Origin of the sequence: Flavobacterium sandaracinum (assembly GCF_004349135.1) — a bacterium.
In the GTDB taxonomy this organism is placed as follows: Bacteria; Bacteroidota; Bacteroidia; order Flavobacteriales; family Flavobacteriaceae; genus Flavobacterium; species Flavobacterium sandaracinum.
Genome location: NZ_SMFN01000013.1, coordinates 1 through 57671, shown reverse-complemented (window position 1 = coordinate 57671; position 57671 = coordinate 1). Strand labels below are relative to the sequence as shown.

Annotated in this window: 58 protein-coding genes and 4 pseudogenes (1 of these 62 running past the window's edge); 37 read left to right on the top strand and 25 right to left on the bottom strand. The window is 35.0% G+C overall.

What is annotated here, in order from left to right; all coding sequences use genetic code 11:
• The 7 genes from nosZ to E0F91_RS11605 all read left to right on the top strand — a co-directional run.
• A protein-coding gene (gene nosZ, locus E0F91_RS11635) for a Sec-dependent nitrous-oxide reductase (protein ID WP_086454423.1) crosses the window boundary here: on the top strand, positions 1-1457 show its 3' portion. It extends 517 nt beyond the left edge of the window; only the last 1457 of its 1974 coding nucleotides appear in the window; its start codon lies beyond the left edge, outside the window; it ends in the stop codon at positions 1455-1457.
• 64 nt (positions 1458-1521) lie between these two features.
• Positions 1522-2538 carry a nitrous oxide reductase accessory protein NosL gene (locus E0F91_RS11630; protein WP_243698889.1) on the top strand — a complete coding sequence of 339 codons (1017 nt, stop codon included), beginning with the start codon at positions 1522-1524 and terminating at the stop codon, positions 2536-2538.
• Between the two features lie 81 nt (positions 2539-2619).
• The gene (locus tag E0F91_RS11625; protein ID WP_132066675.1) at positions 2620-3849 is read left to right on the top strand and encodes a nitrous oxide reductase family maturation protein NosD; all 1230 of its coding nucleotides are present in this window, start codon (positions 2620-2622) and stop codon (positions 3847-3849) included.
• Complete coding sequence (locus E0F91_RS11620; RefSeq protein WP_132066674.1) at positions 3846-4568, top strand: ABC transporter ATP-binding protein; 723 nt, start codon at positions 3846-3848, stop codon at positions 4566-4568. Before E0F91_RS11625 ends, E0F91_RS11620 begins: the two co-directional genes overlap by 4 nt.
• The gene (locus tag E0F91_RS11615; RefSeq protein WP_132066673.1) at positions 4552-5319 is read left to right on the top strand and encodes an ABC transporter permease subunit; all 768 of its coding nucleotides are present in this window, start codon (positions 4552-4554) and stop codon (positions 5317-5319) included. The genes E0F91_RS11620 and E0F91_RS11615 overlap by 17 nt, the downstream gene beginning before the upstream one ends.
• Positions 5319-5612 carry a cupin domain-containing protein gene (locus E0F91_RS11610; protein ID WP_099714515.1) on the top strand — a complete coding sequence of 98 codons (294 nt, stop codon included), beginning with the start codon at positions 5319-5321 and terminating at the stop codon, positions 5610-5612. The genes E0F91_RS11615 and E0F91_RS11610 overlap by 1 nt, the downstream gene beginning before the upstream one ends.
• Positions 5613-5623: 11 nt before the next feature.
• A complete protein-coding gene (locus E0F91_RS11605; RefSeq protein ID WP_132066672.1) occupies positions 5624-5995 on the top strand; it encodes a group III truncated hemoglobin in 372 nt (123 codons plus the stop codon).
• Between the two features lie 69 nt (positions 5996-6064).
• Here the strand turns inward: E0F91_RS11605 and E0F91_RS11600 are convergent, their stop codons facing one another.
• The 3 genes from E0F91_RS11600 to E0F91_RS11590 all read right to left on the bottom strand — a co-directional run bounded on the left by E0F91_RS11600 (position 6065) and on the right by E0F91_RS11590 (position 8523).
• On the bottom strand, positions 6065-6622 hold the full coding sequence (locus tag E0F91_RS11600) for a fasciclin domain-containing protein (protein WP_132066671.1): 558 nt from the start codon (positions 6620-6622) through the stop codon (positions 6065-6067).
• Between the two features lie 67 nt (positions 6623-6689).
• A complete protein-coding gene (locus E0F91_RS11595) occupies positions 6690-7922 on the bottom strand; it encodes a hypothetical protein (protein WP_132066670.1) in 1233 nt (410 codons plus the stop codon).
• A gap of 7 nt (positions 7923-7929) precedes the next feature.
• Positions 7930-8523 carry a Crp/Fnr family transcriptional regulator gene (locus E0F91_RS11590; RefSeq protein WP_086454426.1) on the bottom strand — a complete coding sequence of 198 codons (594 nt, stop codon included), beginning with the start codon at positions 8521-8523 and terminating at the stop codon, positions 7930-7932.
• A 249-nt stretch (positions 8524-8772) separates the two neighbouring features.
• Between E0F91_RS11590 and E0F91_RS11585 the strand changes: the two are divergent.
• Positions 8773-9912: pseudogene (locus E0F91_RS11585) on the top strand (hypothetical protein); the annotation flags it as partial.
• On the opposite strand, the pseudogene E0F91_RS18215 reads toward E0F91_RS11585, so the two are convergent.
• The 20 genes and pseudogenes from E0F91_RS18215 to ric form a co-directional block, all read right to left on the bottom strand.
• Positions 9855-10025: pseudogene (locus E0F91_RS18215) on the bottom strand (tyrosine-type recombinase/integrase); the annotation flags it as partial. The pseudogenes E0F91_RS11585 and E0F91_RS18215 overlap by 58 nt on opposite strands.
• Positions 10026-10207: 182 nt before the next feature.
• Positions 10208-10381, bottom strand: a pseudogene (locus E0F91_RS18210) (DUF2141 domain-containing protein); the annotation flags it as partial.
• A gap of 153 nt (positions 10382-10534) precedes the next feature.
• Positions 10535-11656: an ABC transporter permease gene (locus E0F91_RS11570; RefSeq protein WP_086455268.1), complete on the bottom strand. Its 1122-nt coding sequence runs from the start codon at positions 11654-11656 to the stop codon at positions 10535-10537.
• Between the two features lie 73 nt (positions 11657-11729).
• Complete coding sequence (locus tag E0F91_RS11565) at positions 11730-12836, bottom strand: ABC transporter permease (RefSeq protein ID WP_086455269.1); 1107 nt, start codon at positions 12834-12836, stop codon at positions 11730-11732.
• A gap of 76 nt (positions 12837-12912) precedes the next feature.
• Positions 12913-13647 carry an ABC transporter ATP-binding protein gene (locus E0F91_RS11560; protein ID WP_132066669.1) on the bottom strand — a complete coding sequence of 245 codons (735 nt, stop codon included), beginning with the start codon at positions 13645-13647 and terminating at the stop codon, positions 12913-12915.
• A 111-nt stretch (positions 13648-13758) separates the two neighbouring features.
• Entirely contained in the window at positions 13759-14655 is an 897-nt protein-coding gene (locus E0F91_RS11555; protein WP_207919046.1) for an ABC transporter ATP-binding protein, read from the bottom strand.
• Positions 14655-15023, bottom strand: a complete 369-nt coding sequence (locus tag E0F91_RS11550; RefSeq protein ID WP_243698888.1) for a cupin domain-containing protein — start codon at positions 15021-15023, stop codon at positions 14655-14657. Before E0F91_RS11550 ends, E0F91_RS11555 begins: the two co-directional genes overlap by 1 nt.
• A 3-nt stretch (positions 15024-15026) precedes the next feature.
• Positions 15027-15914 carry an HlyD family secretion protein gene (locus tag E0F91_RS11545; protein WP_132066667.1) on the bottom strand — a complete coding sequence of 296 codons (888 nt, stop codon included), beginning with the start codon at positions 15912-15914 and terminating at the stop codon, positions 15027-15029.
• Positions 15915-15940: 26 nt separating this feature from the next.
• Positions 15941-17191: a TolC family protein gene (locus E0F91_RS11540; RefSeq protein ID WP_086455322.1), complete on the bottom strand. Its 1251-nt coding sequence runs from the start codon at positions 17189-17191 to the stop codon at positions 15941-15943.
• Positions 17192-17194: 3 nt separating this feature from the next.
• Positions 17195-17806 carry a TetR/AcrR family transcriptional regulator gene (locus E0F91_RS11535; RefSeq protein ID WP_132066666.1) on the bottom strand — a complete coding sequence of 204 codons (612 nt, stop codon included), beginning with the start codon at positions 17804-17806 and terminating at the stop codon, positions 17195-17197.
• Positions 17807-18104: 298 nt separating this feature from the next.
• Positions 18105-19625, bottom strand: a complete 1521-nt coding sequence (gene nadB / locus E0F91_RS11530; protein ID WP_132066665.1) for an L-aspartate oxidase — start codon at positions 19623-19625, stop codon at positions 18105-18107.
• Entirely contained in the window at positions 19625-20554 is a 930-nt protein-coding gene (gene nadA, locus E0F91_RS11525; protein WP_086455250.1) for a quinolinate synthase NadA, read from the bottom strand. The genes nadB and nadA overlap by 1 nt, the downstream gene beginning before the upstream one ends.
• Before the next feature lie 74 nt (positions 20555-20628).
• Positions 20629-21888: a pyridoxal phosphate-dependent decarboxylase family protein gene (locus E0F91_RS11520; protein ID WP_086455249.1), complete on the bottom strand. Its 1260-nt coding sequence runs from the start codon at positions 21886-21888 to the stop codon at positions 20629-20631.
• Between the two features lie 221 nt (positions 21889-22109).
• The gene (locus E0F91_RS11515; RefSeq protein WP_132066664.1) at positions 22110-23012 is read right to left on the bottom strand and encodes a hypothetical protein; all 903 of its coding nucleotides are present in this window, start codon (positions 23010-23012) and stop codon (positions 22110-22112) included.
• Positions 23013-23226: 214 nt separating this feature from the next.
• A complete protein-coding gene (locus E0F91_RS11510) occupies positions 23227-23661 on the bottom strand; it encodes an RrF2 family transcriptional regulator (RefSeq protein WP_086455120.1) in 435 nt (144 codons plus the stop codon).
• Between the two features lie 64 nt (positions 23662-23725).
• A complete protein-coding gene (locus tag E0F91_RS11505; protein WP_086455119.1) occupies positions 23726-24190 on the bottom strand; it encodes a hemerythrin domain-containing protein in 465 nt (154 codons plus the stop codon).
• Positions 24191-24309: 119 nt separating this feature from the next.
• Entirely contained in the window at positions 24310-24999 is a 690-nt protein-coding gene (locus tag E0F91_RS11500) for an anaerobic ribonucleoside-triphosphate reductase activating protein (RefSeq protein ID WP_086455118.1), read from the bottom strand.
• Positions 24983-25144: an anaerobic ribonucleoside-triphosphate reductase gene (nrdD, locus tag E0F91_RS11495; RefSeq protein WP_073203594.1), complete on the bottom strand. Its 162-nt coding sequence runs from the start codon at positions 25142-25144 to the stop codon at positions 24983-24985. The genes E0F91_RS11500 and nrdD overlap by 17 nt, the downstream gene beginning before the upstream one ends.
• A gap of 162 nt (positions 25145-25306) precedes the next feature.
• On the bottom strand, positions 25307-27418 hold the full coding sequence (locus E0F91_RS11490) for a ribonucleoside triphosphate reductase (RefSeq protein ID WP_132066663.1): 2112 nt from the start codon (positions 27416-27418) through the stop codon (positions 25307-25309).
• A 37-nt stretch (positions 27419-27455) separates the two neighbouring features.
• Positions 27456-28187, bottom strand: a complete 732-nt coding sequence (ric, locus tag E0F91_RS11485) for an iron-sulfur cluster repair di-iron protein (RefSeq protein WP_086455116.1) — start codon at positions 28185-28187, stop codon at positions 27456-27458.
• A 306-nt stretch (positions 28188-28493) separates the two neighbouring features.
• On the opposite strand from ric, the gene E0F91_RS11480 reads away from it, so the two are divergent.
• The 22 genes and pseudogenes from E0F91_RS11480 (at position 28494) to moaA (ending at position 47556) form a co-directional block, all read left to right on the top strand.
• Entirely contained in the window at positions 28494-28928 is a 435-nt protein-coding gene (locus E0F91_RS11480; protein WP_086453129.1) for a c-type cytochrome, read from the top strand.
• A gap of 11 nt (positions 28929-28939) precedes the next feature.
• Entirely contained in the window at positions 28940-30367 is a 1428-nt protein-coding gene (locus E0F91_RS11475) for a cbb3-type cytochrome c oxidase subunit I (RefSeq protein ID WP_132066662.1), read from the top strand.
• Positions 30368-30500: 133 nt separating this feature from the next.
• Positions 30501-31280, top strand: a complete 780-nt coding sequence (locus E0F91_RS11470; protein ID WP_091164870.1) for a CbbQ/NirQ/NorQ/GpvN family protein — start codon at positions 30501-30503, stop codon at positions 31278-31280.
• A gap of 11 nt (positions 31281-31291) precedes the next feature.
• Positions 31292-33067 (top strand): nitric oxide reductase activation protein NorD, encoded by a 1776-nt coding sequence (locus E0F91_RS11465; RefSeq protein WP_132066661.1) that lies wholly within the window; start codon positions 31292-31294, stop codon positions 33065-33067.
• A gap of 8 nt (positions 33068-33075) precedes the next feature.
• The gene (locus tag E0F91_RS11460) at positions 33076-34041 is read left to right on the top strand and encodes a DUF438 domain-containing protein (protein WP_086453133.1); all 966 of its coding nucleotides are present in this window, start codon (positions 33076-33078) and stop codon (positions 34039-34041) included.
• 123 nt (positions 34042-34164) lie between these two features.
• Complete coding sequence (locus E0F91_RS11455; RefSeq protein WP_132066660.1) at positions 34165-34890, top strand: carbonic anhydrase; 726 nt, start codon at positions 34165-34167, stop codon at positions 34888-34890.
• A 23-nt stretch (positions 34891-34913) separates the two neighbouring features.
• Entirely contained in the window at positions 34914-35495 is a 582-nt protein-coding gene (locus E0F91_RS11450; RefSeq protein WP_086453136.1) for a cytochrome c oxidase subunit 3, read from the top strand.
• A 3-nt stretch (positions 35496-35498) separates the two neighbouring features.
• Positions 35499-35735 (top strand): cytochrome C oxidase subunit IV family protein, encoded by a 237-nt coding sequence (locus tag E0F91_RS11445; protein ID WP_086453137.1) that lies wholly within the window; start codon positions 35499-35501, stop codon positions 35733-35735.
• Positions 35736-35844: 109 nt separating this feature from the next.
• Positions 35845-37335, top strand: a complete 1491-nt coding sequence (nirK, locus tag E0F91_RS11440) for a copper-containing nitrite reductase (protein ID WP_132066659.1) — start codon at positions 35845-35847, stop codon at positions 37333-37335.
• Between the two features lie 124 nt (positions 37336-37459).
• Positions 37460-37765: pseudogene (locus E0F91_RS11435) on the top strand (c-type cytochrome); the annotation flags it as partial.
• A gap of 101 nt (positions 37766-37866) precedes the next feature.
• Positions 37867-38565, top strand: a complete 699-nt coding sequence (locus E0F91_RS11430) for a formylglycine-generating enzyme family protein (RefSeq protein WP_243698887.1) — start codon at positions 37867-37869, stop codon at positions 38563-38565.
• Between the two features lie 18 nt (positions 38566-38583).
• Positions 38584-39264: an SCO family protein gene (locus tag E0F91_RS11425; protein ID WP_243698886.1), complete on the top strand. Its 681-nt coding sequence runs from the start codon at positions 38584-38586 to the stop codon at positions 39262-39264.
• Between the two features lie 2 nt (positions 39265-39266).
• Positions 39267-40529 carry an alginate export family protein gene (locus tag E0F91_RS11420; RefSeq protein WP_086453141.1) on the top strand — a complete coding sequence of 421 codons (1263 nt, stop codon included), beginning with the start codon at positions 39267-39269 and terminating at the stop codon, positions 40527-40529.
• 155 nt (positions 40530-40684) lie between these two features.
• Entirely contained in the window at positions 40685-41854 is a 1170-nt protein-coding gene (locus E0F91_RS11415) for a molybdopterin molybdotransferase MoeA (protein ID WP_086453142.1), read from the top strand.
• A gap of 53 nt (positions 41855-41907) precedes the next feature.
• On the top strand, positions 41908-42237 hold the full coding sequence (locus E0F91_RS11410; RefSeq protein WP_243698885.1) for a winged helix-turn-helix domain-containing protein: 330 nt from the start codon (positions 41908-41910) through the stop codon (positions 42235-42237).
• Complete coding sequence (locus tag E0F91_RS11405; RefSeq protein ID WP_086453144.1) at positions 42234-42983, top strand: sulfite exporter TauE/SafE family protein; 750 nt, start codon at positions 42234-42236, stop codon at positions 42981-42983. The genes E0F91_RS11410 and E0F91_RS11405 overlap by 4 nt, the downstream gene beginning before the upstream one ends.
• A gap of 120 nt (positions 42984-43103) precedes the next feature.
• Positions 43104-43673 carry a molybdenum cofactor guanylyltransferase gene (gene mobA / locus E0F91_RS11400; RefSeq protein ID WP_086453145.1) on the top strand — a complete coding sequence of 190 codons (570 nt, stop codon included), beginning with the start codon at positions 43104-43106 and terminating at the stop codon, positions 43671-43673.
• Positions 43670-43912, top strand: coding sequence for a MoaD/ThiS family protein (locus tag E0F91_RS11395; protein ID WP_132066658.1), 243 nt, complete (start codon positions 43670-43672; stop codon positions 43910-43912). The genes mobA and E0F91_RS11395 overlap by 4 nt, the downstream gene beginning before the upstream one ends.
• A 163-nt stretch (positions 43913-44075) precedes the next feature.
• Positions 44076-45131 carry a HesA/MoeB/ThiF family protein gene (locus tag E0F91_RS11390; protein WP_132066657.1) on the top strand — a complete coding sequence of 352 codons (1056 nt, stop codon included), beginning with the start codon at positions 44076-44078 and terminating at the stop codon, positions 45129-45131.
• Between the two features lie 67 nt (positions 45132-45198).
• Positions 45199-45645 carry a molybdenum cofactor biosynthesis protein MoaE gene (locus E0F91_RS11385; RefSeq protein WP_132066656.1) on the top strand — a complete coding sequence of 149 codons (447 nt, stop codon included), beginning with the start codon at positions 45199-45201 and terminating at the stop codon, positions 45643-45645.
• Positions 45646-45647: 2 nt separating this feature from the next.
• The gene (gene moaCB / locus E0F91_RS11380) at positions 45648-46562 is read left to right on the top strand and encodes a bifunctional molybdenum cofactor biosynthesis protein MoaC/MoaB (protein WP_132066655.1); all 915 of its coding nucleotides are present in this window, start codon (positions 45648-45650) and stop codon (positions 46560-46562) included.
• Entirely contained in the window at positions 46552-47556 is a 1005-nt protein-coding gene (gene moaA / locus E0F91_RS11375; protein WP_243698884.1) for a GTP 3',8-cyclase MoaA, read from the top strand. The genes moaCB and moaA overlap by 11 nt, the downstream gene beginning before the upstream one ends.
• An 80-nt stretch (positions 47557-47636) precedes the next feature.
• On the opposite strand, the gene E0F91_RS11370 is transcribed toward moaA, so the two are convergent.
• Entirely contained in the window at positions 47637-48158 is a 522-nt protein-coding gene (locus E0F91_RS11370) for a porin family protein (protein ID WP_132066653.1), read from the bottom strand.
• Between the two features lie 572 nt (positions 48159-48730).
• On the opposite strand from E0F91_RS11370, the gene E0F91_RS11365 reads away from it, so the two are divergent.
• The 7 genes from E0F91_RS11365 (at position 48731) to E0F91_RS11335 (ending at position 56780) form a co-directional block, all read left to right on the top strand.
• Complete coding sequence (locus tag E0F91_RS11365) at positions 48731-50206, top strand: MFS transporter (RefSeq protein ID WP_132066652.1); 1476 nt, start codon at positions 48731-48733, stop codon at positions 50204-50206.
• An 81-nt stretch (positions 50207-50287) separates the two neighbouring features.
• Positions 50288-51880 carry a magnesium transporter MgtE N-terminal domain-containing protein gene (locus E0F91_RS11360; RefSeq protein ID WP_132066651.1) on the top strand — a complete coding sequence of 531 codons (1593 nt, stop codon included), beginning with the start codon at positions 50288-50290 and terminating at the stop codon, positions 51878-51880.
• A gap of 121 nt (positions 51881-52001) precedes the next feature.
• Positions 52002-53051, top strand: coding sequence for an MFS transporter (locus E0F91_RS11355; RefSeq protein WP_086453153.1), 1050 nt, complete (start codon positions 52002-52004; stop codon positions 53049-53051).
• A gap of 78 nt (positions 53052-53129) precedes the next feature.
• Positions 53130-55346 carry a molybdopterin oxidoreductase family protein gene (locus E0F91_RS11350; protein ID WP_086453154.1) on the top strand — a complete coding sequence of 739 codons (2217 nt, stop codon included), beginning with the start codon at positions 53130-53132 and terminating at the stop codon, positions 55344-55346.
• A gap of 18 nt (positions 55347-55364) precedes the next feature.
• Entirely contained in the window at positions 55365-55934 is a 570-nt protein-coding gene (locus tag E0F91_RS11345) for a 4Fe-4S dicluster domain-containing protein (RefSeq protein ID WP_132066650.1), read from the top strand.
• Positions 55935-55993: 59 nt separating this feature from the next.
• Entirely contained in the window at positions 55994-56506 is a 513-nt protein-coding gene (locus E0F91_RS11340; RefSeq protein WP_132066649.1) for a QcrA and Rieske domain-containing protein, read from the top strand.
• Positions 56507-56534: 28 nt separating this feature from the next.
• A complete protein-coding gene (locus E0F91_RS11335) occupies positions 56535-56780 on the top strand; it encodes a DUF6755 family protein (protein ID WP_086453157.1) in 246 nt (81 codons plus the stop codon).
• 752 nt (positions 56781-57532) lie between these two features.
• On the opposite strand, the gene E0F91_RS11330 is transcribed toward E0F91_RS11335, so the two are convergent.
• Positions 57533-57671: ATP-binding protein (locus E0F91_RS11330; RefSeq protein WP_165930122.1), on the bottom strand; the 139-nt coding region annotated here is incomplete at its 5' end.

The following is a 57671-nucleotide window of genomic DNA, read 5'->3' as shown; positions in this document are numbered from 1 at the left end:
GAACCCGATTTAGCGTTCCTCCTGATAATGCCAATGGTGATGTTCCTATTAACACTTACAAACAAAATTTCAAAGGATATTTGAGTTTTGTAAAAGTAGGTAAGGAAGGTCAGATGGATATTGCTTTCCAAATTGAAACTCCTGGTTTAAACTGGGATTTAAGTCATGCTGGTAAAGGCAAATCTCACGGATGGTTCTTCTTCTCTTGCTATAATTCAGAACAAGCCAATACTTTGCTGGAAGTTAACGCTTCAAAGAACGACAAAGATTTTATTATGGCTGTAAACTGGAAAAAAGCTGAAGAGTACATTAAAGCGGGAAAAGGTAAAAAAATTAAAGCTAAATATGCTCATAATACTTGGGATGAAAAAACGCATACTGCAAAATCTGAAATGAGAACTGAAGTATTAGTGTTGGATTCTAAAATGTTAAAAGATATTTGCTATTTGATTCCTTGTCCAAAATCACCTCACGGATGTGATGTAGATCCTACAGGAGAATATATTGTAGGAAGTGGGAAATTAGCGGCTTTGATTCCGGTCTTTAGTTTTGACAAAATGAAAAATGCGATTGCCAAAAAACAATATGATGGCGACTACGAAGGTATTCCCGTTATAAAATATGAGGCTGCATTGTATGGTGAAGTTAAAAAACCAGGTCTAGGACCCTTACATACTGAGTTTGATGGAAAAGGAAATGCATATACTACGTTTTTCGTTTCGTCAGAAGTTGTGAAATGGGACATTAAATCATTGAAAATTTTAGACAGAGTACCTGTTTATTATTCTCCTGGACATCTTTCTATTCCTGGTGGAGACAGTAAAAAACCATTTGGAAAATATATGGTTGTTTACAACAAAATCACTAAAGATAGATATTTACCAACAGGACCAGAATTAGCGCAAAGTGCACAATTATTTGACATTAGTGGTGATAAAATGAAACTTTTATTGGATTATCCAACCACTGGAGAACCGCATTATGCACAATCTGCACCAGCTGATTTAATCAGAAACAATGGTCAGTTGAAATTTTATAAAATCGAAGAAAACAATCATCCTTATGTTGCCAAAGGTGAAAAAGAAGCTAAAGTAGTCAGAGAAGGAAACAAAGTTCATGTGTATATGACTTCTATACGTTCTCACTTTGCTTCTGATAATATCGAAGGAATAAAACTAGGAGATGAAGTATACTTCCATGTTACTAATCTTGAACAGGATTGGGATGTTCCACACGGATTTGCAATCAAAGGTGCTGATAATGCCGAGCTATTAATTATGCCTGGTGAAACAGCTACTTTGAAGTGGATACCAAAAACAATAGGGATATTTCCATTTTATTGTACTGATTTTTGTAGTGCACTACACCAAGAAATGTCAGGATATTTAAGAGTGTCTCCTGCAGGAAGTAATGTTCCAATAACATTTAGTCTAGGAACGAATTTGCCAGCTAAATAGCAATCACTTCAAAATCAAGAGGGAACAAATTATCTAGTTTGTTCCCTTTTTTAATAAAAAAATCATGAATAATTCAAAAATTTCAACGCTTTCAAAAGTGATGCTTTTGGTTGTGATGGCATTATTAGTGTCGTCGGTTTTTGTTCCAATGTGGAGAATTGAATTGTCAGCTCCTCAATATCCTGAAGGTTTAGTACTGCTGTTGCATGCTGATAAAATTGCGGGTGATGTCGATATTATTAATGGATTGAACCATTATATTGGTATGAAAACCCTGCATAAAGAGGATTTTATAGAATTTACTGTACTGCCTTATATTATTGTTTTTTTTGCATTGTGTGCTTTGGCAGTTGCGGTAATTGCTATGAAAAAAGGACTTTATGCTTTATTTATATCTTTTATTCTTTTTGGGATATTAGCAGGAGTCGATTTTTACCGATGGAACTATGAATACGGACATAATTTGGACCCTAATGCTGCAATTCAAGTGCCAGGAATGTCATATCAGCCACCATTATTAGGTTACAAACAACTTTTAAATTTTGGTGCGTATTCTATTCCAGATACTGGAGGATGGATGTTAATTGCTGCAGGATTATTACTGTTTATCGCAGTAATCAAAGAAACTAATTTGTTAAACAGATTTAAAAAATCAAATACAACAGCAGTGTTGTTAGTCTTTTTAACTTTTTCTTTTTTTTCTTGTGCCAAAACAGAAGTGGTTCCCATTAAATTGAACGTTGACACGTGCGATTTCTGTAAAATGACGATCGCCGATGGTAAATACGCGGCAGAAGTGATTAGTGAAAAAGGAAGAGTTTTCAAATTTGACGACATCATGTGTATGATACATTATGGAAAAGAAAATGCCAACACAAAAATGGCGGCTCATTATGTGAATGATTATACGCAAGACAATGTTTTAATTCCTGCCAAAACTGCTTTCTTCCTTTCCGAAGGAACGATTCAAAGCCCTATGAGGGGCGGAATTATTGCTTTTTCTTCTGAAAATGAGGCAAAGGAATTTGGAATAAAATTAAAAGCAAAACCAGTTACTTGGGGAGCTGTAATTACAAAATAAACCAGTCGTTTTTTGAATCAGTAAAAAATTAAGAAAAGTGTGTTTTCTTAATTAAATTCAGATGGTTTAATTTTAAAAATAATGAAAAAACTCATCTACATATTTCTGTTTTTTTCTTCATTCCTTCATGCGCATGTGATTGAAGTTGGCGCTAATAAACCTGTAAAATCAATAAAAAAAGCCATTAGTCTGGCTAAAATTGGTGACACGGTTTTAGTTCATAAAGGTGTTTATCGAGAAGGCAATATTGTTATTGATAAAAGAATTGTTTTTCTGGGTAAAGGATATCCGGTTTTAGATGGACAAAAAAAGTATGAAGTACTTTCCATTAAAGCGGATAGTGTGGTTGTTCAAGGTTTTAAAGTAATAAAATCTGGTTATGCCTCACTCGAAGATCCCTGCGCGATTAAAGTCTATAATAAAAGCCATGTTGTTATTCAGAACAATATTCTAGACGATAATTTTTTTGGAATTTATATCCAAAATGGTAAAAACTGCCTGATAAAAAACAATACCATTGTAGCGTATGGCAAAGAAGAACAGCAAATAGGCAACGGAATTCATTGTTGGAAAAGTGAAAATCTCCAAATTATTGCCAACACTATTTCTGGTCATCGGGATGGGATTTATTTTGAATTTGTGACCAATTCCGTTATCTGGAGAAATATTTCAACTAACAATATTCGGTATGGTTTGCATTTTATGTTCTCTAATGACGACGCTTATATTACGAATGTTTTTAAGAATAACGGTGCCGGCGTTGCGGTAATGTTTACCAAAAATGTCAAGATGTTCAATAACTATTTCGAAGAAAATTGGGGTGATGGCGCTTATGGATTATTCCTTAAGGAAATCACGGACAGTCATATCATTGGAAATAAATTTTCTAAAAACACTTCTGGAATTCACATGGAAGGAACCAATAGGATTCGAATTGAAAAAAATGTATTTGAAGCCAACGGTTGGGCGATGAAAATTCAGGCCAGTTGCGTAGATAATGAAATCGTAAATAATAATTTTATTGGGAACACTTTTGATATGGGAACTAACGGAAGTTTAGTTTTAAATACGTTCGACACCAATTATTGGGATAAATACGAAGGATATGATTTAGACAAAAATGGTGTCGGCGATGTGCCGTATCATCCGTTGAGTTTATTTGCAGTTTTAGTTGAAAATAATCCCTCGGCGATGTTGCTGTTCCGGAGTTTTATGATCACACTTTTGGATAAATCCGAAAAAGTGTTGCCCAGTATAACCCCAGATAATTTCATTGACAATTCGCCATTAATGCATTCATTACCATTATGATTGAAATAAAAAAAATATATAAAAAATTTGGAAAATTAGAGGTTTTAAATGATGTCAATCTTTCTTTTAAAAAAGGAGAATGCATTGCTCTAATTGGTCCAAATGGCTGTGGAAAAACGACTTTGATAAAAAGTATTTTGGGAATGGTGATTCCTTCTAAAGGCGATATTTTATTCAATGAAAAATCAATTTTAAAGGAATTTAAATATCGCGAACAAATAGGCTACATGCCTCAAATAGGGCGATATCCGGATTACATGACAGTTGGGCAAATCATCGAAATGATAAAAAAAATTCGAAATTCGGATCAGGTTTTAGATGAGGATTTAGTCCATGCATTTCAGCTCGAAAAAATAGTCGACAAACAAATGCGGACACTTTCGGGTGGAACAACGCAAAAAGTAAGTGCTACGTTGGCTTTTCTGTTTAATCCTGAGGTGTTGATTTTAGACGAACCTACAGCGGGATTAGATCCATTGGCTTCCGAAATATTGAAAGAAAAAATTATAAAAGAAAAAGAAAAGGGAAAACTCATCTTGATTACTTCCCATCTTTTGAGCGAATTAGATGATTTGATTACCCAAATTATTTACATGCAAGACGGAACAGTGCATTTTCATCAAAGTATCGCGGATTTATTGGAATCAACAAACGAACAAAAAATATCCAAAGCAATTGCTAAAATCTTAAAAAACAAAAGTAATGAACAGAATCATTAAGATTATTTTTTTAGACATTCTGAAGAACAAGATTATACTGGCGTACACGCTTATTTTAGCCATTCTTTCCTGGAGTTCATTTGGGCTGGAAGATAATTCTGCCAAAGGATTGCTTACCATTTTAAATATAATTTTATTCACGGTTCCGTTGGTTTCCATTCTTTTTGCCACGATTTATTTGTACAATAGTACAGAGTTTATTGAGCTTTTGTTAAGCCAACCCATTAAACGCAAGAAAATTTGGTTGAGTCTGTTTCTCGGACTTTCGTTAGCAATGGTTTTAGCCTTTTTTATTGGTGCCGGAATTCCGCTTTTAATCAATGCGCCGAATAGTGTAGGCATTATGATGCTCGTCATAGGTTGTCTGATTACGTTGGTCTTCGTGGCTTTGGCGTTTTTAAGTTCAATACTCACCAGAGACAAAGCAAAAGGAATAGGTATTGCCATTATGGGTTGGTTGTATTTTGCGTTGCTTTTTGATGGAATAATTTTGTATTTGCTGTTTCAGTTTTCAGATTATCCAATAGAGAAAGCAATGATTGTAGTTACGGCGTTCAGTCCAATAGATTTAGCCAGAATCCAAATCTTGCTGCATCTTGATGTTTCGGCGATGATGGGATATACCGGAGCAATTTTCAAAGATTTTTTCGGGACATCATTGGGACTGCTTCTTTCTTTTTCGTTATTGTGTTTGTGGATTATTATTCCATTTTTTATTTCATTAATCAAATTTAAAAACAAAGATTTATAATGTTTAAAGATATTCTTCAAAAACTAGAAAATGCCGCTAATCCAGTGGCGCAAGTGGTTCAAAATACTTCTTGCAGTAAAGTAATGGTGATTGCTTTCAAAAAAGGAATGATTCTCAAGGAGCATAAAACGGATGTTCCTGCCAAATTATTGGTGATAAAAGGAAACGTGATTTATAAAGAGGAGAACCAACAAAATGAACTCTTTCTTTATGACGAACAAGAAATTCCGGTAGCAGTTTTGCATTCAGTAGAAGCATTGGAAGACAGTTTGTGTTTATTGTTTAAAGGCTAAAAAATCTAGAAATGAAAACAGATATAATAAACAGAAACGACATTGAGAAGCTGATAAACACTTTCTACGGTAAAATAAAAACAGATACTAAAATCGGTTATTTTTTTACGGATGTAGCCAAGGTGAATTGGGAAGAGCATTTGCCTAAAATGTATGATTTCTGGGAGAATATTATGTTTTCTAAAGGGAATTATACCGGAAACCCGATGACTAAACATAAAGAATTACATCAAAAAAGTGAAATGAAAGAAGCTCATTTTCAGCATTGGAATGCTTTGTTCAATGAAACTGTTGATGAGTTATTCACAGGAGAAAAAGCTGAAGAAATCAAACAAAGAGCTATGAATATTTCGGGGGTATTGATGTACAAAACAATAGGTTGAAAAGCATAAAAAAAGCGTGAACTATTTTAGTTTACGCTTTTTTCAATCTGGCAAAATGAATTAATAATATTATTTTTTTGGAAGTAAAACATCATTAATTACGTGTATAATTCCGTTTGATGTTGGGATTGAAGTTACTATTTCGGAACCATTTACAAATACTTTATCACCTACTTTGGTGATTTTTATTTTTCCGGCATTTACTTGTTCATATTCCTGCCCGTCTTGCATGTACTCTGTTTTTAGATTTCCTACGTAAGTATGATACTCTAATATGTTTTTCAAATCATCTTTTTTTCCAGATTCTAATAATCCTTCAACGGTTCCTTTTGGGAGTTTATCAAAGGCAGCGTTTGTTGGTGCAAAAACGGTAAACGGTCCGGCATTGCTCAATACATCCACTAATCCTGCTGCTTTTACGGCTGTTACAAGTGTGGAGTGATCTTTGCTTCCGGAGGCTGTCTGAACGATATTTGGACTAGAAGCTTCGTCAACCACGGCAGACTGTCCAGGACCTTGGGTTGCTGTATTTTCTGTTGTTGTTTCAGATGGAGCTTCGCTATTTTGTTTACAACCAAAAATGGTAAAGAAACAAACGACGGCTACTAATTGAATTGATTTTTTCATAATTAAGGTTACTTTGGTTTTATATAGCAAAGTACTTAATTATCAATTGTTTATTCTATGCGTTCAATCATAAAGGCGGGTTGTTTTTAACTTTTTTGATAGAAAAATAAGTAGTAAACCCAATTCCTAAAAGCAAGAGTAAGGCGACAACGAAAAGAAGTTCATTCACATACGGAATAATAGTATAAGTGAATGATGCAACACCTTGAATGGCGAGAACCAACTCGTTTAATAGAACGCCAACGGAAAATAGAACCAAGCCAATTTTTATCTTTTTATTGATAATAATCAGATGACTGGCATAGATGTAAAACAACAAGAACAACGTGATTACCGCCAATAAAACCAAGTGTAAATAGGCGATTACAATTGGTCTGAAACCAAAGGCAAGCTGGCTTAAAGATGGGATTGTTGAACCCAATTGCAGAATGAATTTTATGCTTAATGCCAAACAGGAAAAGAGCAAAATATAGCGTAACAATGAAGCGGAATTTTTCAGATACTCTTTTTGTTTTTGTATTAAAATTAAAAGAAGTTTAAACCATGCAAAAACCTGAATTATTGCTGCAAAGACAGAGATTGTGTAAAGCCAAACGGGTAAATCCAACCAAAGTGTGGACAAAAAATAGGCAGGAATACAAGAAACAGCAAACAGCTTAAAGGAAGTTTCGTAAAAGGAATGTTCTGATTTTTTTAGATTTAAAAAGCCAAAAAACAAACCGATACAACCAAAGAAAAACCAACCGTTATATTGAAAATGTAGAAAATAATAAATAGATGCTAAATATAAATCCTGAATGACATTTTTACTGGCCATCATGTAAGCCAAGTAAAAAGTCCCAAAAGAGGAAATAATGTTGAAAACTATGGCGGCTTTAAACCAATTAATAGCAGCGAAATCGGTATCCAGTTTTTTTAAATCTTTGATGTAATAATAACCAAAAACATAAGAAACCAAGATCGATGCCGTTGAGAAAAATATGGAAATCATTCCGTATCCCTGAATAATAAAAAAAATCAGCATTCCATAAGAACAAATTAGATTGGCTATGATTATTTTTTGATATTTATTTGCTTGAAAATCAGTGATTTTTTCCTGAAGATAATATGTCATCAATGTCATCAAAGTATGTGTGATCCATCCTGAAAATGCAAAATGGGAATGGGAATGTAAGATGTTTTTTTGATTGAAATAAGGAAATTCAAAACCAATTTTATAACGCATTAAAACCCCAAGCGAGGCTACAATACATAGATTTAGCAACGAAAATTTTAGCCAGAATTGTATGTTTAATTTCATATTTTTTTTAATAAAATATTTTGTGATTGATGATGTCAACTTTGTTGCAATCATTCATTTTCGAAAAAACCCGAATCACCGTTTCGACTCTCAAACCGGTAAAATTTGCAATTTCCTGACGTGTGTAAGGAATTAATACTTTTTGGTCATTACATTCCGATTTTCTTTTGTGTGTGTTCAAAAAAGCAAGAATTCTAAACTCTGGTTTCTGGTTGATGATCTCTTTTGAAGTATTGGATTTTGAATGAATTTTATTGGCAAGTAAAACCAAAAATGATTTTTGAATTAAAGGATATTCATCAAGAATTTTTAAAAATTTATCTTTTGATAGCTTCATAATGGTGCAATCTTGAAGGCAAACTGCTTTCGAGGGATACGGTTGGTCAATAAACAATGGAGGTTCGCCAAAACTCTCTCCTTTACAAAAAAGTCCTTGTGTGAACTCTTTTCCTTCGTCATTTGAATTGAACATTCTCACGCTTCCATCAATAATTTGATAATAAAAATGGGCCACTTCATCTTCATTAAAAACTACTTCGTTTTTTTTGTATTTTTTCGCAACAGCGCCCCAAGAAAAAAGTAAATCTATGTCTATTTGCATAATTAAAGTGGATTTAAGAATGTGTTTTTTAGGACGCATATTTGCAATTGCTACAAATATAATTTCTATAAATTTAACAATATTATGATTGAAATCATACTAGAAAAGTGTAAAATGTATTGTTTTTGAAATAATCTTAAAACAGGACCTAAAATGGCTAAAGTATCTTATTAAAGTATCATAGCGTATGATATTTATCAGTTTTTAGTTTCTCGACTTTTGTGGTTTATTTATTTAAATCATTTTAGCATGACAACACTTAAACCACTCCATACTTTTCATATCCCGGTTATGGGACTTGCTTATACGATTGATAGTCCGATACGAGTGGCGAAGTATGGAATTTCATCCGTTATTTCAATTATGGATGATGAGCTTATCGAAAAAATGAATGCTTTTTACAGCAAGAAATTTGATTTTCCGTATCAGGAAATTACCCAAAAAATACATGATTATCGCGCAGAACGCATTACTTCTTATTTGAATTTGGTTGACAAAATCGTGAAGGAAAAATTCGAAAATTTTAAAACAGAATTATCCGAAAGTAAATTAGCTTTGGAAAATTACATCGCCATGCTGCCCAACAAATCCGAGATTAAAACAGGGTTGCAAAACTTGATGGAAGACGGTTTCGCTTTCAAAGAAAATATCAAAAATTATCTGGAGAAAAATCTTTATCTGGGCAATATTGATGTTAATATTATGACCAAATTGGATAAGGATAATTTCATCAAAGAGGAACAATTACCAATTATTTTTAATGATGCGCATGCCGCATTGCGTGGTTTTGTAAACAGTACATTAGAATCTTCAGTTGTTTTATCGGCTGGGATGAATCCAAGATTATACAGCTATTTTGAAAGTTTTTCGGCCTTCTTTCCGGATGCGAAGAATGCACTGAAAAAGAAAATCACGCTGAAAGTAAGTGACTTTCGTTCGGCAATGATTCAAGGGAATTTTTTAGCTAAAAAAGGACTTTGGGTTTCTGAATATCGAATTGAATCCGGACTGAATTGTGGCGGACACGCTTTTGCCACCGAAGGCTATTTGTTGGGACCGATTTTAGAAGAATTCAAACAGAAAAAAGAGCAATTGATTCAATCTGCGCATGAGTTGATGGTTAAAGCATTGGGACAAAAAGAAATGCATGTTCCGGAACAACCATTGGATTTAAAAATCACGTTTCAAGGCGGCATAGGAGCTGCTGAAGAACACGATTTTCTATTGGATCATTATGATGTGGATTCTGTGGGTTGGGGTTCGCCGTTTTTATTAGTTCCTGAAGCCACTTCGGTTGATAAACTCACCCTAGCATCATTGGCCGCAGCCAAAGTGAATTTGTCTCGCAATATCTTCATGTCTTCACTTGCTTTTTTGTCTAAAACCTTTGCATAGTGCTGGGTGGTTCGTAAGTTTTTATGCCCTAACAATTTGCTTACACTCTCGATCGGAACACCATTTGTAAGCGTTACCGTGGTTGCAAAAGTATGCCGGGCAATATAATTTGACTAATTTAATTGTTTAAAGCCGAATTAATGATTATCTCACATTGAAATAGTTTGAACTCATTATTTATAAATAATTTTAATAGTTTTTTTAGTTTTCGTTTACCTTCAAACTTGCTTAAAGAATATTAGGATGATTAGTCAGGTTTGTGTTTTTAAAAGTTGAAAGTCTAACACCATCAGTAAGCAAAATAATTTTTTTGATTATCACTGTTTTTATTTTCATCGTTTAATATAAACACTGCATAATTCCCTTTTAGTAGATCAAAGAAGGCTGCCGATGAAGAATTATTTGAAATCGTTGTACTTTCTTTTTTATAATATCTATTGAATTTCTCATCTGGTATTGAATCCTCTTTGTTAAATCAGATCAATAGAATAACTCTTCTAGAATTTCTTAAATCATTTACTTTAATCGCTGACTTAAGGAATAATAGGAAACTGTTGGTAAGAAAAATGCAGATATAAGTTTTTTCGTTGGGATTTTTTTGAAGTTAATTAAGATTTTAATTTGATTTTTTGTAACTCCAAATCGCCATACCATTGACAAATACTGCAAAGCCACTGACGATTAATAAATTATTCAGCACGTCAGAAAAACCGGAACCTTTCAAAAGAACCATTCTTATGAACTCTACAAAATACCGAATAGGGTTTAACAACGTTAGATTTTGAGCCCACTTAGGCATACTTTCGATAGGTGTGAACAAACCGCTCATCAAAATAAAGATTACCATGAAAAACCAAGCAATAAACATGGCTTGTTGTTGGGTTTCGGTGTGATTGGATATATACAGTCCTAATCCTAAAATTAAAAGTAAATACACGGCTGTGAATCCATAAACTAGAAAGATATTACCTAACATGGGAACACTAAAAACAACTTTGGCTATTACTAAACCCACGGTTAAAATCACTAAACCAAGCACCCAAAACGGGAATAATTTCCCAATAATAAACTGATACTTTTTTATTGGTGTTACATTGATTTGCTCTAATGTTCCCAGCTCTTTTTCTCGGACAATATTCATCGATGACAGAAATAAAGTTAACATAGTGACCAATAAAACTAAAATTCCGGGTACCATAAAAGTTTTATAATTTAAGGTCTTGTTGTACCAAAAAGAGGGGATAACCAGTATGTTTTGCGATACTTCTTTATTTTCGGAGAAGTATTTTGACTGCATTTGGATGTTTTGATTGTAGGTGTTTATAATCTGTGTTACATATACATTTTCAACACCGGCTGTTGCAGCATCAATGGCGTTAATATTTACTGAAATGCTCGCTTCTTGGTCTTTTTGCAGGTCACGATTGAAGTGAACCGGAATGTTTACTATAATATCGGTTTTTCCTTTTTGCATTTCCTCGACAGCTTCTTTTTCTGAAAAATCAGAGTCTGTAACTTTAAAATAAGTTGAGGCTTTAAAAGCGTTTATTAAATCTCTTGAATCCCGACTTTTGTCATTATCAACAAAAGTGATAGCAATATTTTTAACATCGAATGTGGCTGCATTTGACAAAATTAATAATTGCAAAATGGGCAAAATAAATATCAGTTGCAGCATACTTTTGTCTCTAAAAATTTGCTTAAACTCTTTTTGAATGATGAATACTATTGTTTTCATTTTTTGGCCGCTAAGTCGCAAAGTCGCGAAGTTTTTAATTTTTTTATTGTCATTGACATTACGATTGAAATTTTTATTCTAATCTAATTTTATATTTTTTAATGCTTAACGTTATAAAAAACACGGTCATGCCAATTAATATCAGCGTTTCTTTCCATACATATTGAATTCCGACTCCTTTGAGCATGATGGCTTTTACAATGATAATAAACCATTTTGCAGGAATGATGTCGCTGATCAACTGCATCGGCAACGGCATACTGTTTACAGGGAAAATGAATCCAGAGAGGATAATGACAGGCAGCATCAATCCCATTAAGGAAAGCATCATTGCGGTTTGCTGTGAATTAGAAACGGTAGAAATTAATATACCCAGTGAAAGTGCGGAAATTATAAATAAAATACTTTCGAAAGCCAACAAAAAGATACTTCCATTAATTGGCATTTTGAAAATAAAATATCCCAATGTTAAAATTACAATTGCATTGATTATCGAAAGAAAAATATACGGAAATACTTTGCCAATAATTACCTGAAATGGTTTTAAAGGAGAAACCAGAAGGATTTCCATAGTTCCCAATTCTTTTTCTCGTGTAATAGAAATAGAGGTCATCATAGCCGAAACCAGCATTAAAATTACCGTCATAACGCCAGGTACAAAATTAAATACACTTTTGAGTTCCGGATTATAAAACATTCTCGATTGTACTTCAACTTTTACTTGATTGCTATTGGATTGTTTTTTTTGGGATTGATAATTCTGAATAATAGCCGACGTATAATTGGCTATGGTATTTGCTACATTTGGTTCGGTGGCGTCAGTGATGGCTTGGATAATGGCTACTTTTTTTGTTTCGAGATTTTTACTGAAATTAGGTTCAAAAATTAGTACTGCCTTAATTTTTCCTTTTTTAAATTCGGATTCTATATCACTTTCTTTTTCAATTTGGTTTTCAACGTTAAAATAGGGGGAAGCTTTTATTTTATAAATAATTTTCTGAGTTTCAACATCATTTGACTGGTCTAAGATGGCAATATTTACATTATTGATTTCATTTGTTATGGCGAAACCAAAGAGTAAAATTTGAGCGATTGGCATACCAAAAAGTATAAACAACGAGCGTTTATCTCTGAAAATATGGTAGAATTCTTTCTTTACAAATCCGATGAATCTTTTCATTTTAAACTTTTTAGGTTTTTAAACCATTAAGATAGAAAACTTAATAAACCTTAATATGTTAATGGTGTAGATCTTTTTATTCAATATTCCGCGCTAATTTTAAAAACACATCATTCATGGAATCTACTTTGAATTGTTCTTTCAAATTTTTTGGCGAATCAAGCGCCTCAATGGCACCATCTACCATAATTGAAACCCGGTCGCAATATTCGGCTTCGTCCATATAATGTGTGGTTACAAAAATTGTAGTTCCTTTGTAGGCTTGTGTGTAAATCATTTCCCAAAATTGTCTTCTGGTAATAGGGTCAACACCACCTGTGGGCTCGTCCAGAAAAACAATTTTTGGTTCGTGCAATAAGGCAACCGAAAACGATAACTTTTGTTTCCAACCCAATGGTAACGAACCAACCAGATTATTAACCACTTCCTTAAGCTGTAATTCTTCGACTAATTGGGCTATTTTTTGTTTGATTTGTATTCTCGACAAACCATAAATTCCGCCAAAAAAAGTAATATTTTCTTTGATGGTTAAATCATCGTACATTGAAAATTTTTGGCTCATATATCCGATATTTTTTTTAACCATTTCGGCTTGTGTATGCACATCAAAACCAGCCACATTAGCTTCTCCGGAACTGGGATTTGAAATTCCAATCAACATTTTCATCGCCGTTGTTTTTCCTGCTCCATTGGCTCCTAAAAAACCGAAAATCTCTCCTTTATAAACATCAAACGAAATGCCTTTGACAGCCGTGAAATTGCCAAATTTTTTGGTTAGGTTTTGTACCGATATGATTTTTTCTTTATCCATTTATTTTTTTTTAGCACAAATTGCACAAATTTGCACAAATATTTTTAGCCACAGATTATACAGATTTTCACAGATTTCTTTTGTAATTTATAATTAATAATTCGTAATTATTTATAAGTCCATGAAAACATCTTCAATTGTTATTATTGCGGGTTTTATCACTATGTCGGTGTGATTTTTATTTTTTAAATAGTCGTGTAAATCATCTGGATTAAAATCTGCATTTCTATCAATGTAATGAATGAATTCTCCAAACGCATACACACTATATTGATTGGGATAGTTTTTTAAATCGTGAATCAATCCGTGTGTGTTTTTTGCTTGTACATCATAAATTATTTTTTCATAGTTATTAATAATGTTTTCAGGGGAATCAATTTTTAAAATCTTACCTTTTTGTATCAAAGCGATTCTGTCACAAAGTGAAGCTTCATCCATATAAGGTGTTGAGACTAAAATGGTAATGCCTTTTTTTTGCAATCGTTTGAGCATAATCCAAAATTCTTTTCGGGAAACGGGATCAACTCCGGTGGTAGGCTCGTCCAGAAATAACACTTTTGGCGCATGAATTAACGCACAACACAACGCTAATTTTTGTTTCATTCCGCCAGAAAGCGCTCCTGCTCTTCTCGTTTTGAAAGGCTCAATCTGAACGTAGATGTCTTTGATTAAGTCGTAATTTTCTTCAATCGTGGTTCCAAAAATAGTGGCGAAAAAATCTAAATTTTCTTCCACCGTTAAATCCTGATACAACGAGAATTTCCCGGGCATGTATCCCACAGAATTTCTAATTTCTTTCAGCCCTTTTATTACATCATAACCTGCCACTTCTGCGCTGCCTTCATTAGCTACTAACAGAGTAGTTAGAATTCTGAAAATAGTTGTTTTTCCTGCACCATCTGGTCCAATTAAGCCAAACAGCTCTCCTTCTTTTACATCAAAAGTAATGTTTTCGACTGCTTTTAACTTGTTGTAAGATTTTGATATGTTTTTGACTGAAATGCTCATTATTTTATCAATAAGAAATTACTTTCTTCCTGAGCGTCAACCCAATGTTTTACATTTACAGGAATGTTGAAATAATCACCCGATTGTAATTTTATAGTAGTTCCGTTTTCATCATTGTACGTTGCATTTCCAGAAACGCAAACTAATAAAGCAGGAACTTTAGTAATGTGTTCTGCTAATTGCTCGTTTTTGGCAATTTGTAGTGAAATTACTTTTCCATCGGTAGGTTGAAAAAGTACATTAGTTTGAACGGCTTTATTTTCGGTGTGCAGATTTTTTAAATTCATAGTTGTTGATATTGAGTTGTTTTGAGTTGTTTTGCATCCAATTAAAATAAACATAGATGCCATTACGATAATTATTTTCATTTTTTAGATTTTAAGATTTATCCACATTTCGGCAGGCATCCCAATTTTTAAACTGCCATCGTTTTTGACTTTCACTTTCACGGCATAAACCAGATTTACGCGTTCTTCCTTGGTTTGAATAATTTTCGGAGTAAATTCTGCCGAAGATGCAATCCATGAAATAGTTCCTTGATATGATTTCATATCTTTTGCAGTATCAATTTTTACGGTTACATTTTGTCCTACTTTTATTGAGGATAACTGGGTTTCGCTAACATAAGTGCGCAAAGTCATTTCTGAAATATCTGCAATTTTGTATAGCGGTTTTCCAAATGCAGTTATTTCGCCCGGCTCTGAATATTTGGTTAACACCGTTCCATTGATAGGATTAATAATTTTGCTTTTCGCTATTTGGTCATTGATTTTAGCAATTTGAACATCTATCGATTTCAAGTCACTTAAAATCGGTGCATTTTGAGTTCCAACACTTTTTATTTGCTCTTCAATAACATTTACTTTTCCATCAATTTCATCCACTTGACGTTTGGTTGCAGCATTTTCTGCATACATATTACGGATTCTGTTTTTCTCTAAATTGGTGGTTTTTAATTGCTCCTGCAAAACCCTTTTCTGTGAGACTACATTTGCGGATTTAGACGAAACAGTACTTTTAGATGCGATTAATTGTTGTTTTGCAAAATGTAATTGCAAAGTATCAACTAATCCTACTTGTGATTGAGATTTCAAAACATCTCCTTCTTCTAATTTCAGGAACTCAATTTTCCCGTTCGCTTCGGAGGAAACAGTTATTTCTGTTGCTTCAAAATTCCCGTAACCATCGGCTTTATCGCTATTTTTGTTACAGGAAATTAATCCTATTGTGGATAGAATTATGATAATTATTTTTTTCATTTTTAAAAATTTTTTCTGATTCTTTTTTATTTTCCTTTGATTATTTCGTAACTCGATTTGGCTAACGACAATTGAACTTCATGTGTTTTTAAAATATTTTTTGCTTCAAACAGGTTAGTTAATTCTGTAAGATATTCTGATGAAGTTATAACACCATTTTTCATTTGAGCATCAGAGGATTTAATGATTTTTTCACGTATTATAATTATTTCGCTATCTGAAAGTAGGAGTTGTTCCATTTTTTTAATTTCATAATCTAGCTCTTCTAATTGCATTTTGTTGTTCAATTCAAATGTTTCTTTTTCTGATGTCACTATTTCTTTTGAAATATCCAATGCCTTTAGGTCTGTTTTATTTTTACCCCAATCAAAAACATTCCAATTGGCTTTTAAGCCCACCACATAGAAAGTCTGAAAAGAATTATCTAACATATTCAGTCCTGGATTTCCGTAACCGGCTTGACCAAAAGCATTTATTTTAGGAAGATTAGATTTGGAAATTACATTTTTAGAAAACTCTAATTGTTGATTTTGCAAATCATAAAAAGCAATTTCCGGTCTTGTTCTTGTTGTATTTATAGAATTAAAATCGGGTTGTAATAAAATTGTTTCGGAGTCAATTTTGGTAAAAGTTAATTCAGAAAGGTTATTTAGTAACTTTATTTTCTCAAATTTAATTTCCGTTAACTGCTGATTGATTTTAATGATTTCAGCTTCTAAAACCTGTTCAGATGCAGGAAGAACAGCGCCAAATTTTACCGCTGATTTTACTTCTTTAACTTTAGATAGAAGTAATTCATTTTTAGACAATAATAAGTTGCTTTTTTCTTGAAGTAATAAAATAGAGAAATAATATTGATTGATTTTACTTTTTAACTGATATAAACTGACCTCAATTTGTTGTTGTTGTATTTTGGTCTGTGCTTCTTTTAATTTAGCATTTGCATCAATTGTACCGCCATTATAAATTAATTGATTGACATCTAAAGTCGCTCTGTATTGGTCTTTATTTAAAGGTTCAACACCAGGTAATGTTGTAGGGAATCCTATTACTTCGGATTGATAAGTTGCTTGAGCGTTTACGTCAATTTTTGGTAATTTTCCTTTGCTTAGTGCCTCAATTTCATAACTAGATTTTTGTTGCAGCAATCCCGTTTGTTTTGATAAAGGATAGTTTTTAGTAGCCAATGCATAACAATCTTCCAATGTCAGAGTTTCCTGTGCATTCGAACTTACAGATAATAGAAATAGTAATAATAGGACTAACTTACTTTTCATAACTTAGATTTTTATAGAATTAATAATAAACTCTGCCACTTCAGTTTTTCGATTTTCTAATATTTTATTGTAGTTGTCTTTGTCCACATCAACGAGAGCCATTAAAAGTGGTTCTCCTATAAATGGAAATATATTTAAACACATTATATTGATAAATAATTGTTCCGCTTCTATTGGTTTAATAATTCCTTGTTGGATGGCATCACTAACCTGAAGTTTGAATTTACTAATAGACGGAAAATTTTTTTCTGATCGAAGCTTTAGTACAAACTCTGGATTTTTATTTAATTCTTGAATTACAAAATTTGGCAAATAAGGATGTTTAATTACAAACGAAACATAACTTTCAGTAAATCTTTTTATTTTTTCAAATAAATCACTGTCATCATTCAATACTTTATTTAATTGAGGTGCTAATAACGAAAAAGCGCTTTTGAAGACTGCCTCAAATAAAAGTTGTTTGCTCCTAAAATAATAATGCAGTAAGGCTTTATTGATTTTGGCTTTATCTGCAATCTCTTGCATTCTAGCTCCCGCCATACCTTTTTGCTGAAAAATTTCTTTTGCTGCAATTAATATCTCAGTTTCTGTATTTTCAGTTTTAATCTTATCCATATTGTTTAATTATATAGTTTAACCGTTTGGTTAACAAATTTATTAAAAAGTATTCATTAAAATACCATTTAAGGATATTTTAACAAATAATAATAATGAAGAGGATAAAGTCTTTATTTATGCCGTAAGGCATTTAATACGAATGGTGTTCAGTTTCAAAAAAATAATAACAAGCCGAATATTTACAAAAAAGATTGATATATTAGATGGGCTTGCGACATGTTGAATGCATGCAACTGATTTTTCTATCAAGATTTAGTTTCAGGTGGCAAAAATCAGCTTTTGATTTGCATAAGTATTATACTTTCATAAAACCACCACGGTTATCCTTCCGATCAATAGACTGCTGCACGATTAAATTCCCAATTGTAATCATGTTCAGTAATTCGTATAGTGCAACACTAATTTGATGGGTTTTACTAACTTCTTCCATTTCATTTTTCCAATGTAAAAGCTGTTCTTTGGCTTTCGGCAAATCCAATTCATTTCGCACGATTCCTGCATTCTGACGCATCAAAAGCTGTAATTGGACTTTCATTTTAGCCAAATAATCCGGACTGATTTTAGGTTTTTCAGCGGATTCCCAATTCGAGATAATCCCATTGAATTGGCTTTTCTCAATAGAAACATCAGCCAAATAATCATAAATTTTCTCTGAATATACGAGCGCTTCCAACAAGGAATTAGAGGCTAATCTATTGGCGCCATGCAATCCTGTGCGGGAACATTCGCCACAAGCAAATAAATTTTCTATAGATGTTTTTCCGTTTTTATCAACTGTAATTCCGCCACACAAATAATGCTGTGCGGGAACCACGGGAATCCAGTCTTTTGCTATATCAATTCCTATGCTTTTGCAACGCTCATAAATCATGGGAAAGTGCTTTATGAAAGCGTCTAAATCGAGATGGGTACAATCTAAATAAACGCAATCGTCTCCTGATTTTTTTAGTTCCAAATCAATGCTTTGCGAAACAATATCTCTGGATGCTAATTCGCCTCTTTCATCATAATTTATCATAAACCGAAGTCCTTTTTGGGTACGCATATACGCTCCAAAACCTCGAACTGCCTCCGAAATTAAAAATTTAGATCCTGCTGAAGCATCATATAAAGCGGTAGGATGAAATTGAATGAATTCCATGTCTTTTATGGCTGCATTTGCACGAAAAGCCATGGCAATACCATCTCCGGTTGCTATAACCGGATTGGTCGTATGACCGTAAAGATGGCCTATGCCACCAGTGGCCAGCACTGTGAAATCAGATTGGAATGGGATAATTTCGTTTGTTTTTTCATGCAAGGCATAAGCGCCAAAACAGTGATTGTTTTGGGTTATCAAATCAAGTGCAAAATAATGGTTCAGAACGGTTATGTTTTCTTTTTGATGGACTTGCTCTAAAATGGCACGTTCAATTTCATAACCCGTTTGGTCTTTATGATGTACCACCCTGTTGCGTGAATGGCCGCCTTCTTTGCCTAAATCAAAATTTCCTTTGACCGTTTTATCAAATTTGGCACCCCACGCTATGAGTTCTTTCAATCGTTTCGGGCCTTCGGTGACGACCATTTTGACGACATCAACATCACACAAACCGTCTCCGCAAATGAGGGTGTCGTCAATGTGTTTTTGATACGAATCTTCGGTTTCGTCAGTGACAATGGCAATCCCGCCTTGAGCATATTTTGTATTGGATTCATCTTCGTTCGACTTGGTAATTATCGTGATTTTTCTATCAGGAAATCGTTCTGCAATTTTTATGGCAAAAGTCAATCCTGCCACGCCAGAACCAACGATTAAGTAATTTGTAGCAATCATTATTTTGATAATTCAAGCATTCGTTCAATGGGAACTAAGGCTTTTTTTCTAATATTTTCAGGGACATCAATTTCTGGGCTTTCAGTAAGCAAGCAATCATACACTTTTTGTAATGTATTCATTTTCATATAGCCACATTCGCTGCAAGCACAGGTATTATCCTCTTTTGCAGGAGCCGGAATCAATATTTTATGCGGGACTTCCTGTTGCATTTTATGTAAAATTCCCGCTTCGGTAGCCACAATAAATTGATTGTTCGGATTTGTTTTTACATAGTCAATCATCCCTGCTGTTGAACCAATATAGCTTGCCGTTTGCAAAATATGTGTTTCCGATTCGGGATGTGCAATTATAGTTGCATCAGGATATTGTTTGTGGACTTCGATTAATTTATCCAGCGAAAAAGCTTCATGAACCACACAGGAACCATCCCAAAGCAGCATGTCTCTTCCTGTTTTGCTAATAATGTATTTTCCTAAATTTTTATCCGGTGCAAAAATAATGGGCGTTTCTTTGGGAATGGATTCTACTATTTTCAAAGCATTTGAGGAGGTACATACAATATCACTCAACGCTTTAATTTCGGCGGAACAATTCACGTATGTGATGACAATGTGATCGGGATGTTCATCAATAAATTTTTTGAATAAATCCGGAGGGCACGATTCCGCCAGTGAGCAACCTGCTTTCAAATCGGGCAGAATTACTTTCTTTGTCGGGTTCAATATTTTGGCAGTTTCGGCCATAAAATGTACGCCGGCAAAAAGGATAATATCGGCATCCACTTTCATGGCTTCTTGTGATAATCCCAAGCTGTCACCCACATAATCCGCAATATCTTGAATATCGGCTTCTTGATAATAATGGGCTAAAATAACCGCATTTTTCTCTTTTTTCAATTCCAGTATGCGCTCTTTAAGATTTTTCATTAGTTAAGTTTTAAAAAAAACATCATTTGTTATGCATTCCCACTTCAAACTCTAGAAGCGGATTTTATAGTGCATCACACTGGAACAATTTCGTTTTTCTGTTGAAGTGTAGTTTTTAAGTCTGTTATAAAAGCCATCAAATGGTCTATTTCGACATGATCCATAATTACAATTTTGTACCATTGATTATTTCCGTCGTGTTTTTTGGGAACCAAATCGAATTTTTTCACTAATTCTGGCGTAATATATTCGGCTTGAATGGTTGCAATATTCATGAAAGGTTCTCTGAAATACTTCACGTGTAACGCATCCAATTGTTCACACAACCATTCTGTTCTCATTTGTAAAATGCGAATTTTTTCACACCATCCAAAAGGGCCGTACGTGAATAATATCATCCAAACCGCTACGGCATTTGCACCGGAACGGCTTCCGCAGAGCGTCAAATCCATTCCTTCGACATATTCGGCTTCTTTTGTCAAAACATTTTCGATTAATCCCTTTCGACAAATAAAAACTCCCGTTCCATAAGGAGCCTGAAGCATTTTGTGTGCATCAATGGTTATGGAACTGATTTTTGGGTTTTCAAAATTGATTTCGGAGGCATTGTTGCTAAACGGATATACAAAACCACCATAAGCGGCATCAATGTGTAATTTGTATTTTAAGTCGTGTTTTTCGAGAATTTCAATATAATCATTCGGATTATCAATCGCCCCAAACATCGTCGTTCCCATATTAGAAACTACGATAAAATATTTTTTTCCGCGTTTTTTAGCATTGATAATGCTATTTTCTAGCGCGAATATATCAATAGCGCGGGTTTCGAAATCAACAGGGATTTTTAACCAATCCAGCATCAAAACATTGGCTGCTTTCGGAATGGAATAATGCGTATCTTCTGAAGCTATTATAGCAATTTCGGACAGACTGGTATTCAGTTTGTTCATGAAATAGTTGCGATACATCCAAATGGCCTGAATATTTGCCTCGGTGCCACCAGGAGCGATATAACCGTCAAAGGAATTGGGTTCAGCTTTAAAAACATCAATGGCGAGCACATTCAAAACCTCCCGTTCTATTTCCTGTGTTCCTCTAAAAGCTTTTTCAGAAGTGCCAAAAGTATGGCAGCCAATATGATTGGGATTGGCAACATAGGTTTGTAAAATGGGTGCATCTTTTAGAAATTGAACCTCTTCATTGAATACTTTTCCATCTAACTTGGATGCAGGATACCCCAAGGAGGCATCATGAGAGAAATTCACATTCTCGCCTAATGCTTTTTGAATGCGAATTTGCCTTTCTGTGGGGGTGATTTTTTTCCAGAATTGCATGATTACTATTTTTACCAAAGCTACATGCTAAAAAAATCAGAAAATATGATAAATGTTATGTTTTGGTTTTAAAAAATAGAAATTTTATAAGCGTAATTTTGATAGCGTGGATTCATTAAATTTTATAAAGTCAGAGATATTTGGCTAAACAAGAAAATTATTTTTTAGAAGGTAAGTTTTCGGAACGGATTTGCCAAATCAAGATATACTTTTATAAACATTTACGATAGCGTTGTAAATGTTTTGTTGTCAAGATCAGTTAATAAATCTGAAATGTATTTTAGTAGTGAAATAACTTTTAAACTATTGATTTCGATTCCATAGTTAGTATTAATTCCGTGTAAAATTTCGTGACGATTTAAATGACAGTTAAATTTATGAATATCTTGTTCTCTCACCATTATTGGTGTTTGATTTTGTAAAGGAGATAAATATAGAACTAAAAATTTTCCAGCAACCTCTTCTAATTCTGATGTGACTTGGGGTAAATGTTTATTGTCTTTTATGAAAAATTTCTTTTTCGTAAAATCAAAGCAAATACCATCAACTTGAGTTAAAACTGTTGGAATAAGAGTGAAATGATTATTGTTTTTAAATGAATATAATATTTCTTCAAAAATTTCTTTCCTGTTTGGATGTCTTTTAATTAGACTTTTAAATATTTCATCAATATTAGTTTTATAATATTCTACTAATAATTCGTTAGCTTTTTCGATTTCATCATTTTGGATTCTATACGCAATTTTGGATGCGAAATTCAGTTCGGAATCTAAATCAATAAACCAACCATATTGAGCAATTAGTAAAAAATATTCTGGGGTTTTTTCAGCATATTCTTTTAACCTTTCGCCTAGTTCTTTAAAAGTCTCTAAATTATCAAAAATTGGATTTTTAAATTTCGGCATCGAAGAATATATTTTATTAATATTTTCAAACGATTTTTGTAAAGTTGATGAAATTTCTTTTAGAGATTTTTGAATTACGGTATTTTGCTCAGTAGCTTTTAGGTTAGCCAATAATACTTCTCCTATTTTATTCTCAATTTTTAAAATGGGTTTATATGTCTTTTGGATTTCTAAATAAGGTTTAATCATTTGTTCGATTTTCTTTGATAGATTTTCCAAAATAGTTTTTTTTAAGATTATTTAGCAGACTTTGAGCTGTAACTAAAAAGGAAATAATTTGATCCTTTTCAACAAAAATATTTTCTTGCGTTCTTTGTTTTTCTAAGCTATACTCCATAACTTGTATATAGTATCCATAAATCGGCTCCAATCAAATGTTTTTGGATGCCTTCTTCCCACAAAACAGTTTTTGTAAATATAAGATTACTTATTATTAATACCGCAAGAAAGTATCGCCAGATTTTATTCCCATTGCTAATTCTTCCAAATTGGTGTTTTCGAGCATGAAAGCCAATTCATTTCTGATGGACTTGAATTTATCATGAACTGGACAAGGATGATCCTCGGAGCAGTGACTTAATCCCAGACCACAACCGGTAAAAACTCGATCTCCATCTAATGCAGTTACTATTTGGGATAGTTTTATTTGGCTCATGGTTTCTTTTGGGATTTCAAATCCACCACCTACGCCTTTAATAGAATGGATGATATTATCTCTCGATAGTATTTGTAAAATTTTGGCAGTAAAAGCCTCGGGAGAATCTATTTTTTTTGCAATATCTCTAAGCCCAACTCTATTATTTTGATAGGATTCTGATGCTATAAAAATGGTGGCTCGGATTCCGTATTCACAGGTTTTAGAAAACATAATTGTTTTTTTACAAATTTATAGAAATAAGTGCTATCCTTTATTCTTTGTGTTGGCTATTTTTTTAAATCCAAAAAGGATCATCGTCCTTCTCTGTAAAAGATTCTTCGGTATGAATTTCTTTTATTTTAGCCAATTGGTCTTGGGTGGCTATTTTTTGGATTTCAACAAATAAAATGCGTTCCTCAAAACGAATGTGTGCATCTAATTCTTCTTCAATGAGTCCTAAAGACTTTTCTAAATCTGTAGTTTGTTTGAATAAGCGTTTCAAACGACGATGTTCCGCCAACGCTTTTTTTACAAGCTCATTTTCTGAACCTAAAATAGGAAATACGTATTTTTCTTCTAGTTCGAAATGAGGTTTTAAATGCGTTTTAAAAAACCAATCTGTATATTTTTTGATGCGATCGGGTTCAATTTGCTTCGAAAAACCCGTTCGTATTTTCCAACACAGTTGCAAGCCATGATGATGATCGTGACTTAATGGTTGCAGTTCCGGAGCTCTTTTTAATGGTTTATTTGATATCATATGATGTTAATATAAAATCCGAATTAACGGATGTATAGCACCCAAAGTGCGGTGCTTACTTGATGTGAAATTTTATTTATTTTTAAAGATACGCTTTTGTCAGCAATGCTACTTTAGAATCAACCTCTAAAATGTACTTTAATACGCGCGGTAGAAAGATTTTCCTTTTCCAATTCCTTAACAGAATATCCCAATTTTTCTAACGTAGTCGCGCCATTTACAAAATGCTGGATATAGTAATTTCCCTGATAGTTATGTTGTTCTAAATACTGTATCATGGCTTTCATGTGATTCGTATCAATCAAATCCGAATGTACTGTGGTGCGGACTTCAAACGGGAGCCCACTTTCTACTAATAAACGCAACGATTTTTCAAAAGGCAGAAAAAGATTGGACTGTGTTATCTTTTCAAAATGAACGGGCATAGCCTTAAAATCCAAAGCAATATAATCGATCAATTGATTTTCAAGTAATTGTTGTAAGACTTCAGGTCGTGAACCATTGGTGTCAATTTTTATCAAAAAGCCCATTTTTTTGACTTCGGTTATGAGTTGAATACTGTTCTTATGCAACAGGCATTCGCCTCCGCTAAAAACCACCGCGTCCAACAAGTTTTTTCTGGAATGAAGAAAAGTAAGCGCTTTTTCGAATGAAATAGTTCCTTTTCCCATTACGATTTCAGGATTGTAGCAATACAAACAACGCATATTACAGCCTGCAAACCAAAGAATGCAAGCTGCTTTATGCGCATAATCTAATAAAGTAAAAGGCGTTATGCTGTAAATGGGAGTATTAACATTTTCCTTCATTGAAATGAGTGCGCTGTTTGTGTTCTCCTTTTTTTCCAATATTGAAACTTTCTACAGGTCTGTGATAACCCATTACTCTTGTGTACACTAAACATTTGGTTCTCAAATGTTGGTTTTGTTCTAAAATCGGGTTTGTTGTTTTCATATATTTAAAAGGTTTAAAGTTTAAGGTTTAAAGTTTTGACATCACTAGTTTTTCTATAAAGACAAAATTTTAAAATTGAGATTTTTTTGAACCATTAAGAAATTAAGAAAATTAAGTGTGATTTGGCTTAATGGAACTTAATTTCTTAATGGTTTTAAAGTTTTATAGCTCAACTTTAAATATTAAACTTTTTTCTTCAATTAGAATTTCATCGCATTTTGGGCAATATTCGTGCTCGCCATTCAAATAACCATGAACCGGACACACGCTAAACACTGGCGTAACGGTGATGTATGGCAATTTGAAATTGGAGATTACTTTCTTTACAAACTGTTTGCAGGCTTCTGGCGAACTGATTTTTTCACTCATATACAAGTGTAAAACCGTTCCGCCGGTATATTTACATTGTAATTCGTCTTGTAAAAACAACGCTTCAAAAGGGTCTTCGGTATGATCCACCGGAATCTGGGAACTGTTCGTGTAATACATATTTTCGCCCTGTCCGGCTTGTAAAATGTTCGGGAAACGTTTTTTGTCTTCTTTGGCAAAACGGTAGGTGGTTCCTTCGGCCGGTGTGGCTTCCAGATTGTATAAATTTCCTGTTTCTTCTTGGAATTCTTTCATTCGGTTTCGAATATGCTCCAAGATTTCTGATGCAAATTCGATTCCTGACGATGAAGTTATGGCATCTTGATTTCCGGTAAAATTCGCAATCATTTCGTTCATTCCGTTTACACCAATGGTCGAAAAGTGATTCCTGAAATGCTGCAGATAGCGTTTGGTGTACGGATACAAACCTCGGTCGTACATTTCTTGGATAAACACTCTTTTTTTCTCTAAAGTAGATTTAGAAATATATAATAACCGATCTAATTGTTTGAATAATTCTTCTTTATTTCCTTTGAATAAATAACCCAAACGTGCCATATTAATGGTTACTACGCCAATGCTTCCTGTCATTTCTGCACTTCCAAAAAGTCCGTTTCCACGTTTTAACAGTTCTCTTAAATCGAGTTGCAAACGACAACACATACTGCGAACGGCATTGGGTTTATACGCGTTTTCATTTTCTATTTTATTGCCATTTTCATCCAAAACATATTGGCTTCCAATGAAATTCTGGAAATAAGAAGAACCGATTTTGGCTGTATTTTCAAAAAGCAAATCGGTATTTTCTCCGTCCCAATCAAATTCTTCGGTAATATTTACGGTTGGAATAGGGAAGGTGAACGGCTGTCCGTTGGCATCGCCTTCGGTCATTACCGTGTAATACGCTTTGTTGATGAGGTTCATTTCCTTTTGAAAATGCTCGTAACGCAATTCGGTTACTTTTGTAACGCCTCTTTCTCTGGCTCGCAATAAGAGATCATAATCAAAGTTATTTTCGAAAAAATGATAGTCATTCTTCGTCGGAATTTGGGTTTTCAAATCATCGGGAACGATCCAGTCCAGAGTGATATTTGTGAAAGGCGATTGTCCCCAACGCGCTGGAACATTCAAATTATAAACAAAACTGCGAACGGCTTTCAGGACATCCTCAAAAGACAAATCATCTTTGAAAACATAGGGAGCCAAATACGTGTCAAACGAACTGAAGGCTTGCGCTCCGGCCCATTCGCTTTGCAAAATCCCAAGAAAATTCGCCATTTGTCCCAAAGCTTCTCTGAAATGCGAAGGCGCTTTGCTTTCCACGCGTCCGCGAACGCCATTAAAACCATCGTTAAGTAACACCCGCAGACTCCAACCGGCGCAATATCCGGTCAAACAATCTAAATCGTGAATGTGTATGTCGCCATTGCGATGCGCATACCCTTCTTCTTTAGTATATACTTTGTCGAGCCAATAATTAGCAATAATTTTTCCGGCAACATTGTTGACCAATCCCGCATTAGAATAAGAGGTATTGGCATTGGCATTGATGCGCCAATCCGTTTGTTCTATATATTCTTCGATGGTTTGCGTGCTATCAACGTAAGTAGTGTCCTCGTTTAAGCCATTCACATGTTCGCGTTGCAATTTGCGCGTATGTCTGAATAACATAAAGGAACGCATGACTTCGAAATACTGTTTTTCAAAAAGTTTTTTTTCGATTAAATCCTGAATTTCCTCAACGGCCCAGGTTTCTTTAGATTGTAAATCCTGAATAATTTTTTCGAAAAGAATTTCATCAAATGCTATGGAAACACTCTGAAAGCTTTTTTCAATAGCGTCTTTTATTTTAAAACTTTCAAAAGGTTTGTATTCGCCGTTTCTTTTGATAACATATTTTTCCATAGCATTGGATGATTTAAGTTTAGGTTATTGAAGTGTTTTATTCTTGTTCGGAGAATTTTTTTTCTAAAAGCATCGCACTTGGAAACAAAATGTTGTTTTCCAAATGAATGTGTTTGTGTAAATCCTGCTCAAAATCAGCTAGCATAGCATAAGTCACACGGAACGTACTGCAACCATCGGCCGGTGGCGTATAATTATTGGTTAGTGCTGCTATTTTTACAAAACGATCTCCTTCGGCTTCATGCTCTTCCATCATCATGGCAATTGGGTTTTTTACAGTTCCAAATTGTGGTTTCACAATTGGTTCCTCGGTAAGCGCTGCTTTTGCCATTTTTTTGATAAAAGGAAACAAAATCAGTTCTTCTTTTTTCATGTGTTGCGCTAATTCGCCTGCACAACCAATAAAGAGTTCATTGATTTCGAATAATTCAGGATGATTTGCACCATGTACTTTGCACAGTTTGTCTAAAAAAGGAAGCAAAATTTGCGTTTTTTCTTCCACATAACGATGATGCGTTTTCTCAATATAATCGGCCAATAAATCCAAAGGCCAAATTTTGAAATCTATAGTACTGTCATTTTTGGTTGCCAAAACCGTGTTGATCTGGTCCATTAATTGATCCGTATCAACATTCTTTTTTTCACAAGCTTCCTCGATTGTTCGATTGCCTTTGCAGCAAAAATCGATTCCGTATTTTGAAAATATTGCCGCGGTTCTAAAATCTTTTGCAACGTATTCTCCGATTGTTATTTTCTCTAAAGTTTCCATATGATCTGTTTTCTATTAAAATTTATTTAGACAAAAATAATCATTATTTTTAATAAAAGACAAATTTATCCTTAATTAATTTTTTAAATTAATTTTATTTGTAATTTAATAGTTGTCAGACAGATGTGTTTTGTGTAAGTCTTTTTTAATGGATTATAATTTTACAATTTAAAAAAAAATCAAAAGATGACTTTTATCATGTTTTAGCTTTTTTTAATGACATTAATTTGCAATAAACAAATAAAAGACATTTTTGTCCTTTATTTAAATTAGAGTACATTTATTAACTAACAAAAACGGATACTTATGCTTTCAAAATCACAGGCAAGAGCATTTTTTTTAGGAGGAACATTGGTCACCTTTTTAATCTTTATAGGATTGACCATTTATTCGTTCATGCCAAGGAATGACCAAACAAACTACAGTAAGATTACCAAAGAGGTAGTGAGAGGAAAAGAAATTTGGGAAACCAACAATTGTATGGGCTGTCATACCATTATGGGCGAAGGAGGGTATTATGCTCCCGAATTGACAAAAGTGATGGATCGTCGTGGCGAAGGATATATCAAAGCGGTTTTGATGTCGCCAGTTCCTTGGGCACCAAATGGACGAAAAATGGTAGCTTATAAAATGAATGAAGCGGATGCCAATGCCATGGTAGCCTACTTCCAATGGATTGGAAAATTGGATTTAAATGGTTTCGACCGAATCGTTTCCCCTTTAGCTAAAGAAAATAATTAAAATTTTTAAAAATGAAATATAAATCACAAAAAGTAGCCTACTGGTTTTTTGCATTATGCATGCTTTTGTTCTCCCTGCAAATTGTCTATGGCTTTATCATGGGCTTTGACCGAATAGGAATTCAAGGATTACATGAAATTATCCCTTTTAACGTGGCACGAGCGGTGCATACTAACTTGTTAGTAGTATGGTTGTTAACCGGTTTTATGGGTGCGGCATATTACATTATTCCCGAAGAGGCGCAACGCGAATTAATAAGCGTGAAATGGGCTTATGTTCAACTGATATCCTTAGCTATTGTTGGTGTTGTTACCATAATTGGTTTTCACTTCAACCATTGGGAAGGAAGAAAATTTCTTGAAATTCCAAGAGAATTAGACTATTTAGTAGTTGTAAATGTACTGCTGTTCTTATTCATAATTTTGGGGACTCTTTTCAAAGGAAAGCGACAAACTACTACGGCTTTAGTACTATCAATGGGATTGTTTTTTGCAGCCTTGCTTTATATACCCGGAATGATTTGGTTTGACAGCCAGGTAATGGATTCATTTTTCCGTTGGTGGGTGGTTCACTTGTGGGTTGAAGGTGTTTGGGAATTAATTATGGGAGGTATCCTTTCGTTCTTATTGATCAAGTTAACCGGAGTGGACAGAGAAGTTATCGAAAAGTGGTTGTACGTAATTGTTGGTCTTACCTTTCTTTCCGGAGTTTTGGGAACAGGGCATCACTACTACTACATTGGAGTAAATAAAATTTGGTTGATCGTTGGTGGTATTTTCTCTGCCTTGGAACCTTTGGCTTTCTTAGCGATGGCATTATTTGCCGTGAACATGTACAGAAAAGGGGAAAAAAGTCATCCAAACAAAATTGCTTTATTCTGGACAATCGGTTCAGCTATCGTTTCTTTTGTAGGTGCTGGATTACTTGGTTTTGCACATACTTTGCCACAAACAAACTTGTATACGCATGGAACTTTAGTGACAGCAATGCACGCTCATTATGCATTCTGGGGCGCTTATGCGATGATTGTTCTAGCGATGATTAGTTATGCTTTACCCAATTTAACGGGACGTAAACGTTACGAAAGTTCGCAAGGTATGATGGCTTTTTGGCTATCTAATATTGGAATCTTGGGGATGACCGTAGCCTTTGGTGTTGCCGGAGTTGCTCAAGTCTATATGGAACGAAAAATGAAAATGGATTTCATGGTTGTTCAAAGCGAAATCAGTATCCATTTTGTAGTGCTTCTTATTTGTGCTACCATGTTTACGATAGGAATTGGTCTGTTTATTTTTGATTTTATCAAATACGGAAGACCTACAGATGAAGCTCTTGAAACAGACAATCAAGGACATAGAGCAGATGGATATAAAATCGATGGCCATATAATTGAAAATCTAACAGGTACAAGTGAGAAAAAAGGAAAAACAGTGATTTAAAACTGAAACCTTTTTCGTGTAACGGAATACTTAAAATAAAATTTCCAGAATGCTTTAACCACCGTTTTTTAGAATTGCATTTCCGAAAAAACAATAGTTATCGTGTTCTGGTTTTTTTCTAAAATAAAAAAAAATGTTAGTAAATATCCCATATTATCACGCGGTAGGCAAAGAAAAAGAAGTCTTTGAACACGCCTATAAAAACAAAATACCTTTCCTCTTGAAAGGGCCAACCGGAACTGGAAAATCCCGTTTTGTGGAATACATGGCACATCAATTGGATAAAAAAATTATCACAATTAGTTGTCACGAAGAAACGTCTTCTACGGATTTAATTGGACGATTTATCATAAAAGGTGCCGAAACGGTTTGGCTGGATGGACCATTAACCACTGCCGTAAAAGAAGGAGCGATTATTTATTTGGATGAAATCGCCGAAGCACGACCAGACGTTATTGTAGCCATTCACTCCTTGACAGATCACAGAAGGGAATTATTCATAGATAAATTAGGCGAAACCGTGAAAGCGCATGACGATTTTATGTTGGTTGCTTCCTTTAATCCCGGTTATCAAAGAGGTTTTAAAGAACTAAAACCATCAACCCGTCAGCGATTTATTGCCGTTTCTTTTGAATATCCGGAAACGAAAATTGAAACTGAAATTTTGGTAAAAGAAACAAATGTTGATCCTGTTGTCGCCAAAAAACTGGTAGCCATTGGAAACAAAATCAGAAACCTAACCGAATTGGGGTTGACAGAAACCGTTTCGACCCGACTTTTAGTGGATGCCGCCAAAATTATTCATTCAGGTCTTCCAAAACGATTGTCGGTTCATGTGGCTATTGTAGAACCGTTAACCGATGATTTACAAACGGTGGAAGCATTGAAAGATTTGTGTGATTTGATGATTTAAATCAGAAAAAAATGGGTTTCGAAATAGACGAATATATAGTTGGGAAGTTATTCAGACACTTAAAAAAAAGTAAAAAGATACATCCCGAAATTACTGCAAGAACTGTAACGCTTAATGACATAAAACCGCGATTGACTATTTTGGCTCGTGCTTTGACGGGTAAACCAATCGAAATTTTCCCTGCCGAAAGAGAGGGAGGATATAAAAACAATAATTTTTTCCTTCCCATTTCTTTTTCCAAATTGCCAACAAAAAAAGATAACCTTACTTTTTATCTTTTTAGAATTTTGTATCTGAGCGTACAACAGCGGTTGAATTTGAATTGGACTTTAGAAGAAAAAGACCAGCCTTTAGCACTTTCACAACAAAAAGCATTTGAAACATCGGAAGAAATTTTGACCATTTTGTTTGAAGAATTTTCTATCGATAAAAAATTTCATACAGAAACAAAACTGTATTTCATTCAAAAGGAAAACGGAAAAAATGCTCCTGATTTTTCTTGGCTGTATGGCAAATGGATGCAAAATGAAATAGAAAAAAACAGTAATACTATTCTCGAAAATTTCTCTGATAAAACCAAAAAAGCGAATGAAAATCAGGCTTTAACAACTTTGAAATCAAAAGCGGTAGAAGAAGTGATTACTGTTGAGGTCGATAAAAAACAACAGGAAGATTATGTCTTGCTTCACAATTTTGAAAAAGTGGAAACGGCCGAAGAATTCAATGGAACCTGGCGTGACTTTGATGGTTCAGACGAATTAGAAGAGCATCAGGAGGCATTGGAAGAGTTGAATATGAAATACACTGTTCGGGTAGATGATACGGCACATTCCGTTTATCAATCGGATTTTATTGAGAATACTTCCATCTCCGAAAGTGCCGAAATTGATGCCAAAGGATTCCATCTTACCTATAACGAATGGGATTTTAGCAAGCGTATTTACAAGGAGAATTTTTGTAAAGTATATCCGAAATCACAACAGAAAACCGACCCTAATTACTATAAAAAGACCATTGCAAAAAATGCTTCGACCTTATTGGGTTTGCGAAAAATGCTGACCAATGTCAATAACAGAATGCAACAGCAAAAACGCCAGACACAAGGTGACGAATTTGATATTGACGCCATTACGGATTTGTATATTGACGTTCATTCGAAACGAACGCCATCTGAAAATATATACATTTCAAATCGAAAAAAAGATAAGGATTTGTCGATTTTAATCCTCTTGGATATTAGCCTTTCCAGTGATGGATATGCTGCAGGAAATCGTGTTATTGATGTGGAGAAAGAGGTTTCTATTCTTTTTGGAGAAATCTTAAACGAGTTCAATATTGATTTTTCCATCGATAGTTTTTACTCCAAAACACGAAATTTTTCGACCTATTTAACGGTAAAGGATTTTGATGAAAACTGGAACATCGCCAAACATAAAATTGGAGCGATAGAACCCAATGGCTATACCAGAATTGGAGCCGCCTTGAGACATGCCGGCGCAAGACTCGATAAAAGAAACACTAAAAATAAATGGGTTATCCTGATTTCTGATGGAAAACCCAATGATTACGATAAATATGAAGGAAAGTATGGCGTCAATGATGTGAAACAAGCACTTCGAGAACTCAATAACAGGAATATTAATTCCTATGCTTTGGCTATTGAAGCCCAGGCAAAATATTATCTGCCGCAAATGTTCGGGCAAAATCACTATCAAATTCTAACAACACCAGTCGAACTATTGCGTTCCTTGGTGCAACTGTACGAAAAAATTAAACATCAAAAATAAATACTATAATGAACGATATTTCCAATACCACAACACTTCCCGAAGGACATCCGGTTCAGATTTACTTTCAGGAAAACGACATTATTCATGCACTTTTAGAAGAATTATCAGCTGTAAATCCTGAGAATGATTTACAGAAATATACGAATATATTCAATCAGCTTCAAACCATCGAGAAACGATTTGCCCGTAAAGAAAATCAGCTTTTTCCATTTTTAGAAAAAAAAGGATGGAACGGTCCTTCTCAAGGAATGTGGTCCTTTCATGATAATTTAAGAGAGCAATTCCGTTTGATTCAATATTATCTTAAAATGAATAATCCAGAGAAAATTAGTATCAATACTCCTTTTCTGGTCAATGGAATCGACCGATTGATGCAGATGGAAGAAGCGGTTTTATTTCCAAATGCCTTAGAACTACTTACTGAAGCCGACTGGATTGAAATGCGTAAAGGCGAGGAAGAAATAGGCTGGATGCTGTCACAAGCTCCTGCTCCTTATCCAAAACAAGAATACATTCACCCAAGTGAAGATTTTACGAAAAGAGAAATCTCTTTTTCGCTCGAAAATACCGCTCATTATGATGAGGGTTATATGACGGTGGAGCAAGTAAATTTACTTTTTAAAACCCTGCCGTTAGATTTGACTTATGTGGATGAAAACGACAAAGTGATTTTCTATAATCGTGGAGAAGAACGCGTATTTCCCAGAAGTGCCGGAATTATTGGTCGTGAAGTCAAGTTTTGTCATCCACCAAAAAGTGTTGGGACTGTGCTTAAAATCCTGGATGAATTTAGAAAAGGAACACAAAATGAATCTTCTTTCTGGATTAATTATAAAGAACGTCTGATTTACATCCGCTATTTTGCAGTCAGAGATGCTGATAAGAACTACAAAGGTGTCATTGAAATGTCGCAGGATATTACCGATATCAAGAAAATAGAAGGTGAAAAAAGATTGTTGGACTGGGAGTAATTTTACTGTGAAAATAGCCATTATTTTTAACCTCTTCTTTGCATTCCAATAGATTCCAACTCATAAATTGTGAAGGGGAGGTTATTTTTAAAACGCTGGGTTAATAAAATAAATTTCAAGTATATGTGTCCAAAATACGAACGCAATAACCGAAGAACACAGTTTTTATTTGTATTATGTCCATTTTTTGCACTGATTATTTTCAGTTTCATATTTTTTAAAAATGAAAAAGCAGAAGAACATCATCTTGAAATAAAAACTCCTGATGAAGCGATTGCGGATTTAAAAAATGGCAACTTGCGTTTTTTAGAAAATAAGTCCGTTCATCTCAATTATGCGCATGAAATTGATCTTACAAAAAAGGAACAACATCCGCATACATTGGTTTTAACGTGTATTGATTCACGGGTTCCTCCTGAAATTATTTTTGACCAAGGTATAGGGAATCTTTTTGTAGCAAGAGTTGCCGGTAATATTGAAGACGATAACATTTTAGGCAGTATGGAATTTGCCACTACAATTAAACACACCAAGCTTATCGTGGTTTTAGGACACAATTATTGCGGTGCAGTTCAAGGCGCAATTGATAATATTGGTTTAGAACATTTGACCCAGCTCACCTCACAAATCAAACCATCCATAAATCCACACAAAACGTATCCATTATCGGACTACACCATTGATGATACTTCAAGAAAAAATGTTGTGTTGACCATTGAAAAAATTATACAAAAAAGTGCGACACTAGAACATCAATTAAAAAATAAAGAAATAAAAATCATTGGCGCTTATTATGATATTACTAATGGAAAAGTAGCTTTTTTAGAAAACAATGAAGTACTCAAATAACACTATAAATACAATTCTATAAAATGAACACACACAAAATCGATTACAAAAACATCTACTATCCTCCAGGAGGTATTTTGATGTGGATTATTATTTTTCTGGAACTTCTTACTTTCGGGATGGCACTTGTTGCTTTTGTATATTATGGAAAAGAGCAACCTGAATTGTTTCATCAGTCACGGATGCAACTCAACAGCACTTTTGGAGCAATAAACACTATTTTTTTATTGACCAGTGGTTTTTTTATGGCCAATGCAGTTTTGGAATTTAAGAGCAATAACCGTTTTAAATCTTCTCAATATTTTAAATTGACTATGATTGGCGGAACACTATTTTTACTATTAAAAGGAGTTGAATACTATCATAAAATAGATTCGGGGATTACATTGGATACCAATATGTTTTTTACTTTTTATTGGATGTTAACTATATTTCATTTGATTCATGTTATTATGGGTTTGGTGATTTTAATTTGGACCAACCATGGAATGATGAAAAAAAATTCAGATACCGGTATTGATGATGTTGAAGCTTGTGCTTCTTTCTGGCACATGTGTGATTTGATTTGGTTATTGCTGTTTCCCGTATTATACTTAATTTTTTAGAAAATGAAAAAGACACTTTTTATTACTTATGGTTTATTAATTGTATTGACGGCTTCAACGGCTTTTATTTCTAATACAATGTCCGTTTCCGGACTTGCAATTGTTTTAATTATGGGATTATCCGTATTGAAATTTCTCTTAGTTTCTTTCGAATTCATGGAACTTAAAAAAGCAAATTCTTTTTGGAAAGTGAGTGTGATTGCGGTTTTAGCACTGATTGTTTTAGGTATAATTTTGTAGAAACAAGTCTTAAATAAAAGTTAAAAACATGACGAATGTCATAATAAAGGACATAAGTATCTTTTATTTTTACACTATAAATCACGATTAATTTAACACTTAAATTATTATGGAAATTACATTAAATTTCAACAAACAGAGCAGGGTAGTGGCCATTGCTTTTTTTGTAGCCCTTGGTCTGTTCTCTTGTTCTAAAAATGAGGAAAAAGACGCAAAATATTATGAGAGTATTAAGGTAGAAGGTCAAAAAACAGCACAGCTTACTGCACCTCCTTTTGTTCCAAAACCAGTGGGCGATCGTGCAGCCACAAAATTAGTGGTGAACATGGAAATAAAAGAGCAAGAGGGCGAAATGGTAGATGGTGTTAAATATACCTATTGGACCTTCGGAGGATCAGTTCCTGGAAGTTTTATAAGAACAAGAGTTGGTGATGAGGTAGAATTTCATTTGAAAAATCACCCGGATAATAAAATGCCGCACAATATAGATTTACATGCGGTAACAGGACCTGGTGGAGGAGCAACTTCTTCATTAGTGGCACCGGGACATGAAAAAGTATTCAATTTCAAAACATTGAATCCAGGCTTGTATGTATATCATTGTGCTACAGCTCCTGTTGGGATGCACATTGCAAACGGTATGTATGGTTTGATTTTAGTGGAACCTGAAGGTGGTTTGCCTCCAGTTGATAAAGAATACTACATCATGCAAGGGGATTTTTATACAAAAGGGAATTATGGAGAACAAGGGTCTCAGCCATTTGATATGAATAAAGCCATCAAAGAGCAACCTGATTACGTAGTGTTTAATGGTAAAGTAGGAGCGTTAACAGGAGATAAATCGTTAACAGCCAAAAAAGGAGAAACAGTACGTATTTATATGGGTAACGGTGGACCAAACTTAGTGTCTTCTTTCCACGCAATTGGTGAAATATTCGATAAAGTTCATATTGAAGGTGGTGATCTGATTAACACAAATGTCCAAACAACTTTGATACCGGCTGGTGGCGCTGCAATAGTAGAATTTAAAGTAGAAGTTCCCGGTACATTTATTCTGGTGGATCACTCCATTTTTAGAGCTTTCAACAAAGGAGCCTTAGGAATGCTAAAAGTAGAAGGTGAGGATAATAAAAACGTCTATTCCGGAACTACCCAAGAAGGAATTTATTTACCGGAAGGTGGTACTATTCAAAATATGCCTAAGGTGAAAGGTGCAACTAAAAGGGTTGCAGTGAAAACGGTAGCTGAACACGTAAAAGCAGGAAAAGAACTATACGGCAGAACCTGTCTAGCTTGTCACCAATCAGAAGGGCAAGGAATTCCTAACGCATTCCCTCCATTAGCCAAATCAGATTTCTTAAACGCTAATCCTGAAAGAGCAATAAATGCGGTTTTACACGGATTAAGTGGAGAAGTTAAAGTAAATGGTAAAAAATTCAATAACATCATGACCAGTCAAAATTTGACTGACGATGAAGTTGCAAGTGTGTTGACTTATGTCTATGATAGTTGGGGAAATAATAAAACGGTTGTAACTCCAGCAATGGTAAAAACGTTGAGAGGAAAAGTGGTTCCAAAAGTAAAAGATATTCATGAATAAAAATGGGAATTAATTCAAATTAAAATAAGTATTTAACATTAATTATAATAAAATGAAAAAGTATATTTTATGTATCGGAATGATGGGATTGGCTTTACAAGGATACAGTCAAAGCGCAGAAAAAGGAAAAGCAATTTATGCAAAAACATGTATCGCTTGTCACCAAGCTGCCGGGCAAGGAATTCCGGGTGCTTTCCCTCCTTTAGCCAAATCAGATTACTTAAATAAAGATGTGAATCGCGCTATAAAAGGAGTCGTAAAAGGATTAACTGGACCGATTACCGTAAATGGTAAGAAATACAGTGGCGCTATGCCCGCACAAGCATTAAGTGATCAACAGATAGCGGATGCAATGACGTATGCTTACGCTAGTTGGGGAAATAATAAAACCAAGGTTACACCGGCAATGGTAAAAGCCCAAAGAAAATAATTCGTACAACCTAAAAGAAAATAGCCATGTATAATATGAAAAGATTTTTGCCCATATTTTTGTTTCTTATTACATCATCGTTATGGTCTCAAGTTGTTAAAATGGCTTCTATTGAAAGGGGGACTTTTGTTCCCCTTTATGGAGCTACAAGTAAAAAACCAGTACAAGTTGAAGCTTTCAGCCTTGATATTTATCCGGTGTCCAATGCCCAGTTTTTGGAATTTTTAAAGAAATATCCAGAAAACAGTCGCTCTAGAATGAAAGGTATTTTTGCTGATAAAAGTTACTTATCGCAATGGGAAAGTGATTTTAATTATGGTGCTGCCAATTTAAGTACTGCTCCGGTAACGAATATTTCTTGGTTTACAGCCAAAAAATATTGTGAGTGCCAAGGAAAACGATTACCCACTATGGATGAATGGGAATATGTCGCTATGGCAGATGAAAAACGAATTGATGCACGTACTAAAGAAAGTTTTAATAATTACATCTTGTCTTGGTATGAAAAACCAAAAACCTATGCGAATCCGGTAGGCCGCACCTTCAAAAATTATTGGGGTGTTTATGATATGCATGGATTAGTTTGGGAATGGACAGCCGATTTCAATAGTGTTTTTCTTTCCGGGGAATCCAGAAAAGATAAGGATACAGACCGGAATCTATTTTGCGGAAGCGGTTCTGTCAATGCAACAGATTTAATGAATTATGCCGCTTTTATGCGTTATGCTTTCAGAGGAAGTCTTAAGGCACGATTTACTACTAAAAACCTTGGTTTTCGATGTGCGAAAGATAAAAAGTAGCGCTCAAAATCAACTCAAATGACAACAGAAATGAAATCAAATACTCACAATTCCAGCTTATCAGAACAAGCGAATTTTTCAAATATAAAAACTAAAAAAAACAACTGTAAAATACTCTTTTTAGGATTCCTTTTAATTCTTTTATCACTTCAATCTTGTGTTAATAAATCAAAAGCAGAAACAATAGACAAACCTATTTCGGATTTATCCATTTATAATCTTCCTTCAAAATGGACGAATGAAGAAGGTGAAAATCTTGAAATGAAAGATTTGAAAGGAAAAGTGCTTGTTATGGTAATGATTTATACTTCTTGTAAGTCTGCTTGTCCAAGATTAGTGGCAGATATGCGTAATATAGAACAAAGATTGCCCAATAAAATTAAGGATAATGTGACATTGGTTTTAGTGAGCATCGATCCCGCTGTAGATACGCCCAAACGTTTGAAAGCATTTGCCATTGAAAATAAAATGGACGGTCCACAATGGGTTTTCTTACGCTCATCAGAAGAAAATACAAGAGAATTTGCCGCAGTTTTGGCTGTAAATTATAAAAAAATAGCGCCAGTGGAATTCTCCCATTCCAACATCATAAGTGTATTTAATACTGACGGGGAATTAGCCTATCAACAGGAAGGTTTAGGTGTCAATTCAGACCAAACTATTCAAAAGATTACTGAGGAAGCTCAAAAAATAAATTAAACATGAAACTACTTAAAATAATTGGTTTGTCATTTTTAGGAATGGTAAGCATTGGGACTTATGCCCAAGAGTTGGATGCCAATCTGCAACTCAGACCGCGTTACGAATACCGAAACGGTTTTAAAAGCCTTATGCCAAATGGCGAAATGGCAACCTCATTTGTATCGCAACGTTCCCGATTAAATTTTAATTACAAGCAAGAAAAATTAAAAGCCAAATTGACTTTTCAGAACATTCGTACTTGGGGTGATGTGGTAACAACAACACAAGTTGATAAAAACGGAATTGCTTTATTTGAAGCTTGGGCACAATATGATTTTGATGCCAAATGGAGTGCGCGATTAGGTCGCCAAGTGATTTCGTATGACAATCAGCGTATTTTTGGAGAAATTGATTGGGCGCAACAAGGACAAAGTCATGATGCTGCAGTAATTACGTTTCATCCTAAGAATCATCAATTGGATTTAGGTTTTGCTTTGAATGCCAATGCAGAAAATGTATTGGAGCCGAAAATCGCCTACACGACGAACTACAAAAACTTGCAATATGCATGGTATCATACTCAGTTTAGCAAATTAAATTTGAGTTTACTACTGTTAAATACCGGATATGAATTTGAAAAAACCATTGGCAATTTAGAAATAGATTACAAACAAACCTTCGGTACGTATCTTTCTTTCAAGGAAAAAAAATGGGATACTAATTTTGGAGCTTACGGACAAACTGGAAAAAGCGCCGACAAAAAGGTGAACGCCTGGTATGCAGGAGCGTTCCTTGGTTATGCGGTCACCAATACATTCAAAGCGGGATTAGGATATGAATATCTTTCGGGTAAAAACCAAAATGATAGTAGTTCTGATATAAAATCGTTTAGTCCAATTTTTGGAACCAACCATGGTTTTAATGGTTTCATGGATTATTTTTATGTAGGAAATCATCAAAATAGTGTGGGATTGCAAGATGCTTATTTAAAGTTAAATTATACGTCTAATAAATGGCAATTTACGTTGATGCCACATGTTTTTAATGCGCCAAATACTGTTTTGGATGCTTCCAATAATGAAATGGACAGTTATTTAGGGACAGAACTTGATTTTACTGCCAGTTACACTATTCAGAAGGATATTGTGGCTTCAGCGGGATACTCTCAAATGTTTGCTTCTGGAACTTTAGAAAGATTAAAAAATGTTGCTGATGCCGCCAATACCAATAATTGGGCTTGGGTAATGGTTTCATTTAGTCCTAGATTGTTTAGTTTAAAATAAAGAGAGTTCGTTTATTAGTTTTTAGAAAGGTTGTGTTGGTTAGCACAGCCTTTCTTTGTTTCATACAAATAAGATAAAGTCTAAAATAATATGGGTAATACAAGATGGAAAATCATTTTTGAATCGTATTTTTGAATTTAAATAAAACACAAAATATGGTTTCAGTTCAGGACGCTTTTTCGATACTAAAAAATAATTTACGAGAATCTAAAGAAGTAGAATATACGTTACTTCAGGCCCGAAATCACGTTTTGTCGCAGGCACTTCATTCTCCCATTAATATGCCACCATTCAGGCAATCGGCGATGGACGGTTTTGCACTTTGTTTGCATGATACTTTGGAATATGATATTATCGGGGAGATAAAGGCGGGAGATACACACCAAATGACTTTGCTTCCGGGTCAGGCGATAAAGATATTCACGGGAGCTGCCGTTCCGGATTCGGCTCAGACGGTAATCCAAATTGAGAAAACTTTGGTAAAGGAAGGAATATTGCATCTTCAAGAACAACCAAAATCAGGAGTTAATGTAAGACCTATCGGAGAGCAAATTTCGGAAGGTGATTTGGCATTAGAAAAAGGAACCGTTCTCAATGCTGCCGCGATTGGTTTTTTGGCAGGTCTTGGTTTCACTTCGGTAAAGGTTTATAAAAAACCAACTATTGGGATTGTTATCACAGGAAATGAATTGGTAAAACCCGGCAACACCTTAGAATACGGAAAAGTATATGAAAGCAATGCCATCATGCTTCAATCTGCTTTAAGCGACGCCAATTTTGATTTGATTACATTATATGAAGTTAACGATGATTTTGAAAATACCAAAAACAAACTACACGATGCTTTATCTGCTAATGATGTAGTGTTGGTTTCTGGTGGTATATCCGTTGGCGATTATGATTTTGTGGCCCGTGCTTTAAAGGAGCTTGTGGTCGAAACGCTTTTTTATAAAGTAAACCAAAAACCGGGTAAACCGCTTTTTGCCGGTAAATTGCAGGATAAAATAATTTTTGCCTTGCCTGGAAATCCCGCCGCTTGTTTGACCTGCTTTTATGTGTATGTATTGCCAACGATATCGATAATTTCCGGAAAAGCAACCCACTACAATACGTCAAAAAGGATTTCTTTGGCTCATGATTATTCTGTACGTAATACCCGCAGTCAATTTCTTAAGGCAAGTATTGTTAATGATGAAGCAAGTGTTTTATCGCATCAAAATTCTTCTATGCTCAATACTTTTTCGGTAGCAAAAGGTCTTTTGTATCTTTCCGAGGGTGAATACGAATTAGAAAAAGGAACAAAAGTTGACATTTATCATATTTAAGCTACGGTTCTTTTCGTTATATTTGTAAAAGTATAACGCAACGAAATTTCGTTTTGAAAATAAAGAGCAAAATTTGGATTGAAACCAACGATAGGATTCTTATCAGTGAAGGTCGGGTTCAATTGTTAAAACTGATTGAAGAAACGGGCTCTTTAAATAAGGCCGCCAAAGTCATGAATTTATCCTATCAAAAAGCGTGGAAGCTAGTGGATACCTCCAATAAAGCGGCCAAGAGTCCATTGATAGAAACGCAGGTAGGCGGAAACAAAGGCGGCGGTACAGTACTTACTCCTTATGGGAAATCACTTATAGACTCTTTTGAAGCCATCAATGTGGCCTGCTGGGAATTTCTGGACGAACAACTCAAAAAACATTCCTTATGACGGTGGCTGATTTATTAGACATGCCTTTGTTATTACTGCTATTGCCAATAGTAGCTTTCTTATACGCCAGTGTTGGCCATGGGGGAGCGAGCGGTTATTTGGCCTTGATGAGCGCATTCGCTTTCCCGATAACGTTTATGAAGCCAACTGCTTTAGTGCTTAATATTTTGGTTTCGGGAATTTCCTTTTATTTTTATTACCGGGAGAAAAAATTCAGATGGAATCTGTTTTATCCTTTTGCCATTACATCTATTCCGTTCTCATTTTTAGGAGGATATCTTACCGTTCCTACGTTTTATTATAAAGTAATTCTAGCGACAGTGTTGTTTTTTGCAGTACTGAGATTAGTAGGATTTTTGGGTAAAGAAAAAAAGGAGATGACGCCATTGAATCTATATGCCGCCTTAATTGTAGGAGCAGTAATAGGTTTTTTGTCGGGTTTGATAGGAATTGGAGGCGGAATAATTTTGAGTCCTGTAATCATCCTTTTAGGCTGGGGAACCATGAAACAAACAGCTGCCGTTTCGGCTTTATTTATATTAGTGAATTCCATTTCGGGAATTTCGGGTTTCCTGTTAAAGGGAGGCGTTTTGCCTGAATCATCGTTTCCGTTAATCGGAATTGTTTTTGTAGGTGGGTTTTTTGGCGCTTATTACGGAAGCAAGAAATTTAATTCTGTTATTTTAAAAAATGTACTCGCGCTTGTCCTTGGAATAGCAATTTATAAATTATACGCAACGGCTTAAATAGGGAAGAAAAAAGAATAGAGTGAAAAGATTGTGTTAAAAGATAAGATACTAAATTATAGATTTCCATTTCGTCTCGCCTAACGAACGAGCGGGTAAGGGGAGGAAAAAGAGATACCAATGAAAGACAAAATTACAGCATTCATTCTGGCTGGAGGGAAAAGTCAACGTATGGGAACCGATAAAGGCTTGTTGCTTTTGAACGGAAAACCATTTGTAAGTCATATTTTTGAAGCTGTAAAACCTATTGTGGGTGAGAATATTGTGATTGTTTCCTCGAATGCTGATTATGATTTTTTAGGATATACCCGCATAGAAGACATCGTTCCGGATAAAGGACCAGTGGGCGGAATTCATACCGCTTTGCAACAAACTGAAACAAAGCTGAATTTTATACTAAGCGTGGATGCGCCCTTAGTTTCAACGGATCTATTGCTTTGGATATTTGAAAATCGGGATGATTCTTATGGAATGACCCAAGTGCAATTGGAGGACAAAGCCTATCCGCTTATTGCAATTTATGACCAATCCTTAGGAACTATTTTTGAAGAAAAATTAAAAAAAAATCAGCTAAGGTTGCGTCAGGTAATTAATGAAGTAACACATCAAACACTACTGATTCCTGAAAAATGGAGTGATCAGGTACAAAATATAAATACTCCGAAAGAGTATCAAAAAATACAATTATGATTCTAAACGTTAAATATTTTGGAGTATTGGCTGATATAACCAAGAAGAAAGAAGAGCAGTTGGTGTTGGATGAATCTAATCTGACGGTGAATTCTTTGAAATCAAAAATAGAATCCGTTTATCAGGAATTGCAAAAAAACAGTTATTCCATAGCTGTAAATCAGACGATGGCGGGGATGGATGTAACTGTAAAAGATCAGGATGTAATTGCTTTTTTGCCTCCTTTTGCAGGGGGGTGAAAAAAAAAGAAGTTTTTTTGAACCATATAAGGGCATATAAGTTAGGTAAGAAAACTAAAGAGTATATAAAACTTTAAAACACAAACAGCTTAAATGCTCTTATACGCCTTATATGGTTCAAATAATTTGATTAATGTGTTTCGCAAGAATTGAAGTAATATAAATGAAAAATACAACACGCTATTCCAGACAAATAGTTCTTCCGGAAATTGGAGTTTTAGGACAGCAAAAATTACATGGCGCTCACGTTTTGGTAATTGGAGCAGGTGGTTTGGGCTGCCCTGTGTTGCAAAACCTGGCTGCTGCTGGTGTTGGAAGCCTCGGAATTGTGGATGGTGATGTGGTGGAGGAAACCAATTTGCACCGTCAGTTACTGTACACCCTAAAAGATTGCGGAAAGGGTAAAGCGGCAACAGCTGCCGAAGCTGTTTTGTTATTAAACCCACATGTGAATGTTACTGTGTTTCCAGAGTTTTTAAATAAACAAAATGCCTTCGATATCGTGGGAGATTACCAAATCATTGTTGATTGTACCGATTCGATTGGGGTTCGCTATCTGATCAATGATGTGGCTTTGGCCAAAAATATTCCGGTGGTTTATGCTTCGATTTATAAATTTGAAGGGCAGGTATCTGTGTTCAATTATAAAAACGGTCCGAGTTACCGGTGTCTTTTCCCCGAAACTGAAAGTTTAATAACCGTTCCCAATTGTGTTGCCTCAGGAGTTTTAGGAGTTTTACCTAATACGTTGGGGGCATTTCAGGCTACCGAAGTGCTCAAAATTATCCTTGAAATTGGATCCGTGCTGTCGGGGAAATTATTGATCTATGATGGTCTGCACTATCAAACCCAATTTGTCGATTTTGCCAAGAATCCGGCAGCAATAGAAAAAGGACGGATTAATGGATTAAAAATTTTAAACCAAGAAAATACTGAATTACAGGCTTTAGATCGAGAAGCTTTTTTAGAAAAATGCAGCCAGGACAATTGTTTGGTTATTGACATTAGGGAAGCCTACGAAGAACCGGAATGGAGTGGATCGAACGTTGTCAACGTACCTCTTGCCGCACTGGAAAACTATTGCGGCCAACTTGATAAGGATGAATCCATCGTGTTGTTTTGCCAAAGCGGACAACGCAGTCAATTGGCTTTAGCCTATTTGAAAAAAGAGGGATTTACAAGGCTTTCGCATCTTGAAAAGGGGATTCAATCCTTATAAAAAGCATTAGTCAATAGCAAGAAATAAAAAATGAATAATTACAATATAAAATTAAAATGATATATTAATGTCAACACCAAAACCTAAAAAAACATCCTTTATTCAAGGTCCTATATCGGCGGAATTCATAGGGAATTCGATTGCCAAGCACCAAAGTAAAACGACTATTGGCGCACATAATATTTTTTTAGGACAAGTTCGCGCCGATATGATTGACGGAAAAACGGTTGCAGCTATTGAATATACGGCTTATGAAGAAATGGCGGAGCAAACTTTCCATGAAATTCGCGAAGCGGCTTTCGCCAAATATGAGCTTTCGTGTTTGCACATTTACCACAGTCTGGGAACGGTAAAAACAGGTGAAATCTGTCTGTTTGTTTTTGTATCGGCACCAAGACGACAGGTAGTCTATGAAGCCTTGGAATTTTTGGTCGAAGAAATAAAAGAAAAAACAGCCGTTTTTGGCAAAGAGCTATTTGAAGACGCATCTTATACTTGGAAAAAAAACACATAAAAATGGTAGATATCACCCATAAAATAATAACCCAGCGCACGGCAACCGCCCAAGCCATTGTGAAATTAGGTTCGGCGGAAACCATGCAAGCCATTTTGGATAAAACCGTCCCAAAAGGCGATGTGTTGGAAGTATCCAGAACGGCGGGTTTGTTTGCGGTAAAAAACACCTCCAATGCTATTCCGGATTGCCATCCGATGCCGATAGAGTTTACTGGAATCCAATTTGAATGTTTGGAAGATGAGGTTCGAATAGAAGTGACCGTGAAAGCAATTTACAGAACAGGCGTTGAGGTCGAAGCCATGCACGGTGCGTCCATCGTGGCATTGACGATGTACGATATGCTCAAACCTATTGACAAGAAGGTGGAAATTTCGGCCATAAAATTACTCCACAAGAAAGGCGGGAAATCCGATTATGGTAACAAAGAAGTTCAGGATTTATCGGTAGCCGTAATGGTGTGTTCAGACAGTGTTTCCAGCGGAAAGAAAGAAGATAAAGCGGGAAAAGTAATTTCGGATAAAATCAAAAAATTAGGATTAGAAGTTTCTAATTATGTTATTATTCCGGATGAGGTTTTGGACATTCAGAACACTATCAATACATTATGTGCTCAAAAAACGGATTTAATCATTATAACTGGCGGTACCGGATTGTCAAATAGAGACGTAACGCCCGAAGCCGTGATTCCGTTGCTCGATCGTCGCATTCCGGGTATCGAAGAAGCGATTCGTTCCTACGGTCAGGATCGTACGCCTTATGCGATGTTATCCAGAAGCGTGGTGGGTTTTAAAGGAAATACATTGATTATGGCCTTGCCAGGTTCTACCGCGGGTGCGGGCGAATCCATGGATGCCGTTTTTCCTTCGGTATTGCATTTATTTAAACTGCTAAATGGATTCAACCATGGAAAATAACATTCAAATGCAGGATTCTCACGGACGCGGACACGGTTATTTGCGCATTTCGATTACAGAGAATTGTAATTTGAGATGTACCTACTGCATGCCTGCCGAGGGGATTGCGCTTACGCCAAAAGCGCATCTGATGACTGCAGATGAAATTATTACCATTGCACAAACTTTTGTCAATTTGGGAGTAAATAAAATTAGACTTACCGGTGGAGAGCCTTTAGTTCGGAAAGACGCCGCAGCCATTATTCAAAGATTAGGAAAACTGGGAGTGGAGCTCACCTTAACGACTAACGGAATCCTGGTGCATGATTTTATAGATACCTTTAAAGAAGCAGGAGTGACCACACTGAATGTCAGTATTGATAGCCTACAGGAAGAGAAGTTCAACCAAATTACGCGCAGAAATTATTTCGATAAATTTTGGAAAAATCTGGAGTTGCTTGATGCCAATGGCTTTCAGCTGAAACTGAATGTGGTGGTGATAAAAGGGTTCAATGACAATGAAATAGTTGACTTTATAGAATTGACCAAAGAGCGCAACATCCAGATACGTTTTATAGAATTCATGCCTTTTGACGGCAACCAATGGAACAAAGACAAACTGGTGTCTTATGCCGAAATCCTCACCCAAGTCAATTACAACTATTCTGCTGAAAAAGTAGAACGAATGACAGACAAGCCAAACGACACTGCTAAGAACCATAAAATAGCATCCTACAAAGGAAGTTTCTCGGTAATTAGTTCCGTGACGAATCCTTTTTGCAGTACGTGTAACCGCATTCGCCTCACGGCTGATGGCAAGCTGAAAAATTGTCTTTTCTCAAATACGGAAACTTCCCTGCTCGACACTTTAAGAGCTGGTGGAGACATAGAACCGCTGATTTACCAAAATATAAAATCAAAATTTGCGATGAGAGGCGGGATGGATGATGACACCAAATTTCAAAATCCAAAATTGTTCTCGCAAAACAGGAGCATGATAAAGATTGGGGGATAATTTTGTATAAATGCAAAGCCCACAAAGAATGAATTTAGATCACAAATTATGGGCTTACAAACTAATTTTTTTGTCAAAATTTAAAAGTGCAAGGCAAAACCAATATTAAATTGGAAATTATCGTCATAATAATCGGTATTCATAGATTTGTTATAACGCAATCCGGGTTCAATACTCACATTTTTCCCCAAGAACAAAGCATAGCCTGCTTGAAAGCCAAGATAAGTTGGATTTGCATCAGCATAACCAAATCCAACACCGTTATAGGATAACTCAATTGGAATCATTTTCTTAAAGTAATACTTAGCTCCAATTTTGTAAGCAATAGGAGTGTCGTTTCCCTCTATGCCATCGTCGCCATATCCTAATCCAAGTTTGATAGCCAAATTGTCCTTAATAAAGTAGCCACCTTCTGCTCCAATGTTATAAGCAGTTGTTCCATCTGATGAAGTTAAGGATAGTGAAGTATTACCTACATTTTCTCCAAAACCTGTATTCACTTCGATCAGCCATTTCCCTTTTGAAACTTGTCCTTCTTTCGCTTGTCCATTGGCAAAGCCAAATGCAAATATTGCCATTACAGCTAAAGTAATTTTTTTCATATTTTGTTATTTTTTATTGAAGCAAATGTAAAATTAAAACATACTATTGTAAGCAAATTATGACTTATTTAACTTAGTTGTGACTCGTGAAATTCAAATCTAAAAATGGTATTGTAGATGATATTAAATTTCAAAATCCAAAATTGTTCTCGCAAAACAGGAGCATGATCAAGATTGGGGGATAATTTTTTTTCCGCAAAGAGCACAAGAGTTTTTGATAAGCTCATAAAGTAATTTTTTGTTTTTATAATGATTTCTCATGTTGAATTCTGTTTCTTAATCCGTTACCATTTTTCAAGATTAGCTTCCACTTACTGCTCTATTGTTCATAATTACCAAAATCTTTTTTCCAACAAACTGCACTCTTTCTTCTGAAAGACTTTTTTATGATTGCAATCAATTGCAATCATAAGTGCGTAATTGTTTTGTTATTAATTATTTGTGTGTAAATTTGGGTTAAACTTTAGACTATAAAAATCGCTAAATGCTCCTTTTTATGGGCTGACTGACAAATATCATATTTTTGGTTGCGTCAACAGATTAATTTTACATCATTATCAAATGGTTATTTTATGAGTAGTTTATCGCAATCCCACAAAATTTTATTTCTGAACACATTAGCCTTTTCCATCTGTTTTGCCTGCTGGACTTTAAATGGTGTTTTGGTTACATTTTTGGTTGACAAAGGCATATTCAATTGGAGCGTGGTAGAAGTGGGCTGGTTACTGGGAATTCCAATCTTATCTGGAGCTATCTTTCGTTTGCCAATTGGTATTTTGACTGATAAATACGGAGGTAAAATTATATTCTCTGTCTTGTTATTTCTTTGCTCCATTCCGTTGTTTTTACTTCCTTTTGCAGATACATTTTGGAGTTTTGCTGTATTGAGCTTTCTATTTGGATTAGTAGGAACCAGTTTTGCCGTTGGTATCGGATACACTTCGGTTTGGTATCCCCAAAATTGGCAAGGAAGAGCTTTAGGTATTTTCGGAATGGGAAATGCAGGTGCTGCCATCACTACTTTTATGGCACCAACTTTATTAAATAGATTTTCTGAAAGTGATCCTATAAATGGATGGAAATGGTTGCCTATAACTTATGCTTCTGTATTAGTGAGTATTGGGATACTCTTTATCATATTCGCAAAAAATAAAAAACCAGCAGGTGATTCTAAAAATATTAAAACACTCTTAACTCCATTAAAATCAGCTAGGGTTTGGCGTTTTGGAGCCTATTACTTTTTAGTATTTGGTTGTTTTGTAGCGTATTCTCAATGGTTATTGCCTAATTTTATGAATGTTTACCAAACGTCTCTTGTAATGGGAGGAATGTTTGCCACCATGTTTAGTTTACCATCAGGAATCATCAGGGCTTTTGGGGGATATTTATCTGACAAGTTTGGAGCTAGAAAAGTGATGTACTGGGTTTTGGGTTCGTCTATTGCAATCAGTTTTTTATTGATGTTCCCTAAAATGGAAATTATTACAGCAGGTCCGGGCGTTTTGGCATCCGAAAGCGGAGTTATTACGGCAGTGTCTCCATCTCAAATTAGTATAAATGAAAAAGCGCAAAAAGTAAATTCAAAAACTATATCATTTGAGAACGAAGACGCAATTTTACCCGTAAAAACTTCTTGGCAAGAAATTGTGGTCAAACAAAACCAAGAAGTAAAAAAGAAAGAGCTTTTAGCCAAAGGAATTACTCAGATTAAATTTAGTGCTAATATGTGGGTTTATGTCATACTGGTTATTCTTATAGGAATATCGTGGGGAATTGGTAAAGCGGCAGTGTTCAAACACATTCCTGAATATTTTCCTAATGAAGTAGGAGTAGTGGGAGGAATGGTTGGTTTAATAGGAGGTTTGGGCGGTTTTATTGGGCCAATAATTTTTGGATACCTTCTTAATTTCACAGGTTTGTGGACAAGTTCATGGATTTTTATTTTTATCATTTCTATCGTTTGTTTATTGTGGATGCATAGAACGATTATCAATATCATGAGAACTAAAATGCCTAACTTCACAAGAGGAATCGAGCACAATCATTAGAAATTGCGATATAAATTACAATATCTAGAGCACTTACAACGTCATTCATAAATTACAATATCAATTTAAATAAAAGAGAACATGAAAACTTGGCTAGACAAATGGGAACCGGAAGACGAAAAATTCTGGAATGAAGCGGGGAGTAAAATCGCTTGGAAAACGCTGACAATAACAACTTTGTCACTGATTTTGTCATTTGCCTCTTGGTTTATGATGAGTGTGATAGCAGTTAAATTGCCAGGGCTAGGTTTCTCTTTTTCAAAAGATCAACTATTTTGGTTGGTTGCAATACCTGGTTTAGCAGCAGGAATTTTAAGAATTATTCACACCTTTATATTACCTATATTCGGGACTAGGCATGTAGTTACTTTCGCTACTTTTATTAAATTGATTCCCGTAATTGGAATCGGATTTGCGGTAATGGATGTCAATACACCATTCTGGATTTTTGCTGTATTAGCTTTTACTTGTGGTTTTGGTGGAGGAGATTTTTCTTCCTATATGCCAAGTACAAGTTTGTTTTTTCCTAAAAGATTAAAAGGAACTGCTCTAGGAATACAGGCGGGTATTGGGAATTTTGGAGTTTCGTTGGCACAGTTTATTACTCCACTTATTCTTAGTGTTAGTATTTACGGTGCGGCATCGGTATTTACAAGTATAGATGCAAAAGAAACGTTAGCTGTTTTTAAAAGTTCAAGTATTGAAAAACAAAAAGAAGTTTTCGCGGCTTTAGACACCGAAGTGCAAACTAAAATTTTATCTAATGTTAAGAAACCCATATTAGATTCAGTTACAGCCGCAATTAATTCTAAGGATAATGCGGTTATTTTTGCCTCCTTGCCTTTAAAAGTAAAATCGAAAGCGATTGCTAATGCCAATCCAAAACTGGCCGAGAAAATATTAAACAAAATTAGCCCAGAAAATGCTGCGGTAAAAAATAAGGAAGTGTACATTCAATCGGCTGCTTTTTGGTACATACCTTTCCTTTTGATATTGTCAGTTATCAGTTGGTTTTACCTAAAAAGTATTCCGATGAAAGCGTCTATAAAAGAACAATTGGATATTTTTAGCAATAAACATACTTGGTATTGTACGATTACTTATGTAATGACTTTTGGAACCTTTGCAGGTTTGTCTGCTGCTTTTCCGCTGATGATTAAATTTTTATATGGTGATTTTCCAGATGCTCCGGATCCTTTGGTATATGCTTTTTACGGACCACTTATAGGTTCTGCCAGCAGAATTATTTTTGGTTTTGTTGCTGATAAAGTGGGAGGGGCAATCTTGACAACAATTACAGGTTTGGGGATTTTAGCAGGTGCTATTTTATTAGTTACCCAAGGATTGGTTGCACCAACGAGTATGGAGCAATTCCCGATGTTTGTTGGGGTAATATTGGCCATGTTTTTATTTACTGGAATTGGAAATGCGGGTACTTTTAGACAATATCCTATCATTTTTGCCGAAAATCAACGTCAGGCGGCAGGAGTAATTGGTTGGACGGCAGCAATCGCGGCATTTGGACCATTTATTTTTTCAAAATTAATTGGAAATAACATTACTGCTAACGGCGGAGCTAATCAATTCTTTATTGGGTTAATTCTTTTCACTACATTAGCAACAACTATCAATTGGTGGTTTTATAACCGCAAAGGTTGTGAAAAACCAAGTTAGTGTATGAATTCATATTCGTTTTAAAAAAAAAAGAGAATTATTTTATAAACCTACAAGGTTTTAGGGTCTTGTAGGTTTCTTAACAAAACGACTTAGATACCACTTATTAAATTTTAACGAAATGAAAAATAGAACTTTTAATACCAAAGCTTCACTAATAGCTACTGTGCTGTCAATATTTTCTGTTATATTAGTATTCTTAGGCTCTAGAAATTTACAGAATTTTGATGCTGCATTAATTACCTATTTGTTCGGGACAATTTTTGCTTTTTTTGGCATAGTTTACAGATATTCTGTTTGGTTGCAAAGACCTCCTACATGGATTTATTTTAAGAGAGGGATAACGTATTTAGTTACTGGCAAAGTATTTTCTCATTTTTGGTTTGCATCTAAAGAAACTATAGAAAACATTGCCTTTCAAAAATTCATTTATCCAAGAGGAAAATACCGATGGGTAGCCCATTTTATGATTGCGATAGGTTGTACTTCTGCATTTTTAATTACCATTCCTTTGACTTTCGGATGGATACATTTTACGATGGCTCCGAATAGCATATCGCTATATGAAGCTCATTTTTTTGGATTTAAAGTGATGGAGTTTAAACTGGATTCTATTATGGCATTTCTAACTTTTCATGCGTTAAACTGGTCTTCTTATTTGGTTATTCTGGGTTCTTTGTATTATCTGAGAAGACGATTGACGAATCCGGGATTAATTGCCACACAGACATTTGAAGGGGATTTGTTACCGCTTATTTTATTGATTGCAATTTCAGCAACAGGATTAGCGTTAACCTACTCGTATCAGTTCATGAAAGGGTTTGCTTATGATTTCTTAGCGGTAATTCATGCCGTGACAGTAATTATGTTTTTGATTTGGATTCCTTTCGGTAAATTTTTTCATATCATTCAGCGTCCTGCTCAGATTGGTGCACATATTTATAAAAAGGAGGGAATGAAACAGGGAATGGCAGTTTGTAAACATACAGGAGAAGAGTATGCTACAAATATGCACATTAATGATCTTAAGGAAGTGACAAAAGAACTCGGTTTTGACTTCAGCATGGAAGACGGGGGATCTCATTTGGATTTGAGTCCAGAAGGAAAGCGTTCCCGTTTAGCACAAGCCCATTTGAAAGCAAGAGTAGCAGGCGGAAATTTATTTGGATAATTTTAATGGTCAGTATTCATGATCAGTATATAGTTAGCAGATAAAACATAAAAAACTAAGAATAGAAAATATAAAAACATGGCAAAATTACCTGTTTCAGCAGAAAAAATAATTGAAGATTTTGGTCCGCATCTTAATTATAGTCCAAAAGAGGGCTTTGATGGTAGAGACGAGCCGGATGATGTGGTCAAAACCCATTGTTGCTTTTGTGGAATGCAATGCGGAATTCAATTGTTAGTTAAAAGTAATAAAGTGGTTGGTTTTGAACCGTGGATGGAATTTCCTTTTAATGAAGGGCGTCTTTGTCCAAAAGGAGTACAACGTTATTTGCAAAACAACCATCCTGACCGTTTATTGGGACCTATAAAAAGGGTGGAAGGAAAAGGTTTTGAGTCTACTTCTTGGGATGAAGCCATGGATAAAACTGTTTCGGAAATTAAACGCATTCAGGAAAAATACGGTAAAGATGCTTTTTCGATACTTTCGGGGGTTTCATTGACTAACGAAAAAAGTTACCTCATGGGAAAATTTGCCCGTGTAGCCGTAAAAACAAAAAACTTGGATTACAACGGTCGTTTGTGTATGGTAAGCGCTGGTGCTGGTAACAAAAAGGCATTTGGATTAGATCGAGCTTCTAATAATTATTCGGATTTAGAATATGCTGAAGTAATTATTGTGGCTGGGGCCAATATTAGTGAAACTTTCCCAACATTGACACATTGGATTTGGAAAGCAAGAGACCGTGGTGCCAAAATAATTGTAATAGATCCAAGAATGATTCCACTTGCCAGAACAGCAGATGTTCATTTGGATGTAAAACCCGGAACCGATTCTGCACTTTACGGAGCTATGTTGAAATATCTAGTGGATCACGACATGTTAGATCATGATTTTATAGATAATTATACTTCAGGATTTGATGTCACTTTAGACTCAGTTAAGGATTATACTTTAGAATGGGCAGAAGAAATCACTGGCATTAAAAAAGAAAAAATAAAGGAAGCCGCTGAGTTATGGGGTAAAGCCAAAACGAGTTTCTTGCTTCATGCTCGTGGAATTGAACATCATTCTAAAGGTGTAGATAATGTTTTGGGTTGTATTAATTTAGTTTTGGCAACAGGACGAATTGGTAAGCCATATTGTGGATATGGGACGATTACCGGTCAGGGAAATGGTCAGGGAGGAAGAGAGCACGGTCATAAATGCGACCAGTTACCCGGAAACCGAGATATTGAAAACCCGGAACATCGTAAATATATTGCGGACGTTTGGGGAATTGATGAAAAGGACATGCCTGGAAAAGGACTTTCGGCTTATGAAATTATTGAGGCCATTCACCGAGGCGAAATTAAAGGACTATTGTCTATTTGTTTCAATCCTTTGGTGTCATTACCAAACAGTAACTATGTTAGGGAAGCACTGGAAAAACTGGAATTTTATGTGTGTATCGATTTTTTTCTAAATGAAACAGCACGCCATGCCGATATTATTCTGGCGGGTTCTTTGCAAGAAGAAGAAGAAGGAACAACTACATCAGCAGAAGGTAGAGTAATTCGAATTCGTCAGGCGGTAACCCCTCCGGGAGATGCTAGAACTGATACTTCCATTATCTTAGAATTGGCGAAGCGTTTAGGTGAAGAAGATAAATTTACTTACGATTCCAGCGAGGCAATTTTTAATGAACTACGTGTTGCTTCAAAGGGAGGAACAGCGGATTATAACGGAATTACCTATAAAAGAATTGAAGATAACATGGGGATTTTTTGGCCATGTCCAACAGAAGACCATCCGGGGACTCCTCGTTTATGGGAAGATAAAAAGTTCAAAACTCCTGATGGAAAAGCCCATTTTAATCCAGCTCCCTACAAACTTCCAGGTGAAGTAATCGATGCGGATTATCCTGTGATTTTAACTACGGGACGTGTCGTTTCCCAATATTTAAGCGGAACCCAAACTCGTAGAATTGGTAAATTGGTAGATCAGTTTCCGGAACCATTATTGGAGATTCATCCTACTTTGGCCAAGCAATATGGTATTCAACAAAGAGAATTAATAAAGGTTTCTACTCGAAGAGGGGAAGGAATTTTTCCTGCCAATATCGTAGAAACTATTAGAGAAGATACTGTTTTTATTCCCTACCATTGGTCTGGAAAAAAATCAGCAAACCTACTAACACCCGGTACATTAGACCCGATATCAAAAATACCGGAATTCAAGGTATGCGCCTGTCATTTGGAACCTATGAAAGAAATAGCTCCTCCATCTAAAGAATCTAAGGCGTATGCCAGTGTTTAATCTATAAAAAGCTAAAATATGAACTATACCAGTTTTAATACAAACGAAGAGTTTTTTGTAGATATGCAACGTTGCATTGGCTGTAAAGCTTGTGAGATGGCTTGCGCCGAATGCGAGACCAACGGTCAGGACTCGATGATTCATGTCAATTATGTGGATCGTGCTTCAACTGTTCAAACTACAGTTCAGGTATGTATGCACTGTGAAGATCCAGTTTGTGCCAGTGTTTGTCCTGCTGATGCAATATCAAAAGACGAATTCGGAATTGTACATACCGCCAATACTGAAAGATGCATCGGTTGTTCAAATTGTGTGATTGCTTGTCCTTTTGGTGTACCAAAGAAAATTGAAGAATATGATTTGATGATGAAGTGTACGATGTGTTATGACAGAACGAGCGTTGGGAAAAAACCAATGTGTGCTACGGTTTGTCCAAGTGGTGCGTTGTTCTACGGTACAAAAGCAGAAATCGAAGAAATGCGTCCTAATAGTACTCCCGTGAATACCTTTGTTTTCGGAAAAGAAATTGTAAACACCAAAGTGAATATCATGATGCCAAAAGGCAGTACTGAGTTGATAATATATTAGTCGTGAAAAGTGAATAGTTATTAGAAGAACTTGAAACATGAAACTTTAAACTTTAAAAAATGTCAAAAGAAGATAATTTAGATAAAAACTGGAAAAAAGACTTTCCAATTTTAAAACAAGAAGCCACACAAGTAAGTCGTCGTGATTTTGCGAAGTTCTTAACGCTAGTTTCTGGAGGATTAATGGTTGGTAGCGGTTTGGTTGCTGCTAAAGCTTATTTATTACCTAAAGAAGAAGTCGCTGGAGAGCATTTTGTTTGCAAGCTAAACGAAGTTCCGGTAGGAGGAACACGAGGTTTTGTTATTGAAGGAAGTACCGTTCCTTACATTTTGATTCATCTTGAAAATGGTGAATATAAGGCTTACGAACAAAAATGTACACATCTTTCTTGTTCCGTTTTTTACAAACCGGGAACTGGTATTATTCATTGCCCCTGTCATGAAGGCTCTTTTGATGCTATGACTGGCGATGTAATTGCAGGTCCGCCGCCAAGAGCTTTACCTAAACTAGATGTTTTTTTCAAAGACAATGATATTTACGTAAAAGCATCCGAAGAAAAAGTGTTTAGTTAAAAACCAAGAATAATCAAATTCAATTGTTATGAGTAATTTTAGAACAAGCCAAAACAAAGCTAATCCAAACAAACTAAACAATATCCTATCAACGCTGATATTCATTTTAATTTTAAATGTGACTATTCAGATTTGGTTGTTGTATGCCTCTTTGAATAATGCTTTAGATAATAATAGAGAAATTCTCATCCCCGCATTTATTGCCTCCTTGATTTTATTTTTGATAGGTTTCAGTTGGCTTTATTATTTGCCAAAAGGGAATTATAAAAAGTAGTATTGCTATTGTAGACAATATAAATTGTAAAAAAAGGCTGTCCGAAAAGTAATTTTCAGATAGTTTTTTTTGTTTCAAACGCTGATGTAGAAGGTAACTTGTCTAATCCTAAAATATCGATTCATGACCGATCAAAAGCGATTACTTTTTTAGGTGATCCCATTTATATTTTATATAAATCAATTCTTTTTGAAATAAGATTGTAAAATATCATTGAAAGAGATTTTAAACAGCTGTTTTTAATTATCAGATGTCTCTTTTCTTTTTTTCGTCCTTCTTCTGTTTTTCAATTGATCGGTAAATAATCTGTTGAATATTCTGCCTATATAAGCATATCTGATACTTTCTCCAAATATGGAATATTAAGTATATCTTTTTGGTGCTGCACGCTATTAATTAATGATTTTTTAGAAGGAAGTTTTTCATGAATCTGATTTCTTTTTCCTTCACCAGCAACTTTTAATTTGCATCGTTATTGAATCGCGTTTGCACTGTCTTCTTTGTCAGGTAATCTTCTAACTTCATTACATTTAAATTTTTCCTCTAATAAAAGCTCCTACTAAAATAATTATTATCAATTTTGATACCATTCTGCAAATTCCGGTTATATTGATCACCCCATTCCGTTTTAAAGTGAGCACCTGATTCCATTTCAAAATGACCACCTAATTCCGGAGCAAAATGACCACCTCCGTTTTGATTAAAAACTATATTTTTTCATCTGTTAATTAGTATTCAAATATAATAAAATATCACTCTTTGTTTATTCCTCTTTTCTTTCTCATGGATTCGCCATGTAATTCAAGCCTGTGAGATTGGTGTATAAGTCTGTCTAATATTGCATCGGCTATCGTTTTTTCTCCAATTATGTCATACCAGCCTTGGACTGGG

What these genes read in the sequence shown, in the direction of transcription:
- E0F91_RS11630 (WP_243698889.1), top strand. Translation starts at nt 1,522, where the DNA reads ATGAATAATTCAAAAATTTCAACGCTTTCAAAAGTGATGCTTTTGGTT.
- E0F91_RS11625 (WP_132066675.1), top strand. Translation starts at nt 2,620, where the DNA reads ATGAAAAAACTCATCTACATATTTCTGTTTTTTTCTTCATTCCTTCAT.
- E0F91_RS11620 (WP_132066674.1), top strand. Translation starts at nt 3,846, where the DNA reads ATGATTGAAATAAAAAAAATATATAAAAAATTTGGAAAATTAGAGGTT.
- E0F91_RS11615 (WP_132066673.1), top strand. Translation starts at nt 4,552, where the DNA reads ATGAACAGAATCATTAAGATTATTTTTTTAGACATTCTGAAGAACAAG.
- E0F91_RS11610 (WP_099714515.1), top strand. Translation starts at nt 5,319, where the DNA reads ATGTTTAAAGATATTCTTCAAAAACTAGAAAATGCCGCTAATCCAGTG.
- E0F91_RS11605 (WP_132066672.1), top strand. Translation starts at nt 5,624, where the DNA reads ATGAAAACAGATATAATAAACAGAAACGACATTGAGAAGCTGATAAAC.
- E0F91_RS11600 (WP_132066671.1), bottom strand. Translation starts at nt 6,622, where the DNA reads ATGAAAAAATCAATTCAATTAGTAGCCGTCGTTTGTTTCTTTACCATT.
- E0F91_RS11595 (WP_132066670.1), bottom strand. Translation starts at nt 7,922, where the DNA reads ATGAAATTAAACATACAATTCTGGCTAAAATTTTCGTTGCTAAATCTA.
- E0F91_RS11590 (WP_086454426.1), bottom strand. Translation starts at nt 8,523, where the DNA reads ATGCAAATAGACATAGATTTACTTTTTTCTTGGGGCGCTGTTGCGAAA.
- E0F91_RS11570 (WP_086455268.1), bottom strand. Translation starts at nt 11,656, where the DNA reads ATGAAAACAATAGTATTCATCATTCAAAAAGAGTTTAAGCAAATTTTT.
- E0F91_RS11565 (WP_086455269.1), bottom strand. Translation starts at nt 12,836, where the DNA reads ATGAAAAGATTCATCGGATTTGTAAAGAAAGAATTCTACCATATTTTC.
- E0F91_RS11560 (WP_132066669.1), bottom strand. Translation starts at nt 13,647, where the DNA reads ATGGATAAAGAAAAAATCATATCGGTACAAAACCTAACCAAAAAATTT.
- E0F91_RS11555 (WP_207919046.1), bottom strand. Translation starts at nt 14,655, where the DNA reads ATGAGCATTTCAGTCAAAAACATATCAAAATCTTACAACAAGTTAAAA.
- E0F91_RS11550 (WP_243698888.1), bottom strand. Translation starts at nt 15,023, where the DNA reads ATGAAAATAATTATCGTAATGGCATCTATGTTTATTTTAATTGGATGC.
- E0F91_RS11545 (WP_132066667.1), bottom strand. Translation starts at nt 15,914, where the DNA reads ATGAAAAAAATAATTATCATAATTCTATCCACAATAGGATTAATTTCC.
- E0F91_RS11540 (WP_086455322.1), bottom strand. Translation starts at nt 17,191, where the DNA reads ATGAAAAGTAAGTTAGTCCTATTATTACTATTTCTATTATCTGTAAGT.
- E0F91_RS11535 (WP_132066666.1), bottom strand. Translation starts at nt 17,806, where the DNA reads ATGGATAAGATTAAAACTGAAAATACAGAAACTGAGATATTAATTGCA.
- nadB (WP_132066665.1), bottom strand. Translation starts at nt 19,625, where the DNA reads ATGATTGCTACAAATTACTTAATCGTTGGTTCTGGCGTGGCAGGATTG.
- nadA (WP_086455250.1), bottom strand. Translation starts at nt 20,554, where the DNA reads ATGAAAAATCTTAAAGAGCGCATACTGGAATTGAAAAAAGAGAAAAAT.
- E0F91_RS11520 (WP_086455249.1), bottom strand. Translation starts at nt 21,888, where the DNA reads ATGCAATTCTGGAAAAAAATCACCCCCACAGAAAGGCAAATTCGCATT.
- E0F91_RS11510 (WP_086455120.1), bottom strand. Translation starts at nt 23,661, where the DNA reads ATGTTTTCTAAAACCTGTGAATACGGAATCCGAGCCACCATTTTTATA.
- E0F91_RS11505 (WP_086455119.1), bottom strand. Translation starts at nt 24,190, where the DNA reads ATGATATCAAATAAACCATTAAAAAGAGCTCCGGAACTGCAACCATTA.
- E0F91_RS11500 (WP_086455118.1), bottom strand. Translation starts at nt 24,999, where the DNA reads ATGAAGGAAAATGTTAATACTCCCATTTACAGCATAACGCCTTTTACT.
- nrdD (WP_073203594.1), bottom strand. Translation starts at nt 25,144, where the DNA reads ATGAAAACAACAAACCCGATTTTAGAACAAAACCAACATTTGAGAACC.
- E0F91_RS11490 (WP_132066663.1), bottom strand. Translation starts at nt 27,418, where the DNA reads ATGGAAAAATATGTTATCAAAAGAAACGGCGAATACAAACCTTTTGAA.
- ric (WP_086455116.1), bottom strand. Translation starts at nt 28,187, where the DNA reads ATGGAAACTTTAGAGAAAATAACAATCGGAGAATACGTTGCAAAAGAT.
- E0F91_RS11480 (WP_086453129.1), top strand. Translation starts at nt 28,494, where the DNA reads ATGCTTTCAAAATCACAGGCAAGAGCATTTTTTTTAGGAGGAACATTG.
- E0F91_RS11475 (WP_132066662.1), top strand. Translation starts at nt 28,940, where the DNA reads ATGAAATATAAATCACAAAAAGTAGCCTACTGGTTTTTTGCATTATGC.
- E0F91_RS11470 (WP_091164870.1), top strand. Translation starts at nt 30,501, where the DNA reads ATGTTAGTAAATATCCCATATTATCACGCGGTAGGCAAAGAAAAAGAA.
- E0F91_RS11465 (WP_132066661.1), top strand. Translation starts at nt 31,292, where the DNA reads ATGGGTTTCGAAATAGACGAATATATAGTTGGGAAGTTATTCAGACAC.
- E0F91_RS11460 (WP_086453133.1), top strand. Translation starts at nt 33,076, where the DNA reads ATGAACGATATTTCCAATACCACAACACTTCCCGAAGGACATCCGGTT.
- E0F91_RS11455 (WP_132066660.1), top strand. Translation starts at nt 34,165, where the DNA reads ATGTGTCCAAAATACGAACGCAATAACCGAAGAACACAGTTTTTATTT.
- E0F91_RS11450 (WP_086453136.1), top strand. Translation starts at nt 34,914, where the DNA reads ATGAACACACACAAAATCGATTACAAAAACATCTACTATCCTCCAGGA.
- E0F91_RS11445 (WP_086453137.1), top strand. Translation starts at nt 35,499, where the DNA reads ATGAAAAAGACACTTTTTATTACTTATGGTTTATTAATTGTATTGACG.
- nirK (WP_132066659.1), top strand. Translation starts at nt 35,845, where the DNA reads ATGGAAATTACATTAAATTTCAACAAACAGAGCAGGGTAGTGGCCATT.
- E0F91_RS11430 (WP_243698887.1), top strand. Translation starts at nt 37,867, where the DNA reads ATGGCTTCTATTGAAAGGGGGACTTTTGTTCCCCTTTATGGAGCTACA.
- E0F91_RS11425 (WP_243698886.1), top strand. Translation starts at nt 38,584, where the DNA reads ATGACAACAGAAATGAAATCAAATACTCACAATTCCAGCTTATCAGAA.
- E0F91_RS11420 (WP_086453141.1), top strand. Translation starts at nt 39,267, where the DNA reads ATGAAACTACTTAAAATAATTGGTTTGTCATTTTTAGGAATGGTAAGC.
- E0F91_RS11415 (WP_086453142.1), top strand. Translation starts at nt 40,685, where the DNA reads ATGGTTTCAGTTCAGGACGCTTTTTCGATACTAAAAAATAATTTACGA.
- E0F91_RS11405 (WP_086453144.1), top strand. Translation starts at nt 42,234, where the DNA reads ATGACGGTGGCTGATTTATTAGACATGCCTTTGTTATTACTGCTATTG.
- mobA (WP_086453145.1), top strand. Translation starts at nt 43,104, where the DNA reads ATGAAAGACAAAATTACAGCATTCATTCTGGCTGGAGGGAAAAGTCAA.
- E0F91_RS11395 (WP_132066658.1), top strand. Translation starts at nt 43,670, where the DNA reads ATGATTCTAAACGTTAAATATTTTGGAGTATTGGCTGATATAACCAAG.
- E0F91_RS11390 (WP_132066657.1), top strand. Translation starts at nt 44,076, where the DNA reads ATGAAAAATACAACACGCTATTCCAGACAAATAGTTCTTCCGGAAATT.
- E0F91_RS11385 (WP_132066656.1), top strand. Translation starts at nt 45,199, where the DNA reads ATGTCAACACCAAAACCTAAAAAAACATCCTTTATTCAAGGTCCTATA.
- moaCB (WP_132066655.1), top strand. Translation starts at nt 45,648, where the DNA reads ATGGTAGATATCACCCATAAAATAATAACCCAGCGCACGGCAACCGCC.
- moaA (WP_243698884.1), top strand. Translation starts at nt 46,552, where the DNA reads ATGGAAAATAACATTCAAATGCAGGATTCTCACGGACGCGGACACGGT.
- E0F91_RS11370 (WP_132066653.1), bottom strand. Translation starts at nt 48,158, where the DNA reads ATGAAAAAAATTACTTTAGCTGTAATGGCAATATTTGCATTTGGCTTT.
- E0F91_RS11365 (WP_132066652.1), top strand. Translation starts at nt 48,731, where the DNA reads ATGAGTAGTTTATCGCAATCCCACAAAATTTTATTTCTGAACACATTA.
- E0F91_RS11360 (WP_132066651.1), top strand. Translation starts at nt 50,288, where the DNA reads ATGAAAACTTGGCTAGACAAATGGGAACCGGAAGACGAAAAATTCTGG.
- E0F91_RS11355 (WP_086453153.1), top strand. Translation starts at nt 52,002, where the DNA reads ATGAAAAATAGAACTTTTAATACCAAAGCTTCACTAATAGCTACTGTG.
- E0F91_RS11350 (WP_086453154.1), top strand. Translation starts at nt 53,130, where the DNA reads ATGGCAAAATTACCTGTTTCAGCAGAAAAAATAATTGAAGATTTTGGT.
- E0F91_RS11345 (WP_132066650.1), top strand. Translation starts at nt 55,365, where the DNA reads ATGAACTATACCAGTTTTAATACAAACGAAGAGTTTTTTGTAGATATG.
- E0F91_RS11340 (WP_132066649.1), top strand. Translation starts at nt 55,994, where the DNA reads ATGTCAAAAGAAGATAATTTAGATAAAAACTGGAAAAAAGACTTTCCA.
- E0F91_RS11335 (WP_086453157.1), top strand. Translation starts at nt 56,535, where the DNA reads ATGAGTAATTTTAGAACAAGCCAAAACAAAGCTAATCCAAACAAACTA.